The sequence below is a fragment of the Streptomyces sp. NBC_01716 genome (assembly GCF_036248275.1).
In the GTDB taxonomy this organism is placed as follows: Bacteria; Actinomycetota; Actinomycetes; order Streptomycetales; family Streptomycetaceae; genus Streptomyces.
Genome location: NZ_CP109181.1, coordinates 8,361,556 through 8,418,949 on the forward strand (window position 1 = coordinate 8,361,556; position 57,394 = coordinate 8,418,949).

50 protein-coding genes and 1 pseudogene (2 of these 51 running past the window's edge) are annotated in these 57,394 nt (G+C 70.3%); 20 read left to right on the forward strand and 31 right to left on the reverse strand.

Annotated features, from left to right (window positions below; all coding sequences use genetic code 11):
* Positions 1-150, forward strand: the 3' end of a protein-coding gene (locus OIE74_RS37165; protein WP_329391776.1) for a nitroreductase family deazaflavin-dependent oxidoreductase. The gene continues 255 nt to the left of window position 1, outside the view; the window shows 150 of its 405 coding nt (coding positions 256-405); its start codon lies beyond the left edge, outside the window; the stop codon is at positions 148-150.
* Positions 151-258: 108 nt separating this feature from the next.
* Here the strand turns inward: OIE74_RS37165 and OIE74_RS37170 are convergent, their stop codons facing one another.
* The gene (locus OIE74_RS37170; protein ID WP_329391778.1) at positions 259-1,146 is read right to left on the reverse strand and encodes an LLM class F420-dependent oxidoreductase; all 888 of its coding nucleotides are present in this window, start codon (positions 1,144-1,146) and stop codon (positions 259-261) included.
* 267 nt (positions 1,147-1,413) lie between these two features.
* Here OIE74_RS37170 and OIE74_RS37175 point away from each other — a divergent pair, with 267 nt between their 5' ends.
* Entirely contained in the window at positions 1,414-2,286 is an 873-nt protein-coding gene (locus OIE74_RS37175; RefSeq protein WP_329391780.1) for an FkbM family methyltransferase, read from the forward strand.
* Between the two features lie 150 nt (positions 2,287-2,436).
* Here OIE74_RS37175 and OIE74_RS37180 read toward each other — a convergent pair whose 3' ends face one another.
* Together OIE74_RS37180 and OIE74_RS37185 are read right to left on the reverse strand one after the other, a co-directional pair.
* Entirely contained in the window at positions 2,437-2,781 is a 345-nt protein-coding gene (locus OIE74_RS37180) for a hypothetical protein (RefSeq protein WP_329391782.1), read from the reverse strand.
* Between the two features lie 209 nt (positions 2,782-2,990).
* Positions 2,991-4,181 carry a S8 family peptidase gene (locus tag OIE74_RS37185; RefSeq protein ID WP_329391784.1) on the reverse strand — a complete coding sequence of 397 codons (1,191 nt, stop codon included), beginning with the start codon at positions 4,179-4,181 and terminating at the stop codon, positions 2,991-2,993.
* A 142-nt stretch (positions 4,182-4,323) separates the two neighbouring features.
* Here OIE74_RS37185 and OIE74_RS37190 point away from each other — a divergent pair, with 142 nt between their 5' ends.
* Together OIE74_RS37190 and OIE74_RS37195 are read left to right on the forward strand one after the other, a co-directional pair.
* Positions 4,324-5,301 carry a GlxA family transcriptional regulator gene (locus tag OIE74_RS37190; protein WP_329391787.1) on the forward strand — a complete coding sequence of 326 codons (978 nt, stop codon included), beginning with the start codon at positions 4,324-4,326 and terminating at the stop codon, positions 5,299-5,301.
* Between the two features lie 55 nt (positions 5,302-5,356).
* Complete coding sequence (locus tag OIE74_RS37195; protein ID WP_329391789.1) at positions 5,357-5,962, forward strand: DJ-1/PfpI family protein; 606 nt, start codon at positions 5,357-5,359, stop codon at positions 5,960-5,962.
* Between the two features lie 36 nt (positions 5,963-5,998).
* On the opposite strand, the gene OIE74_RS37200 is transcribed toward OIE74_RS37195, so the two are convergent.
* The 6 genes from OIE74_RS37200 to OIE74_RS37225 all read right to left on the reverse strand — a co-directional run bounded on the left by OIE74_RS37200 (position 5,999) and on the right by OIE74_RS37225 (position 9,341).
* Positions 5,999-6,898 carry an alpha/beta fold hydrolase gene (locus OIE74_RS37200; protein ID WP_329391792.1) on the reverse strand — a complete coding sequence of 300 codons (900 nt, stop codon included), beginning with the start codon at positions 6,896-6,898 and terminating at the stop codon, positions 5,999-6,001.
* Between the two features lie 99 nt (positions 6,899-6,997).
* Positions 6,998-7,363: an MmcQ/YjbR family DNA-binding protein gene (locus OIE74_RS37205; RefSeq protein ID WP_329391794.1), complete on the reverse strand. Its 366-nt coding sequence runs from the start codon at positions 7,361-7,363 to the stop codon at positions 6,998-7,000.
* The gene (locus OIE74_RS37210; protein ID WP_329391796.1) at positions 7,356-8,054 is read right to left on the reverse strand and encodes a DNA polymerase ligase N-terminal domain-containing protein; all 699 of its coding nucleotides are present in this window, start codon (positions 8,052-8,054) and stop codon (positions 7,356-7,358) included. The genes OIE74_RS37205 and OIE74_RS37210 overlap by 8 nt, the downstream gene beginning before the upstream one ends.
* The gene (locus OIE74_RS37215; RefSeq protein ID WP_329391799.1) at positions 8,054-8,530 is read right to left on the reverse strand and encodes a DUF5709 domain-containing protein; all 477 of its coding nucleotides are present in this window, start codon (positions 8,528-8,530) and stop codon (positions 8,054-8,056) included. Before OIE74_RS37215 ends, OIE74_RS37210 begins: the two co-directional genes overlap by 1 nt.
* A 125-nt stretch (positions 8,531-8,655) precedes the next feature.
* The gene (locus OIE74_RS37220) at positions 8,656-9,042 is read right to left on the reverse strand and encodes a fic family toxin-antitoxin system, toxin component (RefSeq protein WP_329391801.1); all 387 of its coding nucleotides are present in this window, start codon (positions 9,040-9,042) and stop codon (positions 8,656-8,658) included.
* Positions 9,039-9,341 carry a DUF1778 domain-containing protein gene (locus OIE74_RS37225; protein WP_329391803.1) on the reverse strand — a complete coding sequence of 101 codons (303 nt, stop codon included), beginning with the start codon at positions 9,339-9,341 and terminating at the stop codon, positions 9,039-9,041. The genes OIE74_RS37220 and OIE74_RS37225 overlap by 4 nt, the downstream gene beginning before the upstream one ends.
* 115 nt (positions 9,342-9,456) lie before the next feature.
* Between OIE74_RS37225 and OIE74_RS37230 the strand changes: the two genes are divergently transcribed.
* The 4 genes from OIE74_RS37230 (at position 9,457) to OIE74_RS37245 (ending at position 13,846) form a co-directional block, all read left to right on the forward strand.
* Complete coding sequence (locus OIE74_RS37230) at positions 9,457-10,182, forward strand: FadR/GntR family transcriptional regulator (RefSeq protein ID WP_329391805.1); 726 nt, start codon at positions 9,457-9,459, stop codon at positions 10,180-10,182.
* The gene (locus OIE74_RS37235) at positions 10,179-10,964 is read left to right on the forward strand and encodes a creatininase family protein (protein WP_329391807.1); all 786 of its coding nucleotides are present in this window, start codon (positions 10,179-10,181) and stop codon (positions 10,962-10,964) included. Before OIE74_RS37230 ends, OIE74_RS37235 begins: the two co-directional genes overlap by 4 nt.
* A gap of 246 nt (positions 10,965-11,210) precedes the next feature.
* On the forward strand, positions 11,211-12,239 hold the full coding sequence (locus tag OIE74_RS37240) for an alpha/beta hydrolase family esterase (protein WP_329391808.1): 1,029 nt from the start codon (positions 11,211-11,213) through the stop codon (positions 12,237-12,239).
* A gap of 29 nt (positions 12,240-12,268) precedes the next feature.
* Positions 12,269-13,846, forward strand: a complete 1,578-nt coding sequence (locus OIE74_RS37245; RefSeq protein ID WP_329391810.1) for an AbgT family transporter — start codon at positions 12,269-12,271, stop codon at positions 13,844-13,846.
* Positions 13,847-13,921: 75 nt separating this feature from the next.
* On the opposite strand, the gene fusA is transcribed toward OIE74_RS37245, so the two are convergent.
* Entirely contained in the window at positions 13,922-16,036 is a 2,115-nt protein-coding gene (gene fusA / locus OIE74_RS37250; protein ID WP_443076328.1) for an elongation factor G, read from the reverse strand.
* 573 nt (positions 16,037-16,609) lie between these two features.
* Here fusA and OIE74_RS37255 point away from each other — a divergent pair.
* Positions 16,610-18,295, forward strand: a complete 1,686-nt coding sequence (locus OIE74_RS37255) for a discoidin domain-containing protein (protein WP_329391812.1) — start codon at positions 16,610-16,612, stop codon at positions 18,293-18,295.
* 59 nt (positions 18,296-18,354) lie between these two features.
* On the opposite strand, the gene OIE74_RS37260 is transcribed toward OIE74_RS37255, so the two are convergent.
* From OIE74_RS37260 to OIE74_RS37275, 4 genes are all read right to left on the reverse strand, one after another.
* Complete coding sequence (locus tag OIE74_RS37260) at positions 18,355-19,251, reverse strand: hypothetical protein (RefSeq protein ID WP_329391814.1); 897 nt, start codon at positions 19,249-19,251, stop codon at positions 18,355-18,357.
* Positions 19,248-20,273 carry an SPFH domain-containing protein gene (locus OIE74_RS37265; protein ID WP_329391816.1) on the reverse strand — a complete coding sequence of 342 codons (1,026 nt, stop codon included), beginning with the start codon at positions 20,271-20,273 and terminating at the stop codon, positions 19,248-19,250. Before OIE74_RS37265 ends, OIE74_RS37260 begins: the two co-directional genes overlap by 4 nt.
* 150 nt (positions 20,274-20,423) lie before the next feature.
* Positions 20,424-23,441, reverse strand: coding sequence for a family 16 glycoside hydrolase (locus OIE74_RS37270; protein WP_329391818.1), 3,018 nt, complete (start codon positions 23,439-23,441; stop codon positions 20,424-20,426).
* A gap of 280 nt (positions 23,442-23,721) precedes the next feature.
* Positions 23,722-24,489, reverse strand: coding sequence for an IclR family transcriptional regulator (locus OIE74_RS37275; RefSeq protein WP_329391820.1), 768 nt, complete (start codon positions 24,487-24,489; stop codon positions 23,722-23,724).
* 187 nt (positions 24,490-24,676) lie between these two features.
* Between OIE74_RS37275 and OIE74_RS37280 the strand changes: the two genes are divergently transcribed.
* The 6 genes from OIE74_RS37280 to mmsB all read left to right on the forward strand — a co-directional run bounded on the left by OIE74_RS37280 (position 24,677) and on the right by mmsB (position 31,932).
* On the forward strand, positions 24,677-25,840 hold the full coding sequence (locus OIE74_RS37280; protein WP_329391823.1) for a mandelate racemase/muconate lactonizing enzyme family protein: 1,164 nt from the start codon (positions 24,677-24,679) through the stop codon (positions 25,838-25,840).
* Positions 25,837-26,862, forward strand: coding sequence for a zinc-dependent alcohol dehydrogenase (locus tag OIE74_RS37285; protein WP_329391826.1), 1,026 nt, complete (start codon positions 25,837-25,839; stop codon positions 26,860-26,862). Before OIE74_RS37280 ends, OIE74_RS37285 begins: the two co-directional genes overlap by 4 nt.
* A 173-nt stretch (positions 26,863-27,035) precedes the next feature.
* Complete coding sequence (locus OIE74_RS37290) at positions 27,036-28,004, forward strand: hypothetical protein (RefSeq protein ID WP_329391829.1); 969 nt, start codon at positions 27,036-27,038, stop codon at positions 28,002-28,004.
* An 18-nt stretch (positions 28,005-28,022) separates the two neighbouring features.
* Entirely contained in the window at positions 28,023-29,129 is a 1,107-nt protein-coding gene (chvE, locus tag OIE74_RS37295) for a multiple monosaccharide ABC transporter substrate-binding protein (RefSeq protein ID WP_443076398.1), read from the forward strand.
* A complete protein-coding gene (gene mmsA, locus OIE74_RS37300; protein WP_329391834.1) occupies positions 29,126-30,667 on the forward strand; it encodes a multiple monosaccharide ABC transporter ATP-binding protein in 1,542 nt (513 codons plus the stop codon). The genes chvE and mmsA overlap by 4 nt, the downstream gene beginning before the upstream one ends.
* Positions 30,668-30,672: 5 nt before the next feature.
* Positions 30,673-31,932 carry a multiple monosaccharide ABC transporter permease gene (mmsB, locus tag OIE74_RS37305; RefSeq protein WP_329391837.1) on the forward strand — a complete coding sequence of 420 codons (1,260 nt, stop codon included), beginning with the start codon at positions 30,673-30,675 and terminating at the stop codon, positions 31,930-31,932.
* Between the two features lie 25 nt (positions 31,933-31,957).
* Here the strand turns inward: mmsB and OIE74_RS37310 are convergent, their stop codons facing one another.
* The 4 genes from OIE74_RS37310 to OIE74_RS37325 form a co-directional block, all read right to left on the reverse strand.
* Positions 31,958-32,263 (reverse strand): DUF6510 family protein, encoded by a 306-nt coding sequence (locus OIE74_RS37310; RefSeq protein WP_329391839.1) that lies wholly within the window; start codon positions 32,261-32,263, stop codon positions 31,958-31,960.
* A gap of 1 nt (position 32,264) precedes the next feature.
* Positions 32,265-32,996, reverse strand: a complete 732-nt coding sequence (locus tag OIE74_RS37315) for a ferredoxin reductase (RefSeq protein ID WP_329391841.1) — start codon at positions 32,994-32,996, stop codon at positions 32,265-32,267.
* Positions 32,996-33,595: a sulfite oxidase-like oxidoreductase gene (locus tag OIE74_RS37320; protein WP_329391844.1), complete on the reverse strand. Its 600-nt coding sequence runs from the start codon at positions 33,593-33,595 to the stop codon at positions 32,996-32,998. Before OIE74_RS37320 ends, OIE74_RS37315 begins: the two co-directional genes overlap by 1 nt.
* Positions 33,596-33,749: 154 nt before the next feature.
* Entirely contained in the window at positions 33,750-34,370 is a 621-nt protein-coding gene (locus OIE74_RS37325) for an L-threonylcarbamoyladenylate synthase (protein WP_189105857.1), read from the reverse strand.
* Positions 34,371-34,601: 231 nt separating this feature from the next.
* Between OIE74_RS37325 and OIE74_RS37330 the strand changes: the two genes are divergently transcribed.
* Positions 34,602-35,369 (forward strand): chitinase, encoded by a 768-nt coding sequence (locus tag OIE74_RS37330; protein ID WP_329391848.1) that lies wholly within the window; start codon positions 34,602-34,604, stop codon positions 35,367-35,369.
* Between the two features lie 109 nt (positions 35,370-35,478).
* Entirely contained in the window at positions 35,479-36,360 is an 882-nt protein-coding gene (locus tag OIE74_RS37335; protein ID WP_329391850.1) for a serine hydrolase, read from the forward strand.
* A 47-nt stretch (positions 36,361-36,407) separates the two neighbouring features.
* On the opposite strand, the gene OIE74_RS37340 is transcribed toward OIE74_RS37335, so the two are convergent.
* The 7 genes from OIE74_RS37340 to OIE74_RS37370 all read right to left on the reverse strand — a co-directional run bounded on the left by OIE74_RS37340 (position 36,408) and on the right by OIE74_RS37370 (position 46,112).
* Positions 36,408-37,454, reverse strand: coding sequence for an SDR family oxidoreductase (locus OIE74_RS37340; RefSeq protein WP_329391852.1), 1,047 nt, complete (start codon positions 37,452-37,454; stop codon positions 36,408-36,410).
* Between the two features lie 122 nt (positions 37,455-37,576).
* Positions 37,577-37,933 carry a PRC-barrel domain-containing protein gene (locus OIE74_RS37345; RefSeq protein WP_329391855.1) on the reverse strand — a complete coding sequence of 119 codons (357 nt, stop codon included), beginning with the start codon at positions 37,931-37,933 and terminating at the stop codon, positions 37,577-37,579.
* Between the two features lie 170 nt (positions 37,934-38,103).
* Positions 38,104-39,312 (reverse strand): ROK family protein, encoded by a 1,209-nt coding sequence (locus OIE74_RS37350; RefSeq protein WP_443076329.1) that lies wholly within the window; start codon positions 39,310-39,312, stop codon positions 38,104-38,106.
* A gap of 174 nt (positions 39,313-39,486) precedes the next feature.
* Entirely contained in the window at positions 39,487-42,786 is a 3,300-nt protein-coding gene (locus tag OIE74_RS37355) for a PQQ-dependent sugar dehydrogenase (RefSeq protein WP_329391862.1), read from the reverse strand.
* A 117-nt stretch (positions 42,787-42,903) separates the two neighbouring features.
* Entirely contained in the window at positions 42,904-43,884 is a 981-nt protein-coding gene (locus OIE74_RS37360) for a sugar phosphate isomerase/epimerase family protein (RefSeq protein WP_329391864.1), read from the reverse strand.
* A 362-nt stretch (positions 43,885-44,246) separates the two neighbouring features.
* Positions 44,247-45,200, reverse strand: a complete 954-nt coding sequence (locus tag OIE74_RS37365; RefSeq protein WP_329391866.1) for a hypothetical protein — start codon at positions 45,198-45,200, stop codon at positions 44,247-44,249.
* Positions 45,201-45,689: 489 nt separating this feature from the next.
* Complete coding sequence (locus tag OIE74_RS37370; protein WP_329391868.1) at positions 45,690-46,112, reverse strand: winged helix-turn-helix transcriptional regulator; 423 nt, start codon at positions 46,110-46,112, stop codon at positions 45,690-45,692.
* Between the two features lie 119 nt (positions 46,113-46,231).
* Here OIE74_RS37370 and OIE74_RS37375 point away from each other — a divergent pair, with 119 nt between their 5' ends.
* The 3 genes and pseudogenes from OIE74_RS37375 to OIE74_RS37385 all read left to right on the forward strand — a co-directional run bounded on the left by OIE74_RS37375 (position 46,232) and on the right by OIE74_RS37385 (position 48,871).
* The gene (locus OIE74_RS37375; RefSeq protein WP_329392573.1) at positions 46,232-47,092 is read left to right on the forward strand and encodes an SDR family oxidoreductase; all 861 of its coding nucleotides are present in this window, start codon (positions 46,232-46,234) and stop codon (positions 47,090-47,092) included.
* Positions 47,093-47,403: 311 nt separating this feature from the next.
* Positions 47,404-48,172, forward strand: a pseudogene (locus OIE74_RS37380) (NPP1 family protein).
* Positions 48,173-48,322: 150 nt separating this feature from the next.
* A complete protein-coding gene (locus tag OIE74_RS37385; protein WP_329391870.1) occupies positions 48,323-48,871 on the forward strand; it encodes an HAD domain-containing protein in 549 nt (182 codons plus the stop codon).
* Between the two features lie 73 nt (positions 48,872-48,944).
* Here the strand turns inward: OIE74_RS37385 and OIE74_RS37390 are convergent, their stop codons facing one another.
* From OIE74_RS37390 to OIE74_RS37415, 6 genes are all read right to left on the reverse strand, one after another.
* Positions 48,945-51,755, reverse strand: coding sequence for a hypothetical protein (locus tag OIE74_RS37390; RefSeq protein WP_329391872.1), 2,811 nt, complete (start codon positions 51,753-51,755; stop codon positions 48,945-48,947).
* Positions 51,752-52,864: an ATP-binding protein gene (locus OIE74_RS37395; protein WP_329391874.1), complete on the reverse strand. Its 1,113-nt coding sequence runs from the start codon at positions 52,862-52,864 to the stop codon at positions 51,752-51,754. The genes OIE74_RS37390 and OIE74_RS37395 overlap by 4 nt, the downstream gene beginning before the upstream one ends.
* Positions 52,865-52,876: 12 nt before the next feature.
* On the reverse strand, positions 52,877-54,325 hold the full coding sequence (locus OIE74_RS37400) for a VWA domain-containing protein (RefSeq protein WP_329391877.1): 1,449 nt from the start codon (positions 54,323-54,325) through the stop codon (positions 52,877-52,879).
* Entirely contained in the window at positions 54,322-55,752 is a 1,431-nt protein-coding gene (locus tag OIE74_RS37405) for a hypothetical protein (protein WP_329391879.1), read from the reverse strand. The genes OIE74_RS37400 and OIE74_RS37405 overlap by 4 nt, the downstream gene beginning before the upstream one ends.
* Entirely contained in the window at positions 55,722-56,225 is a 504-nt protein-coding gene (locus OIE74_RS37410) for a hypothetical protein (RefSeq protein ID WP_329391881.1), read from the reverse strand. Before OIE74_RS37410 ends, OIE74_RS37405 begins: the two co-directional genes overlap by 31 nt.
* A 183-nt stretch (positions 56,226-56,408) precedes the next feature.
* Positions 56,409-57,394, reverse strand: the 3' portion of a protein-coding gene (locus tag OIE74_RS37415; RefSeq protein WP_329391884.1) for a GlxA family transcriptional regulator. It continues 25 nt past the right edge of the window; only the last 986 of its 1,011 coding nucleotides appear in the window; the start codon falls outside the window, past its right edge — the gene reads right to left on this strand; it ends in the stop codon at positions 56,409-56,411.

The following is a 57,394-nucleotide window of genomic DNA, read 5'->3' on the forward strand; positions in this document are numbered from 1 at the left end:
GGCGACCGCTTCGCCGCCCGCGCGCGCACCGCGACGGCCGAGGAGCGGCCGGAGCTGTGGCGCCGGATGGCCGAGGTCTGGCCCGCGTACGACGAGTACGAGACCAAGACGGACCGGGAGATCCCCGTGGTCGTCCTGGAACGCGTCTGACCTGTTCGGCCGTGCGCGCCGGCCGCCGATGGCAGCCGGCGCGTTCTTCGCTTCCGTGAAGCCGCCCGCCCGCACCGCGGGCGGGCGTTCGTCTGTGACGGCCGCCCGTCAGCTCCGTGGTGTCAGCTCCAGCGCCTCGGCCAGCGTGCGCCACTCGGTGAGGGGCAGATGCTTGCTCCGGTCGCCGACCAGCACCTGAAGCGCCAGATGGTCGGCGCCCGCGTTCTCGTACTCCTCGACCCGCGTACGCACCGTATCGGCGTCGCCCAGCGCGAAGAGCGAGGCCAGGAGCCGGTCGCTGCCGCCGTCCGCGAAGTCGCCCTCGGTGAAGCCGAGCCGGAGCAGGTTGTTGGTGTAGTTGGGCAGTTGGAGATACATCGACAGCATCCCGCGCGCGACGCCGCGGGCCGCGTCGATGTCCGTGTCGAGTACGACGGTGAGTTCCGGCGCGAGCAGAGCGTCCGGACCCAGCGCTGCGCGGGCCTCCGCCGTGTGCTCCGCGGTGACGAGATAGGGATGCGCGCCCGCCGCCCGCCCGGCGGCGAGCTTCAGCATCTTCGGGCCGAGTGCGGCGAGTACCCGCCCCGACGCGGGGACGGGGGCCGCCGCGGCGTCGAGTGCGTCGAGGTACTCGACCATGGCCGAATAGGGCCGAGCGTAGTTGGGGGTGAGACTGCCGTGGCTGACGCCGAGACCGAGGACGAAGCGGCCCGCGGCGTCCTGCTGGAGCCGCGCCGACTGCTCGGCGACGGCCTGGGCCCGGTGTTCCCAGATACTGAGGATGCCGGTCGCGACGGTGATGTGCCGGGTCGCGTCGACGACGGGAGCGACCTGGTCCAGCGACGGGCTGCCGCCCATCCAGACCGTTCCGTAGCCGAGCGCGTCGAGCTCGGCGACGGCCGCCGGGACGGCGGCGAGGCCGTCGGGGTCGGAGGGGTGCAGGGCCGAACTCCAGATACCGATCCTGCCGAAACGTGCGTGATTCACAGAGGGCATACCGAAAACGTAACTCAGCGGCTCTCGGGTGCCCCGCCGCCCCGCCAGCGCGCCCTTCCGCCGGCGCCGGCGGGCCCCTCCGTCGTGACGGGATGGTTCCCCGCCCGTTCATCAAACCAACATCCGCCGCTCACTCGATGTCGACAACATCGCCCTACCCCCCCGGCCGGCTGAACGACATATAGGAGCCCCGTGAAGATCCTCCGTAAGTTCTCATCAGGCGCGAGCACCGGGAGGCCGCGGCCGGGCCGGCCGGCCGGTGCGCGAGTGGGCACTCGGATTCGCGATCTGGAGGAGGCGAACGGGCGGACGGCGCTGGAGGCGGCGCGGGTGAGGCCGGTCACCACCTCCGACATTCTTACCAAGCACCGCAAGGGCTTCCCGCACCACGGCTGGGTCGAGATCGACTCCGAGCACTGTCCGCCGTTCGTCATGTTCTGCGCGAACGACGAGGCCGTCGCCCTTGACACCGTCTGGAACGGCCGCTTCGGTTACGAGTCGTCGAGCCTGCGTCACTGGAGCCGGCTCGCCGCCACCAGCCGTACGATCCTGGACGTCGGCGCGCACGTCGGTTACTACGCCATGATCGCGGCCCTCTCCGCCCCCAAGGCCACGGTTCACGCGTTCGAGCCGGTGCCGCCGATCCACGCGAGGCTGGCGGTCAACCACCGGGCGAACAACCTCAAGAATCTCGTACTGCACCAGAACGGCGTCTCGGACCACGGCGGCACCGCGGACATCAACATCCGCTTCCCGCTGTCGAACCTGCTCTCCACCGGCTCGTCGCTGGAGGACTTCACCAAGCCGCCGGCCAGCGCGTTCACCACTCGCGTCCATCTGCTCACCGTGGACGAGACCCTGGGCGACACCCCGGTCGACCTGATCAAGATCGACGTCGAGGGCCATGAGCCGAGCGTCCTCGCCGGAGCGCGCGGCGTCATCAAGCGCGATCGCCCGGTCATCATTCTCGAAGCCCTGCACAAGACGTTGCTCGGCAAGCTCACCGAGCCCTTCGAAGGTCTCGACTACACCTTCCGCTGGATCTCGGAGGCGGACGGCCGGCTCGTCCCCATCACCGGGGACCGCCCGGAGAAGAGCCGCAACCTGATCTTCGCGCCGAGGGAGCGGGAGTACTCCTGACCCGCCCCTCCGCCCGCCGCACCGGCCGGACATGGCGCCGCCCCGGCACGGGCGGTGACGCTCGTGCCGGGGCGGCTGGTCGGCGGATCCGGTCGGCCCGGTCGGCCTGCCGGGTCCGCCGGTTCAGTTGTCCGGTCGGTCGGCCGGTGGTCAGCTGAAGACGACCGAACGGACCATCAGCCGCTCGGAGGCGTGGCCGCCGCCCGGCCGAAGGGTGAACTGGGGGCCTTCGCACTCGGCGCCCTCGAAGACGGTCGCCGTGGCGTCCGTGTTGTTGCGGGGGCTGTGCGCCGGCTCCGACGTCTCGTTCTCGACCTCGGGCAGCGTGATGCACTCGCCGCTCTGCGGGTCCGTCAGGGCCGAGGTCTCGGAGATGCCGGCCTCGGTGCCGTGCTGGTAGGTGAAGTCACCCTGGGCCGCGCCGGCCGAGGCCGGAAGGGCGATGACGAGGGCGAGGGCGCCGACGGCGGCAGCCACACTGGTACGAAGTCGCACAGGACACTCCATTGGTGCGGTGGGGGTGGAACGGGTCGCCGAAAGACTGTCCCGGCCTGTGTGGATGTTCTCCGAACATCCCGGTTCGTCCTCCCAACAGCGGGTTGCAGAAACGATTCTGCGTGCGCCATGTGGGTCTCCGGCCTGGTCACTCACCCGGTCATCGGCCTGATCATCAGCCCGATCTCCTGCCCGTCGGAGCCCTTCTGTCAGAGCCCGTCGGTGAACAGAAGCCGGTTCGGCGAGCCCTGGGTCACGGCCGACAGCCTGTTCTCGGTGGCCGAGCCGCCGAGCCATTCCGCCAGGTCCTCCGGACTCGCGTCCGGGTGCTCCGCCTGGTAGAGCGCCGCCACACCGGCGACATGCGGCGAGGCCATCGACGTACCGTTCAGCGAGACGTCGCCGCCGCCCAGCTTGGCGGAGACGATGGCGGCCCCCGGCGCGTACAGCGACAGGCACTTCCCGTGGTTGGAGAAGCCGGACTGCTTGTCGTTCCGGTCGGTCGAGCCGACCGTCACGACACCCTCCGCGGAGGCCGGTGAGACGGAGCAGGCGTCCACCCCGTCGTTGCCCGCCGCGAGGACCGGCAGGACGCCCTGCCGCGAGAGCGCCGTCGCCGCGTTGTTCACGGCGACCGACTTCGGGCCGCCGAGCGATCCGTTGAGTACGGCCGGCTGCTTGGCGTTGGCGGCGACCCAGTCGAAGCCGGCGAGGATCCCCGACCAGGTGCCCTTGCCCTTGCAGTCCAGGACCCGGACGCTGACCAGATCGGCCTCGGGAGCCACGCCGTACGTACGACCGGCGACCGTGCCCGCCACATGTGTGCCGTGGCCCTGGCAGTCCTTGCCCTGCCGGCCGTCGCCGATGGCGTCGTAACCGGGCCTGGCGCGCCCTTCGAACTCCTCGTGGCCGAAGTCGATGCCCGTGTCGATGACATACGCGGTGACACCCTTGCCGGTGCTCTTCGCGTCGTAGCGGCCGTCCAGCGGCAGTTCCTGCTGGTCGATCCGGTCCAGCCCCCAGGACGAGGCGGGCACCAGGCTCTTCGCCGGAGCGGTCTCCAGCGCCTCGATCTCGGAGTCCTCCTCGACGGCGGTGACGCCGGGAGTCGCCCGGATGGTCTTGAGCTGGGTGGGCGTCAGCTCGGCGGCGAATCCGCGCAGCACGCTCGTGTACGTGAACAGGGGCTTCACCCCTGCCCTGTTGAGCAGTTTGCTCGCGTCGAAGGCGGCGTCGACAGAGACGATGTAACGGTTGAGAAGCGGCGCGGCCGAGCGGTGCAGCGGCGCGGAGTGGGTCTCGGCGGAGGCCGGCTGGACCGTGGTGGGGAGCGGACCGGCGGCCACCACCACCGCGCTTGTGGCGACGAGGAACATGCTGAGTTTCAGGCGATTTCTCATGAAAAGTACTCAAACATGATCAAATTATTTTGATCCGCAGGCTGGCGGGTCGTTCACCCGACCAGATGGGCCCGGTCCATGGCGTGATGTGTGGGCGGTACGTCGTTGACGACACGATCGGCGGACGCGCAGGCTGGACGGTGTGCAGCACAGACGAGTTGTCTTCGTGATCTTCGAGGGGTTCCAGTCGCTCGACCTCTCTGGTCCCTTCGAGGTGTTCCAGCAGGCGGACCGGGCAGCGCCCGGCTACGACTGCCGGATCGTTGCCCCCGTCGCGGGCCCGGTGCGTTCGGCCGGCGGTCTGCGGGTGCACGCCGACCACGGGATCGCGGACCTGGATCCCGCCGGGATCGACACCTTGGTGGTCGCCGGCGGGGGAGGAGTCGACGAGGCGGCGCGTAACGCCGACCTCGTCGGGTGGATCGCCGGGGCGGGCGCCACCGCCCGCCGGGTCACCTCGGTGTGCAGCGGGGTGTTCCTGCTCGCCGCCGCCGGGCTGCTCGACGGACGGCGCGTCACCACCCACTGGAGCCGCGACGGTCAGCTGCGCCGTGAGCATCCCGGGCTGACCGTGGACACTCGGCCGATCTTCGTGCGCGACGGGCGGGTCTGGACGTCCGCCGGGGTGACCGCGGGCATGGACCTGGCGCTCGCGCTGGTCGAGGACGACCTCGGCCACGAGGTCGCCCACACCGTCGCCCAGCATCTTGTGCTCTTCCTGCGCAGGCCCGGCAGCCAGGCGCAGTTCAGTGTGCCGCTGTGGTCCGCGCAGCCCGCCACCGACCCGGTCCGGGCCGCCGTATCCGCGGTCCACGCCGATCCCGGCTCGCCGCACACCCTCGCCGGTCTGGCCGCCCGCGCCGGGCTGAGCCCGCGTCACCTCCAGCGCCGGTTCACCGCGGAGCTGGGGGTGGGACCCGGCGAGTACGTGGAGCGCGTACGGGTGGAGGCCGCCCAGCGGGCACTGACCGGTGGTGACGAGCCGGTGGCCGCGATCGCGCGCCGCTGCGGACTCGGCAGCTCGGAATCACTGCGTCGCGCGTTCCACCGCCACTGCGGGGTGACACCGACCGACTACCGGAACCGTTTCCGGACGACCGAAGGCGACACCGACACCTGATGCCCGACGGCGCGGTTGACCACGAAGGACCACTTATGACGAACGAGGACCGCCCATGACCACGTACGGACTGCTGATCTTCGACGGCGCCGAGGAACTGGACTTCGTCGGCCCCTGGGAGGTGTTCACCGTCTCCTCCATGCTGCGCGACCGGGCCGACACGGCCGTCCTGGTGGCCGAGCGGCCCGACCCGGTCGTGTGCGGCAAAGGCATGCGGGTCGTACCCGACCACACGCTCGGCGAGAGCCCGCGGCTGGACGTGCTGCTCGTCCCCGGCGGCCGGGGAACCCGTCGCGAGGTGGACAACCCCGCGCTGATCGAATGGATCGGCAGGACCGCCGCCGGCGCCGACTGGGTCACCAGCGTGTGCACAGGAGCTCTTCTGCTGCACGAGGCCGGTCCCGCCCGTGGGCGACGCGTGGCCACCCATCACGGCTTCGAGGACGACCTCCAGGCCCGCGGCGATGTCACCGTCGTCCGTGACGCCCGCTATGTCGTGGACGGGAACCTGGTCACCAGTCAGGGCGTCTCGGCCGGGATCGACATGGCCCTGTGGCTGGTCGGCCGGCTGCACGGACGCGACCACGCCCGCGCGGTCCGCCGGTACATCCAGTACGACCCCGCGCCGCCCTATCTGGCCGACGAGCCGGTGGCGTACTGAACCCACCGGCGCGCCCGCCACTCACCGCGCCGGTCGTCAGCCCCGGTCCGTGTGGCGCAGCACGGCGGGAATCACCGTGTCCCACACACGGGCCGGAGGCGCCTGATGACCGACCCCGTCCAGGGTGATCAGACGGGCGTCGGGAATTCCCTCGGCCAGCGCCCGCGCGTGGCCGAGCGGGAAGAGCGGGTCATCGGTGCCGTGCAGGACGAGCGTGGGCACGGTCACCTCCGCCGGCCGGACGGTGATGGGGTTCTCGTCGTCCTTGAGCGCCCAGTGGTTCTTCATGGCCGCCTCGATGTCCGTGGTGCGGTCGATGATCCGGCCCGACAACTCCCGTACCGCTTCCTCGTCGAACCGCGCCGGACCGGTGAAGAGCCGCTCGCCCGCGACCAGATACGCGATCACGGCCGCGCGGTCCGACCAGTCCGGTTCGGGTGCCGGATCGGCGAACGCCGCGCGCATGCTCTCCGACGGGGGCGGCAGCTCCGATCCGGTAGGGCCCGCAGGGCTGGTGGAGACCAGGGTGAGCGTCGCGACCCGCTCCGGATGCGCGAAGGCCACGCACTGCGCGACCCCGCCGCCCATGGAGATGCCCACCAGATGCGCCCGGTCCACGCCCAGTGTGTCCAGCAGACCGACCGCGTCAGCGATCAGGTCCGAGAAGGTGTAGTCCGGGGCGCCCGCCGGAGAGACGACGGACCGGCCCGTGTCGCGCTGGTCGTAGCGCACGACATGGCGGCGGCCGGCCGCGAGCCGGGCGCAGAACCCTTCGTCCCAGCCGTCCATCGAGCTCGCGGCGCCGCTGATCAGCAGGACGGTCGGGTCGGCGGGATCGCCGAAGGTCTGGACGCACAGGCGTACGCCGTTGGCCTCGACCAGGCGCTCGGCGCCCCGGGGCAGGTCGCTGTCGGACCCGGCGTCGTTCGGGATCATGCGGGGCTCCACTGTTCTCGGGTGTCGGCCGTGGCCGCTCTCGTGTTGTCGCTTCCGTCGCTGTGACGACCGGCCGGAGCCCCGGAACTCATCGGCCGGTCAGCGCCCGAAGGACTCCGCGAGATCCGTCGGGGCGGCCTGCTTCCAGGAGTCGACCAGGATGTCGTACAGCTCGGTCTCGTCCTCCAGCGCGCCCAACCGGGCCCGTACCCAAGAGGAGTTGGCCTCGTGCGGCGGGACCCAGAACTTCTCGGGCTCCGCCGCGATCAGCTCCGTACGCTCCAACTTGGGGCAGCGGACGGCGAACGACGTCCCGTCGTCGGGCACCGTGACGAACATCCGGCCCGCGACATGGAAGGTGGGGATGGACCAGAGTTCCTTCTCCACGCTGCGCGGCAGGGACATCGCGATGCGGCGGACGTCGTCGGCGTCGAGACCTGTGTGGTCAAGGTCTGCGTCAAGCATGGTCGTTGCCTTCGGATCGATGGACGCGGCTGGTCCCATGATCCGGCATCGTCCGGCCTCGCGTACCCCGGTCGTCCCGCGTACCTCCGTCGTCCCGCGCGCTCCGGACGACCTGGCTCAGTGTCCGGCCGGTGCGGGCGGACCGGGCCCGCCGTGGGTCGGGGGTGGCGCGGACGCCGTGCGTACTGCCGGAACCGGACTTCTTCACCAGCAGCCACGCCTCGCCCGAGCCGTCCCTGCCGTCACGGAAGCGGGTGAGCGCGTACGCGCCGCGCAGCTTCTGCCCGTTCAGCCGGAACGAGGCGTGGCCCCTGTCCAGAGCGGCGGCGAAGGCCGCCAGGCTCCCGGCACCCATCGGCGAGTACGTCCCCTGGTCCCACACGATGACCGGGCCCGCCCCGTACTCACCTGAGGCGATGACGCCCTCGTACTCCCGGTACTCCAGCGGGTGGTCCTCGGTGGGCACCGCCAGACGCTTGTCGCCGGGGTCGGTGGACGGCCCCCTCGGCACGGCCCAGGACTTCAGTACGCCGTCCACCTCCAGCCGGAAGTCGAAGTGCATACGGCGCGCGTCATGGATCTGGACGACGAAGGACAACTCCTCGGAGGGGCCCGCGCTCTCGCCGCGCGGCTCGTCGGTGGTGTCGAACCGGCGCTTCCCGTGGTAGCGCGCCAGCGGGTCCCGGGCCACTAGCTCTCGCCCGCCTCGTCCTCCTCGTCCGGCGAGATGTGCATCGCGGCCTCCTCGGCCGTCGCCGCGCCGCCGTCGATACCCACGTCGCGCGCCGACACGTCCGAATGCCGGCGCGGAGCGATGTCGTCCACCGGCTGGAGCCGGCCCGCCCGCTCCTCACCGGTCTCCGTGTCCCTGGGCTCGCCCTCGCCGCCGGGCAGGTCACCGACGCCGTCGCCCGCCTCCGGCCGTACGTCCGGGGCCTCCTGCGCGAGCCGCTGGTCCAGGGTCTCGCCCTCCTGCTGCTCCTCGCCGGTGACCCCGTACTTGTTGACGCCGAGAGGACGCTCGGGCGGGGAGTACCCCTCCGTCATCATGTCGTCCAGTCCGCGCTCGTCTATCACGTTCTCCAGATCGAGATCGTCGGAGGGGCCGTTCTGCACGTCCGAGTTCTCGGGCTGGTAGACATCGTCGCCTCGTGACTCGTCGGCCATGACTCGATCCTTTCCAGCGCGGGTGCCCGGCCGGGCTCTCGGGAACCTGGAGGGTGAGAAATCGGGGCCACCAGGAACATGACGAGAGGTCTTCAGAATACGCCCGAAATGTCCGCCGGGTCGGGTCAGCCGGTTGTCCAGCCGTGCAGAAGGCGGGCGATACCGGCGACGCCGACCGTCCCCGACGCGGCGTCGCGTACGAGAGCGACCGCCGCCTTCGCGGGGTACTCCAGCCGGTGCCCGTGCAGTGAGAGGAACGCCTCGCAGGAGTGCCAGGCGAAGGCCTCGTTGGAGTGCTCCAGACAGGGCAGCCGGCTGAGGGTCTGGAGCAGCGCGGCGGCCTTGAGGTGCGGGGAGCCGTAGATGTCCCGGTCCATGGCGCGCGCGTAGACGCGGGCCACCGCCGCGTGGAGAGGGCCGTAGTCGTCGACCTGGGGGTCGCGGGGCAGCAGTTCGGCCGCGTGCAGCAGGTAGGACACATCGATCTTCGGCTCGGGCTCGCTCGCGCTCACGCGGCGTGGCCCCGGTCGCGCTCGTTGAGTTCCCGCCGGGCCCGCCGGTCGGCGGCGCGCTGCTCGGGCGTGGGGTCGATCGCGCTCGGCTCGGCGTCGAACGCGTCGCCGGCGCGGTCCATCGACGTCTTGAAGCCTTCGAGGAAGGTGTTCTCCACGGCGGTGGCGCGGTCGTACGCGGCCGACAGGATGTACTCCTGGAGGCTGACACCGGCGGCCTTGGCCGCGGCGACGATCGCGGCCCGCTGTCCGGGATCGGGGAAGCGCAGGCTCATGGCCGCGGCCTTGGATTCGCTCATGGGCGTGAAGCTACCACTGATACCGCTGCCACCACAGGCCGAGAATGATCGAAGCGTCCAAAAGTCGTTGTCGTGAGCATTGACACCGCGAGAGATCAAGTGATCTATTCACTTCATGAGTCGCAGTGAGTTGTCGTTGTCCGAGCGCCTGGCGGACAACATCGTCGAGATCATCCGCTCGGAACGCCTCGGTCACGGAGACGCCCTGGCGTCCTCCCGTGACCTCGCCCGCCGCTTCGGCGTCACCACACCCACGGTGCGCGAGGCGCTGCGCAGGCTGGAGGCGACCGGCGTGGTGGAGTTCCGGCACGGTTCCGGCACGTACGTGGGCCCGGGTATCGGGCGCCGGCTGATGGCCAACCCCCATCTGCCGCGCAGCACCCGCTCCTCGGTGCTGGAGCTGGTCGAGGCCCGGCTGGTCCTGGAGCCGGCCGTCGCGGCCGCGGCGGCGAACGTGCGGATGGCCGAAGCCGTACGGGACTTGGAGTCGGCGGCCTCCAACGCGCTGCATCCGCCGGAGGAATCGCTGCGGCAGTCCGTGCACTTCCATGTGGCGCTGGCGGCGGCGAGCGGCAACTCCCTTCTGCGTGAGGCCGTCGAGGCCCTGCTCCAGGTCCGGGCCAGGGACCAGGTGGAGATCCGGCACCGGTACAACGACCGGGCCCGGGACCACGCCGAGCACCTGGAGATCCTCGACGCGGTCCGCGACGGAGACGCGGCGGCGGCCGAGCGGCTGACCCGTACGCATCTGGCGGCGATCCGCGACGCGGTCCGCACGGCCGACTTCCCGGTGGACGAGCCGGACGCCGGTCTCGCGCTCCCGGAAGGAGGCCGGCTGTGAACCCCGTACCGTCCTCCCCCCAACACTCCCCGCGCCTCGGCGAGATGACGACCCTGGAGGCGGCCGAAGCCGTGACGTCCAGCCCGGTCGTGATCCTGCCGGCCGGCGCCTTCGAGCAGCACGGCCCGGGGATGCCGATGGCGACGGACACCCTCCGCGCGGAGTCCGTGGTCGACCTGGTGGCCGCCGAACTCGGCGGGCGCGCGGTGATCGGCCCCTCCCTGCCGGTCGGGGTCTCCCCCCACCATCTGGCGTTCGCCGGTACGGTGACGCTCTCCACGACGACGTTCGCCGCCGTCGTACGGGAGTACGTCGACAGCCTGTACCGGCACGGCTGGCGGAAGATCCTCGTCGTGACCGGCCACGGCGGCAACAACGCCACCCTGTCCACGGTCGCGCAGGACCTGCTCGTCACCCGGCCCGACCTCGAGTTCGCGTGGACGCCGCTCACCGCGCTGGCGCCCGAGGCCGTGGCGGACATGCGCGTCGGCGAGGTGCACGGACACAGCGGTGAGGCCGAGACGGCCCAGATGCTGTACCTCGCGCCTCATCTCGTGCACAACGACCTGCTCACACCCGGATCGACGGCCACCGCCGATCTCGATCCGCTCTCCCGGCTCTCCAGGCGCGGCCACCCCGCGCTCGCGGTGAGCTACGACCGGCTGAGCTCCATCGGCGTGCTCGGCGACCCGCGCCGGGCCACCGCCGCCGCGGGGCAGGCGATCGTGGACACAGCCGTGTCCCGCATCGTGTCTTTCGTCAAGGAGTGGCTGGACGCCTAGAAGGGCCCCCTCCGGCACATCCGCGCATCCACCACTTCCCGCGTGCGCCGTCCCCCGCCACCGGCGGCGCACGCCCCTCACCCGTCACCCCCCCCGTACCCCGCGCGTGGTTCCGCGCGCTGATTTCCCGTACCTCCGTCCCCCGCATCACCGTCCCCGCACTCCCGTCCCCACCTTCACTTCCCGCACCCGTCATTCCACCCAGCCGTACGCGCGCCCCGCGCCGTACGGCAGAAGGAGCCTGCAATGAAGCAGTCCCCGTTCGGCGGCCGACGCCCGACTCCGGGCCGTGCCCGCGCCCTGTTCCGTACCTCGGTGGCCGCGGCCGGACTCGCCCTCGTCGGTTCGGCGTTGGCGCCGGTCACGGCGACCGTCGCCGCGCCCACGGCCACCGCCTCCGCATCGAACTCCGCGTCGGCCAAGGGCTGCCGGCAGCCCGCGCCCCAGCAGCCGGGCACCAGCGAACTGCGCACCGTCGCGAGCGGCGGGCTCTCCCGTACGTACCAGCTCCATCTGCCCGCCGACTACACCCCGCGCCGCGACTGGCCCGTCGTGCTGGCCTTCCACGGCAGGGGCAACACCGGAGTCGGTACGGAGGAGTTCTCCGGGCTGTCGAACCTGCCCGCGATCGTCGCGTACCCCAACGGCGTCATCGGGACCGGCGACGGCGACCGGCAGGCCTGGCAGGGCGCGCCGTACGCCGCGGCCGGAGTCGACGACGTCGCCTTCACCGGTGACCTGATCGACGAGTTGCAGGCCACCCTCTGCGTCGACTCACGACGCGTATATGCCACCGGCAAGTCGAACGGCGCGGGCTTCACCGGTCTGCTCGCCTGCCGGATGGCCGACCGGATCGCCGCCATCGCCCCCGTGGCCGGCGCGTTCTACCCCGGGACCGGCGAGAACTGCCGCCCCTCGCGGCCTGTCCCCGTCATCGACTTCCACGGCACGGGCGACGTCACGATCCCCTACGCGGGGGACACCGAGCGCGGTCTGCCCGCCATCCCGGACTGGACCGCCGCGTGGGCCGACCGCAACGACTGCCGCACCCGGCCGCACACGCGCACGATCGAGCCCGACATCACGATCACCAGCTACACCGGCTGCGACCGGGGCGCCGATGTGCGCCATGTCGCCATCACGGACGGCGGGCACACCTGGCCCGGCGCCGACAGCTACAGCGGTGGCGGCTACGTCACCGGGACCATCGAGGCGCACGAGGTGATGTGGCAGTTCCTGCGCCAGCACCGGACCCCGAGATCAGCCGGCCGCTGACAGCGGGAACCGAGTAAGGAGAGCCGCTCATGAGTACTCAGAACCCCGCACCACCAGGTACCCCCGGCACACCGGGCGAGACCCCCGCAGAGCCCCGGCTGCCGCTGATCATCCGTGCCATGGGCGTCATCGAACGCGCAGGCAACGCCCTTCCCCACCCCTTCTGGCTGTTCTGGATCCTGTCCGGGATCCTCGCCGTCATCAGCGCCGTGCTCGCGGCGGCGGACGTCTCCGTCGTCTCCCCGGCGGACGACAAGACGGTCACCGTACAGAACCTGCTCAGCGGCGACGGACTCGCCATGGCGGTCTCGACGATGATCGAGAACTTCGCCACGTTCCCGCCCATGGCGACCATCGTCGTCGTCATCATGGGTGTGGCCGTCGCCGAACGCAGCGGATTCCTCGCCGCGTTGATGCGGGTCGGCGTCTCGCGCGTACCGGCTTCGTGGGTCGTGTTCGCCGTGGCCTTCGCGGGCACGGTCGCCCATGTCGCCTCCGCCGCCGCCTACATCATCCTCGTGCCGCTCGGCGGTCTGGCCTTCCGCGCGGTGGGCCGCTCGCCGATCCTCGGCATCGTGGTCGCGTACACCGCGATCGCCTCCGGGTACGACGCCAGCCCGCTGCCCACGCCCAACGACGCCATCTTCGCGGGCATCACCACGGCCGCCGCGCAGATCGTCGGCGGGGACGGCGCGTACGTGTCGCCGCTGAGCAACTGGTTCTTCAACATCGCCTCCTCGTTCCTGCTCGCCGTCGTGATCACGCTGGTGACCAAGTACGTGCTCAGCAAGCGGCCCGACCTGGACGCCGATCCGGACGCCGACCTGGACGACCTGGGCCAACTCACCCTCAGCGACCGGGAACGCTCCGCGCTGCGCCGCGCCGTGTGCACGCTGCTCGCGGCCGTCGTGGTCCTGACGGCGGCGCTTCTGCCGACCTCCTCCCCGCTGCGGGGCGACGGCGGCAGCATCGTGGAATCCCCCTTCCTGGACGGCATCGCGGCCGTCGTCGCCTTCCTCTTCGGACTGGTGGGCATCGTCTACGGCCTGCGCTCCGGCTCGATCAAGAAGGCCGCCGACGTACCGAGGCTGATGGGCGAGGGCATCAAGCAGATGGCGCCCGTGCTGGTGCTCTTCTTCGCGATCGCCCAGTTCCTCGCGTACTTCGACTGGACCCACCTGGGCGATGTGCTCGCGGTCAGGGCGGCGGAGGCGCTCCAGTCCAGCGGACTGCCGATCGTGGTGGTCTTCCTGCTGATCCTGCTCCTGCTGACGCTGGTGAACGTGATGGTGACCAGCGGTTCGGCGATGTGGGCACTGGCGGCGCCGGTGCTCGTCCCGATGCTGATGCTGGTGAGTGTGCCGGCGGAGACGACGCAGGCGCTGTTCCGGATCGCGGACTCCGGGTCCACGGCCATCACCCCGATGAGCCCGTACTTCATCATGGCGCTCGGCTTCCTCCAGCGGTACCGGAAGAGCGCGGGCATCGGCACGCTCGCCTCGTACACGCTGCCGCTCGCCGTCGTGATGACGGTGGCCTGGACGCTGCTGTTCCTGGCGTGGTGGGCGTTCGGTATACCGCTGGGTCCGGGAGCGCCGGTGCGCTGATCGCAGGCCAGGCCGGCCCCGCCCGTACGCAGGATGGCCCCGCCCGCGTACAGGCGGGGCCACCGCTTTCAGGCGCTACCGGCGCGCGGCCGGTTCGGACGGCGCGGCCGGGGCCGGGGCGTAGCCCGTCGGGCGGGCCGTGAACGTGCCACGGCCCCGCGTGCGGCTGCGCAACCGCGTCGCGTAGCCGAACAGTTCGGCCAGCGGCACCGTCGCGGTGACCACGGCCGTACCCGCCCGTGCCGTCGAGCCCGAGACCCGGCCGCGCCGGGCCGCCAGGTCGCCGAGCACCCCGCCGACGGCGTCGTCGGGGACGGTCACGGTGACCTCGACCACCGGTTCCAGCAGCACCATCGTGCCGGCCCGCAGTGCCTCGCGGAGCGCGAGCCGTCCCGCCGTACGGAACGCCATCTCCGACGAGTCCTTCGGATGGGTCGCCCCGTCGGTCAGGGTGACCCGTACCCCGGTCACCGGGTGACCGCCGAGCGGCCCCTCGGCGAGCGCGTCCCGGCAGCCGGCCTCGACCGCCCGTACGTACTCCTGCGGCACGCGTCCGCCGACGACGGCCGACCGGAACTCGAAGCCGCCCCGGTCGTCCGGAGCCGCCGCCTCCAACGGCTCGGTGTCGAGGACGACATGCGCGAACTGCCCGGCGCCGCCGTCCTGTTTGACGTGCCGGTACACCAGCCCCGACACCCCGCGCCCGACCGTCTCCCGGTAGGCCACCTGCGGCCGGCCGACTCCGACGTCCAGCCCGTGGGCGCGGCGGATCTTCTCCACCGCGACCTCCAGGTGCAGCTCACCCATTCCCGACAGCACCGTCTGGCCGGTCTCGGAGTCGGTCCGTACGGCCAGCGAGGGATCCTCCTCGACCAGCCGTACCAGCGCCGTCACCAGCCGGTCGATGTCGGTGCGTCTGCGCGCCTCGACGGCGACGGAGACCACCGGATCCGCGACCGCCGGCGGTTCGAGGACCAGGGGAGCCGACGGCAGGCACAGGGTGGCACCCGCGCGGGCGGCCTTCACCCCGATCACGGCGACGATGTCCCCGGCGACCGCCCGGTCCACCTCCGCGTGACGATCGGCCTGGACCCGCAGGATCCGGCTGATCCGTTCCGTACGCCGCGTGCCCACGTCCAGCACCGCCTCTCCCTTTCCGACCGTTCCCGAATAGACCCGCAGATACGTCAGCCGGCCCGTGGAGGTCGAGTTGACCTTGAACACCAGCGCCGCGAACGGCCCCGCCGGGTCGGCGGCCCGCTCCTGCTCCTCGCCGCCCAGCGTGCCGCGCACCGCCGGTACGTCCAGCGGCGACGGCAGATAGGCGACGACCGCCTCCAGCAGCGGTTCGATCCCGCGGTTGCGGTACGCCGAACCGCACAGCACCACGACACCCTCGCCGGTACGGGTCAGGTCACGCAGCGCGGTGGCCAACGTCCTTGCGGAGAGCGTCGATTCCGCGCAGAACTCTTCCAGCGCGAGAGGATGCAGCTCCGCGACCGCCTCCTCCAGCACCCGGCGGCGCCGCAGCGCCTCCGCCACCAGGGAGCCGGGCACGGGGCCCTCCTCGTAGGAGTCGGTGGCGCCGCCCGACCAGAGATGCGCGCGCATCCGGAGCAGGTCCACCACACCGGTGAAGCCGTCCTCGCTGCCGATCGGCAACTGCACCACCAGCGGCGCCGGATGCAGCCGCCGGCGGATCGATTCGACGGCCGCGTCGAGATCGGCCCCGGCGCGGTCCAGCTTGTTGACGAACGCGATCCGGGGCACGCCGTGCCGGTCCGCCTGCCGCCACACCGACTCACTCTGCGGCTCGACCCCCGCGACCGCGTCGAACACCGCGACGGCGCCGTCGAGTACGCGCAGCGAACGCTCCACCTCGTCGGCGAAGTCGACGTGGCCCGGCGTGTCGATGAGGTTGATCCGGTGGCCGTTCCAGGCGCAGCTGACGGCCGCGGCGAAGATGGTGATGCCGCGGTCGCGCTCCTGGGAGTCGAAGTCCGTGACGGTCGTGCCGTCATGGACCTCGCCACGCTTGTGGGTGGTGCCGGTGAGGTAGAGGATCCGCTCGGTGACGGTGGTCTTGCCGGCGTCCACATGGGCGAGGATGCCCAGGTTCCGGACGGCGGTGAGCGGGTTGGTGAGCGCGGTGGTGGGTTGACCGGGTTGACGGTGCAGATCGGTACGCACGGCCCGTGGCCTTTCGGGTGATCAGGGGAAAAGGGCGACGCGATTGCCGGGACGAACCACACCGACGCGCGAGAACGCTCCTGGGCGAAGCCCGGCGGAGCCGCACGCGCGACGGACTGACGGCGTGTCAGATGTTCGTCGCGGACATCGTCCGGGACCGGCCGCGCAGCCGGCGCCGGGCGCCGCGAGACACCAGGATCACCTCGTACCGTGCCGGGGGAACGACAACAGCGGTGCGGTAGCGCACGGCCGGTCTCCCCTCACTGGTCACGGAGCGCGCGCCACGACAGTGTGTGCGGCGCGCGATGTCGAGGTGAGTGTACTGAGAGGGGTGCGGCGACCGCACCGCCTTTTTGACAGTCAAGGCTGCCGGGTCCCGTACGTTCATCGTCGGCAATTTCCCTTCGGTCTTCGGTTCATGACGCGGATCGGTCAATAATTTCCAGTTCCCTGTCTTGCCGGTGGACAGTCATGTCCCTACGTTGGGGGCCGCACCGTACGACGTACCCCGCATGCCGCCGCATGCCGCTCTTCCCCGCACCTCCACACACAGAGCCGATTGCGAGGAACCCCGTGGCACTTTCCAGACGCACCGTCATCGCGTCCGCGATAGCCGGCGCCGGAGCGGCGGCAGGTCTGGCCGCACAGGCCGGGACCGCACAGGCGGCCGCCTCTCCGCCCGGAGACGTCGTCGGCAAGATCACCGTCGGCTACCAGGGCTGGTTCGCCTGCTCAGGCGACGGCGCGCCGATCAACGGCTGGTGGCACTGGTCGCAGAACTGGGGCCAGTCCCCGTCCCCGGGCAACACCGCGATCGTGAGCTGGCCGGACGTACGCGACTACACCCACACCTACCGGACTGCCTACCCGGCGCTCGGCAACGGGCAGCCCGCGTCGCTGTTCTCCTCGTACGACCAGCAGACCGTCGACACGCACTTCTCGTGGATGCGGCAGCACGGCATCGACACCGCCGCCCTCCAGCGCTTCAACCCCAACGGCGGCGAGGGCCCCACGCGCGACGACATGGCGGTGAAGGTACGGAGCTCGGCGGAGAAGTACGGGCGCAAGTACTACATCATGTACGACGCCACCGCCTGGACGAACATGCAGCCGGAGATGAAGGCGGACTGGCTCGCCAAGATGAAGGCGAACACCGAGTCCCCGGCCTACGCCCGGCAGAACGGCAAACCGGTGGTCGGCATCTGGGGCTTCGGCTTCAACGAGCCCAACAAGACCTGGTCGGCCGCCGTGTGTCTGGACGTCGTCAACTGGTTCAAGGCGCAGGGGTGTTACGTGATGGGCGGCGTGCCCACGCACTGGCGCAGGGGCATCGAGGACTCACGGCCCGGGTACATGGACGTGTACCTCGCCTTCGACATGCTCTCGCCCTGGATGGTCGGCCGGATCGGGGACATCGCGGGCGCCGACAACTTCTACGCCAACGTCAACACACCCGACCAGGCCCACTGCGACGCGAACGGGATCGACTACCAGCCCTGTGTCCTGCCCGGCGACCTCCAGTCCGGGCACCGGGCGCACGGCGACTTCATGTGGCGGCAGTTCTACAACATGTGCCGGATCGGCGTGCAGGGCATCTACATCTCGATGTTCGACGAGTACAACGAGGGCAACCAGATCGCCAAGACCGCCGAGACCTCCGCCCAGGTCCCGGTGGGTTCCGGCATCAGGGCGCTGGACGAGGACGGCACGGCCTGCTCGGCGGACTACTACCTGCGGCTCACCGGAGACGGGGGCCGGATGCTCAAGGGCCAGCTGGCGCTGACCCCGACCCGCCCGACACCGCCCGTCGTCGGCGGCGGGAACCCCGACCCGCCGACCGGCGACCTGGCCCTGCGCAGAGCGGCGAGTGCGAGCAGCCAGACGCAGAGCTACGGGCCGGGCAACGCCGTCGACGGCAACGCGGACAGCTACTGGGAGGGCGCCAACAACGCGTTCCCGCAGTGGATTCAGATCGACCTCGGCTCCGCCCTGCCGGTACGAAGGCTCGTCCTGTCGCTGCCGCCGAACCCCGCCTGGGGCGCCCGCACCCAGACGCTGTCCGTCCTCGGCTCCACGAACGGGACCAGCTTCGCGACGCTGAGCGCACCGGCGGCCCGCGTCTTCGACCCGGCGAGCGGGAACACGGCGACGGTCACCCTCGCGTCGCCGGCGTCCGCCCGGTACGTACGGGTGCAGATCACCGGCAACACCGGCTGGCCGGCGGGCCAGTTGTCCGGACTGAGCGTCTACGCGGAGTGAATCCCCGCGGTGACTGATCGGCGGCCCGGACCCGGGAATCCCGGGTCCGGGCCCACGCCTCAGAGCAGCCGCAGAGTCGTCGCCGATACGCCGACGTGGACCGTCTGGCCCCAGGTCAGCGTCAGCGCGTCCGACTCCATGCCGTCGCCGAACGCGATCAGACGGTCCGACTCGACCGTCAGGCGCAGCCGTTCGCCCGGCGTGAGTGCGCCCGCCACCAGCGAGGTTCCGGTCGTCGGCGAGGGCCAGGCCTCTCGTACGAACCAGAGCAGCCGGCGGTCGGCGGGTCCGGGGAGTGCGAGCGTGCTGCCGCGTTCCTGCCACAGGGAGCGCAGCCAGCCGGTGGCGCCGGTACCGGTGCCGACGAGCACGCCCGACGACGCCTGGGCCTCGGGCGTCGGGACCTGGCCGTCGGAGCTCAGCCGGTAGCGGACCGTCTGGTGGCCCGCGGGACCGAGGCAGATCTCGTTGAGCGCGAGCAGCCGCTGGCTGTCGTCCGCGACGGCTTCCACCATGGTGAGTTCATCGGCCCCGCCGCGTACGGTGACGGCGGACCTCAGGAGCGTGGCCGCGTCCGGGGCGCGATGGCGGACCAGCACGCCCGGGTTCCGGCCGGGATCGGTGTCGATGCCCAGCACCGGTTGTCCCGCGAGGTACTTGGCGGCGTTCGCGACCAGCCCGTCCTGGCCGACCACGACCACGACGTCCTCCGGACCGAAGAGGAACCGGTCCAGGTCCGCGCGTTCGACGCGGCTCTGCCGCCATCGGTGGGGCACGGCGGCCGCCACATCGGTGAGCGCCTGCCGCGTGCGGTGGTGCCGCTCGGCGACCTCACGGATGTCCCGGTCACGGGAGGAGAGGAAGAAGGCCGCCTGACCGTGGGTGCCGTGCCGGGCGAGCAACTCCTCGTACTCCGTGGTGCGGTGGACGAGTACCGCCCGCGGCGCGAGCGTCACCCCCGCTCCTCGCCCTGCCGTTGACCGCCCTGGCGCCCAAGTGTGGCCAGCAGGCCGGTCAGTACGTCGGGGGAGAGCGTGACGCTGTCGATCCGGGGCAGATTCGCGGCGAGCCGGTCGACGGCCAGCGCGCGCAGCGTCGCCTCGTCCGACTCGCCGTGCACCCGCAGCCAGTCGGCCCGTGCCGCCGCCCGTGCCTCGCCGGTCCTGCGGGCCGCTTCGGCGTCGGCGGTGGCCAGCCGTACGCGCCGCTCCGCCTCGGCCTCCGTACGCACGGCATCCGCCGCCGCGCTCTCCTCGGCCTCGCGTCGGGCGTTGGTGCCGCGCTGCTCGACCAACTGCTCCTCCTGGCGGGCCAGTTCGATCTGGCTGGCGAGTTCGTTCTCCGCGATGGCCCGCTCCCGCTGCACCGCGACGGCGCGGCGCTCGTACGTCGCCCGGTCCGCCTCCTGCTGGATCTGCTCGCGCGCGGGCGTGCGCAGCGCGCGTTCCACCTCCGCCTCCGGGCGGACGGCGACGACCCGTACCGTCACGACCTCCAGGCCGGTCGCGGGCAGCCGGGGCTCGGCCGCCAGCCCGCCGTCGATCCGGTCGCGTACGGCGGCGACTCCGTCGGACAGCGCGGCGGCCAGCGGCGTACGGGCCAGGACGTCGAGCGCGTGCTGCTGGGCCGTCTCGGTGAGCAGGGTCGCGATCTGTTCGAGCGGGGCGCCCCGCCAGACGCCCGTGTCCGGGTCGAGGGAGAAGTCGAGCCGCGCCGAGGCGAGGGCGGGATCGCTGATCCGGTACGTCACGGTGGCCTGGACGGTGACGTCCTGGAAGTCGGCGGTGCGGGCATGGAACGCCATCGCCAACTCCCGGTCGTTGACGGGGACTTCGGAGAGCGCGGCGGACAGTGCCCGGAACCAGAAGCTGATCCCGGGACCGTCGTGGACGAGCCGGCCCCGCCGGTGGTGACGGATATGGGCGGTGGGGGCGGACCGGAGATGGCGCCGGCCGAGGCGCTTGGTGATGTCAGCCATGATGACCTCTTCTCGTCGGTGTGACGATATCGAGGAGATGGTTATATCGTCAACCTGACGAAAGTGCTGGACAAGCCCTCTCCCCCCGGCCGTGACCGGCCGGGGGGAGAGGGAAGAGGACCTCCGGAGACGGGACTTCTACAACAGGTCCTACGCCTGGGGCTCGATCCAGATGTTGCGGTAACGCACCTTGTTGCCGTGGTCCTGGAGCCGGATGGCTCCCGTCGCCGTGGTCTCCGGCGCGCCGTTACCGGTCGGACCGTCGACCGCGACGTTGTCGTGGACGAGCTTGCCGTTCCACACCACGCTGACGCGGGCGTCCTCGGTCTTCTTCCCGTCGGCGCCGAAGCGGGCGGCCCGGAACGTGATCTCGTACGTCTGCCAAGTCTCCGGCGCCGTCGAGGCGTTGTGGTCCGCCGCCTTCTTGGTGTAGATCGCCGCCGCCTCGTTGTTGGCGAGCTTCTCGACACCGAACGAGTCCAGGATCTGGATCTCGTACCGCTCCTGGAGGTAGACACCGCTGTTCCCGCGGTTCTGGCCGGTCACGTCCGGTGGCAGCTTCGGCACCCGGAACTCGACATGCAGCTTGAAGTCCTTGAACGCCTGCTTGGTGCGGATGTCGCCGCAGCAGACCTCCATCGCTCCCTCGTCGGTCAACGGCCACCGGACGTCGGTGCCGTTGGTGTGCTGCCACTGCGACTGGTCCTTCCCGTTAAACAGCGTGACGCGGCTGTCCTTGGGATGGACGGTGATCAGGTCGAGATTGACATGGCCGGTGTCGCCCTCGTCGTACCGGTACGCGATGGTGTTGGCCCCGCGGCTCAGCGGCAGCGTCTCGGTCACCGTCGCCCAGCCGTCCCACTTGCCGGTACTGGGCAGGGTCACCTGCTTCATCTTGCGGCCGTTGAGATAGAGGCTGATCGTCTTGTCGCCGACGAACGGGTTCGGGCCGTTGGCGTACCGCAGCCCGACGTCGTACTTGCCCGCCTTGGTCGTCGTCACGTCGAACGTGGTGGTGGCGCCCTGCGTCCCGTAGCTGTCGACGAAGCCGCCGCCCGAGTGGCCCGCGTGCTCGGTGTCGACCCGCGCGCCGCCGGTCAGCGCCGCCTCCTCCGCCTCGTACAGCGTCTTGGCCGGCTCCGCACCGACCAGCGAGTTGAGGGTGTACCAGGCTTCGGTGCTCCACAGCGTCTCGCCGCCCTCGGCGCTGAACGGCCGCGGCGAGCGCACGTGCACCACCCGGTTGGACTTGAGACCGTCGATCGCGAGGGTGACCTTCTTGCCGTCGGCCGACACCGTGGCCGACTGGACCTTCAGCGTCTCCTCGTCGATCTTCGGACCGCCGTAGTCCGGCGTCGCGGCGTAGTACCACTGCTTGACCTCGTAGCGGTCGACCAGTTCGGCGACGGTCTCGGCCGAGAGCGGCTTGGTGTACTCCAGCTCGAAGCCGCCCTGCTTCGCCCGCATCGCCAGAATGTCGAAGGCGTCCTTGCCGTTGGGCGTCAACTTCTGGAGACCGTACGAGAGTTTGCCCTCCTGGCCCCAGTTGCCGCCGGCGCCCAGACCGCCGGCGTAGATCGCGCCGTCCGGGCCCATGCTGATCCGGTTGACACCGGCTTCCAGCCCCTGGGTCATCCGGAAGACCGCGCCCTGGTACTCGCCCTTGACCTTTTCCAGATACCCGCGCTGAATGCCGCCGTACGTGACGTCGCCGAAGATCATCTGCCCGGCGAACGGGCCTTCCTTCAACAGCAGCGGTGTGCTGGGGGAGTTGGCGATCTCGTTCTGCGGCAGCCACAGCACCGGCTTGGTGACCGGCTTGGCGTCGAACGGCCCGGCCGGGTTGGTGTAGTGGTTGAAGAAGCGGTCCTGCTTGATGTGGACCAGCTTCGACGAGGGCAGCCAGCCGCCCTGGTTGTCGGTCACGAAGATGTCGCCCTCGGGGCCCCAGCCGATTCCGTTGGGGGTACGCAGACCACCGGCGATGTAACTGACCTCGCCCGTCTCCTTGTTCACCTTGATCGTGGAGCCGCGGTTCTTCGCGGGCTGCGGATTCGTCGTCGCGCCGCCCTGGTTGATCGCGACCGACAGGTTCAGATAGAAGAAGCCGTCCTGGTAGAGCAGCCCGAACGCGAACTCGTGGAAGTTCCCGCCGTACGGCCAGGTGGCGACCTTCCGGTAGGTGTCGGTGACGTCGTCCCCGTTCGTGTCCTGGAGCTCCGTCAACTCGTTCTTCTGCGACACGTACAGCGAACCGTCGACGTACTTGATGCCCTGGGGCTCCTTGAGGCCCTCGGCCACCTTCTTGGCCTTGACCTTGTCGGGGCCCGTGCTGCCCGTGACGTCGCTGAGGAGGTAGACCTCGCCCGTCACGTTGTCGGTCCCGCCCCAGGTGGTGACGGCCAGCCGGCCGTCGGGCAGCCAGTCCATGGCGGTGACCTGCGGCTCGAACCCGCTCGGCCGGAGGTCGGTCAGCGTGTACCCGGGGTGCACGCCGTTCAGGGGCAGCCCGTCGCCGGGGGAGTCCCTGACCCCCTCGCATTCCTTGCGGCCCGGCGCCGTCACGCGTACGACACCGGCGTCCGTGCTGAGAACGGAGTTGGGTACGACGGTGAAGCCGGAGGCGCCCGGCGGCTGCCACGCGAGGGTGATGTTCTGGCCGCCGGTGCGGTCGAAGTGATCGATACGCAGGGAGTGGTAACCGGCCGTCAGCGTGACCGTGCCGTCCTTCGGCTCGGCGCCGTGCAGACCGTCGTGGTCGATGACGACCTGATCGTCGATCAGCAGCCGCGAACCGTCGTCGCTGGTCAGCCGGAAGGCGTACGAACCGTCCTGCGGAACGTCGATGTTGCCGATGACCTGCGACACGAAGTTGTCGCCGATCCCGCCGAAGTCGGCGGTCGACGACCAGTCGATCGTGGGCATCAACTTGTCGACGTTCGGGGTCTGTCCGGGTTTGAGAACGCAGATCTTGTCCAGCGGTACCTGCACGTCGAACACGCGCAGTGTGACCCCCGGCTCCTGCGGCGGCACTTCACGGGTGACGGGATCGGCGGCGACGGGATCCGCGGCGGTGGCCGGGGTCGTCATGAGGCCGGTGGCGAGGAACGAGACGGCGAGCAGACTGAGCAGAGATCTGCGCAGGCGGCGGCCCGGTCTTTGATCCATTCTTCCTCCTGGCACTTCGCGCACCGGGAAGAAAGAACACCCTGGCCCCGGGGCGGAGTTCACCGCGGGGCAAGCCCTTCGAACCGGATACGGAGGTCTGGCAACGGATGCGGATGCTGGTTCGTACGTGGCGTTCTGTCGGCTCAGCGGCTCGACCGGTGGCCTGTCTCGTACACCACCGGTCGACGTAGAGCGAAAGACTAGAGACTTCTGTCGAGACCGTCCATACTTTGTCACGTACCAGTAGAAAGTCCTCCGGGGCTCCCCGCTGCCCCGCAGGTCAGCCCGCCCGGTGCCCGAGCCGTACCGACAGTGCTTCCGCGCCCTTCGCGGCCAGTTGGGCCAGTTCCTCCTCGCGGATCTCCGTCCAGCGGATCATCGGAACGGAGATCGAGAGCGCGGCCACGACCTGGCCCCGCCTGTCACGGACCGGAGCGGCCACACAGCTCACATCCGAGTTGGACTCCCGGTGCTCCACTGCGATGCCGCGCCGTCTGATGCCGGCGAGCGCCGTCCGCAGAACGGCCACGTCGGTGATGCTGTTGTCGGTCATGGCGGTGAGTTCGGCGCCGGTGAGCCGGGCGTCGAGTTCCGGCTCCGGGAGCGAGGCGAGCAGCATCTTGCCGACCGAGGTGCAGTGCGCGGGCAGCCGGCGGCCCGCGGCCGACACCATGCGGACCGTGTGCGTGGAGTCCACCTTCGCGATGTAGATGACATCGAGGTCTTCGAGGATCGCGACATGCACGGTCTCGTCGCAGGTCTCCGCGATGTCCGTGGCGATCTGCCGGCCCTCGGCGGCGAGATCGAGCTGTTCCGCGTACCGGCTGCCGAGCTGGTAGGCGCGTACGCCGAGGCGGTAGCGACCGGGCTGCTCGGGGATCGCCTCCAGATACGAGCGGGCGGCGAGGGTGGTGAGCAGTTCGTGCACGGTGGTGCGCGGCAGCCCCAGCCGGCGGATGACATCCGGCGCGGAGAGTTTCCCGTCGCCCTCCAGGAACAGTTCGAGAATGTCGAACGCCCGCGTCACCGCGGGGACCAGCCGTCCCATGCCCACCCCACCCTTCTGTTCGATACTTCGGCCATTGATCGGAATGACGAACGAAGATTAGTCGCTGCACGCCCCATTGACACCCCCCGTCCGGCTGTTTACGGTCACGCCAGCATTTCGAACGCGTGACGAAATATCGAACAGCGGCGACCGGCCGGCATATCGAACAACCTCTAGGGGTACCGCAGTGCGCATCACGGGAATCAGCACCCATGTCGTCGGCACACCCTGGCGTAATCTCACCTACGTCCTGGTCCACACCGACGAGGGGCTGACCGGCGTCGGCGAGACACGGATGCTCGGCAGGACCGACGCGCTGGTGGGATATCTGCGCGAGGCCGAGACCAACCACATCGCGGGTTCCGACCCGTTCGCCGTCGAGGACCTGGTCCGCCGGATGAAGTACGGCGACTTCGGGCGGGCCGGCGAGATCGTGATGTCGGGCATCGCCGTGGTGGAGATGGCCTGCTGGGACATCAAGGGCAAGGCCCTCGGCGTCCCGGTGTGGCAGCTGCTCGGCGGAAAGGTCACCGACCGCGTCAAGGCGTACGCGAACGGCTGGTACACCACCGAGCGCACTCCCGAGGCGTACCACCAGGCCGCCGAGGCGGTCGTGGCCCGCGGCTACCGCGCCCTGAAGATCGACCCGTTCGGTACCGGCCACTACGAGCTGGACCGGGCCGGGACCCGCTACGCGGTGTCGCTGATCGAGGCCGTACGGGACGCGATCGGCCCCGACACCGAGCTGATGCTGGAGATGCACGGACGGTTCAGCCCGGCGACGGCGGTACGGCTGGCGCGCGAACTGGCCCCGTTCGAGCCGGCGTGGCTGGAGGAGCCCGTACCGCCGGAGAATCTCCAGGCGCTCGGCAAGGTCGCCGGGAAGGTGGACATCCCCGTCGCGACCGGCGAACGCATCCACGACCGCATCGAGTTCCGTGAGCTGTTCGCCTCGCAGGCCGCCGACATCATCCAGCCGGACGTCGGCCACATCGGCGGCATCCTGGAGGCGCGGAAGCTCGCCGCCACCGCCGAGACGCATTACGTGCTGGTGGCCCCGCACAACGTCGGCGGGTCCGTGCTGACCGCCGCCAGTCTCCAACTGGCCGCCTGCACACCCAACTTCAAGATCCTGGAGCACTTCAACGACTTCGCCGACGCGGAGATCAAGAAGATCGTCACAGGCGCGCCCGAGGTCGACCCGGAGACGGGCTGCTTCGAGATCTCGCACGCGCCGGGACTCGGTGTCGGGTTCGACGCCGACGCCGCGGCCGAATTCCCGCAGCAGCAGGCCCGGTTCGACCTCTGGGCCGAGGGCTGGGAGAAGCGCGCACCCAAGGCGCCCCGATGAGCCGGGCTCCGATGAGCCGGGCGATCGTCGTCGACCGGCCCGGTGTCCACCGGCTCGCTGAGGGTGAGCGACCGGTCCCCGGACCCGGGGAAGTGCTGGTGAAGGTCGCGGCCGCCGGGATCTGCCTCAGCGACCGAGAGGTGTACCACGGCCGCCGTGACCCCGGCTATGTCCGCTACCCCGTCACGCCCGGCCACGAATGGTCCGGCACCGTCGAGGCCGTCGGCGGGGGAGTCGATCCGGCACTCGTCGGCAGGCGCACCGTCGCCGAGGGCTTCCGCACCTGCGGCATCTGCGAACGGTGCCGGGCCGGCGACACCTCGCTGTGCACCGGCGGCTACGACGAGACGGGCTTCACCCGGCCGGGCGCGTTCGCCGACCATGTCGCCGTCCCCGCACGGCTGTTGCACACCCTGGCCGACGACGCCGACCTGCGGGCCGCCGCCCTCCTGGAGCCGGCCGCCGTGGTCGCCGGAGCCGTACGGGCCGGCTGCCCGGAGCCCGGCGAGCGGATCGCCGTCGTGGGCGCGGGAACCCTCGGACTGCTCGCGGTCCAGTTCCTGGCCGCGTACGCGCCGGGCGAGCTGACGGTGATCGAGCCGCGGAAGCAACGAGCCGCCCTCGCACCAGAGTTCGGCGCGCACGAAGTCCTCACCCCGGCCGAGGCCGAGGGCCGCCGGGGCCACTACGACCTCGTGGTCGAGACGGCGGGCGCGCCCACCACCGCGGCCTCGTCCTGCCTGCTGGCACGGCGTGGCGGCCGGGTCGTACTCACCGGGATGTTCTCGGCCGGTGCGACCGGGATCGACCCCGTCCATCTCTCGGTGAGCCAGCTGACCGTACGCAGCGTCTTCGGCGCCCCGTCGGCCGCTTGGTCCTTCGCCGTACGTGCCTTCACGGCGGGCCTGCTCGACCCGGGCCCGCTCATCACCCACGAATTCCCGCTGGAGCGGTACGCCGAGGCGGTCGCGCTCGTCGGCGGCGGCGACCCCGGCACGGGGAAGGTGCTGCTGCGCCCCTGACCGCACCGGCGGGCACGCCCTGACCGCCTCCTGCCGCAAGACCCGAACGGGGTTCGAAATCTCGAACACCGGCCAATACCCGCCGATACCTCGCCGATACCCGCCAACACCCTCAACTCCCCTGAACGCAAGCACCGCCGGACACCACAGGCGGCGACCGAAGGACATGTCCGTTGACCGACGCACCAGCCCACGGCACCCGCCGCCGCCCCGGTGGGCAGGCCCTCGCAGCCCTCGGCCTGGCCGCCCCCGACGACCACCCCGCCGACACGTCGCCGCACACCTTCCCCGACGGCGGCACCTGGCGCACCGAGATCCCCTCCGTCGAGGGCCCCGAGGCCCTCACCGAAGTCCTCAAGGAATCCGCCCGCCTCGATGTGCCGGTCCACCGGATCAGCCAGGGCAGCGGCGTCTGGATGCTCACCGACGACGAGATCACCGAGATGGCCGGCGCCTGCGCGGACCGCGACATCGAACTGTGCCTCTTCACCGGTCCACGCGGCACGTGGGACACCGGCGCCGCCACCCGCACCGACTCCGGCGGCGCCGGCCTGCGCGCCCGGGGCCGTGACGCCGTCGCCGGCTGTGTCGAAGACGCCCTGCGCGCGGTGGAGTTGGGCGTCAAGTGCCTGCTCGTCGCCGACGAGGGGGTGCTCTGGTCACTGCACCGGCTGCGGGAGCGGGGCGACCTGCCCGCCGACACGACCCTCAAGGTGTCGGCACTCATCGGGCCCGTCAACCCCGCCTCGTACACGGTCTACGAACGCCTGGGCGCCGACTCACTCAACATCCCCTCCGATCTCGCGCTCGCCCACTTCACCGAGATCCGCGGCGCCAGCCGCGCCCCGATGGACCTCTACATCGAGGCCCCCGACGACCTCGGCGGCTACGTCCGGATGTACGAGACCGCCGAACTGATCCGCCGCGGCGCGCCCCTGTACCTCAAGTTCGGCCTCTCCAAGGCGCCCGGCATCTACCCCTACGGCGCCCACCTGCGCGAACTCACCCTGGCCACCGCCCGCGAACGCGTACGGCGCGGCCGGCTCGTACTCGACCTGCTCGCACGCCACGGCGCCGACGGCGGCATGTCGCCGCTCGGCTCCCGCCTCCCCGGCCCGCTCAACCGTTTCCCGCTCACCTAAGGACAAGGACTGATGACCATGCGCACCAGCCGCGCCGCACTCACCGTCGTCGTCACATCGCTCGCCCTCGCGCTGACCGCCTGCGGTCAGAGCGGCGAGGGAGGGAGCAAGGAGGAGAAGAAGGGCGGCAAGGGCTCCACCGTCGGGATCGCGATGCCGACCAAATCGTCGGAACGCTGGATCGCCGACGGCCGCAACATGGTCGCCGAGTTCAAGAAGCTCGGCTACAAGACCGACCTCCAGTACGGCGAGGACGACGTCGACCAGCAGGTCTCCCAGATCGAGAACATGATCACGAAGGGGGTCGACGTCCTTGTCGTCGCCTCCATCGACGGCCGGGCGCTGGGGGACGTCCTCGGCCAGGCAGCCGACCAGGGCATCAAGGTCATCTCCTACGACCGGCTCATCCTCGGCAGCCCGAACGTCGACTACTACGCCTCGTTCGACAACGAGAAGGTCGGCGTCCTCCAGGCGGCGTACCTCATCGACAAGCTCGGCCTGAAGGACGGCGCCGGCGACGAAGGCCCGTTCAACATCGAGCTGTTCGCCGGCTCGCCGGACGACAACAACACCCGCTACTTCTTCCAGGGCGCCTGGAAGACCCTCAAGCCGTACATCGACAAGAAGCAGCTCGTCGTCAAGAGCGGCCAGACACAGCTCGACCAGGTCACCACGCTCCGCTGGGACGGCGGCACCGCGCAGCGGCGGATGGACGACCTGCTCACCAAGTCCTACGGCTCCGACGACGTCGACGCCGTGCTCTCGCCCTACGACGGCATCTCCATCGGCATCCTGTCCGCCCTGAAGTCGGACGGTTACGGCACGGCCGCCAAGCCGTACCCGCTCGTCACCGGCCAGGACGCAGAGGTCGCCTCGGTCAAGTCGATCATCGCCGGGCAGCAGACACAGACCGTCTACAAGGACACCCGCGCGCTGGCCAGGCAGGCGGTGCAGATGGCCGACGCCGTACTGAACGACAAGAAGCCCGAGGTCAACGACGAGAAGACGTACGACAACGAGACCAAGGTCGTCCCGGCCTATCTGCTGGACCCGGTCAGCGTCGACAAGGCCAACTATCAGTCCGTCCTGGTCGACTCCGGCTACATCAAGGCGAGTGACCTGTGACCGCACCCGTCCTGGAGATGCGCTCCATCGGCAAGACCTTCCCCGGGGTGAGGGCGCTCTCCGATGTCACGCTCACCGTCGCGCCGGGGGAGGTGCACGCCATCTGCGGGGAGAACGGAGCGGGCAAGTCGACGCTGATGAAGGTCCTCAGCGGCGTTCATCCGCACGGCAGTTACGACGGCGAGATCCTCTTCCAGGGCTCACCCTGCGCCTTCAAGGACATCGGGGCCAGCGAGGCCCGCGGCATCGTGATCATCCATCAGGAACTCGCCCTCGTCCCGTACTTGTCGATCGCCGAGAACATCTTCCTCGGCAACGAGCACGCGAGGCGCGGGATCATCAGCTGGAACGAGACCCTGAAGCACGCCGCCGCGCTGCTGAAGAGGGTCGGGCTCACCGAGCACCCGGGGACCAGGGTCGCCGACATTGGTGTGGGCAAGCAGCAACTGGTGGAGATCGCCAAGGCCCTCGCCAAGGAGGTGAAGCTGCTCATCCTCGATGAGCCGACCGCCGCGCTCAACGACTCGGACAGCGCCCAACTCCTACTTCTCATAAGGGAATTGCAGGCCCAGGGCATCACCTCCATCATCATCTCGCACAAGCTCAACGAGATCGCCGAGGTCGCCGACTCCGTCACGATCCTCCGTGACGGCCGCACCATCGAAACCCTCGACGTCAGAGCCGATTCGACCACCGAGGACCGCATCATCCGCGGCATGGTCGGCCGCGACCTCGACCACCGCTTCCCCGAACGCACCCCGCACGACGGGGACCCCGGGGCGCGGCCCGCGCTGGAGATCCGCGACTGGACCGTGCACCACCCGATCGACCAGCAGCGCAAGGTGGTCGACAACGTCTCGATCCATGTCCGCCGGGGCGAGATCGTCGGTATCGCGGGGCTGATGGGCGCGGGCCGCACCGAACTCGCGATGAGCGTCTTCGGGCGCTCCTACGGCCGCAACATCAGCGGGACGGTCTTCAAGGACGGCCGGGAGATCCGTACGAGAACCGTGCCCGAGGCCGTGGGGCACGGCATCGCGTACGTCACCGAGGACCGCAAGCAGTACGGGCTCAACCTCATCGACACCATCAGCCGCAACATCACCCTCAGCGCCCTGCCGAAGGTCGCGCGGCGCGGCATCGTCGACGAGCACGAGGAGACCCGCGTCGCCGAGTCCTACCGCACCGGCATGAACATCAAGGCCCCGACCGTCTTCGAGCAGACCGGCCGGCTCTCCGGCGGCAACCAGCAGAAGGTCGTCCTCAGCAAGTGGATCTTCGCAGGACCCGATGTGCTCCTGCTCGACGAGCCGACCCGCGGGATCGATGTCGGCGCCAAGTACGAGATCTACACCGTCATCGACCGGCTCGCCGCACAGGGCAAGGCCGTTGTCTTCATCTCCTCCGAACTCCCGGAGCTGCTCGGGATGTGCGACCGCGTCTACACCATGGCGGCCGGCCGGCTCACGGGCGAGATCCCACGCGCGGAGGCGACCCAGGAAGTCCTGATGCGCCACATGACCAGGAACACGAGGTAGACGACATGGGTCCGGCCACCACCGACCTCTCGAAATCCCCGGGCGACAAGGCCCGGGGCGGCCCGCCGCGGCCCGACCGCCCGCACTCCTCCGCCACCCGCGATCTGCTGCTGGACGCGGCGCGGCGCAACATGCGGCAGTACGGGATGCTCATCGCGCTCGCGCTGATCGTCGTGCTGTTCCAGATATGGACCGACGGCGTCCTTCTCAAGCCCAACAACGTCACCAACCTGGTTCTCCAGAACAGCTACATCCTGGTGCTGGGCATCGGCATGATGATCGTCATCATCGCCGGCCATATCGACCTCTCCGTCGGCTCCCTCGCCGCGTTCGTCTCCGCCGCGTGCGCGGTGATGATGGTCGAGCACGACATCCCGTGGGTCCTCGCTCTCGTACTCGGCCTCGCCATCGGCGCGGTGGCGGGCGCCTGGCAGGGCTTCTGGATCGCATACGTCGGCATCCCCTCGTTCATCGTCACCCTCGCCGGGATGCTGCTCTTCCGCGGCGGTACCCAGATCTTCCTCGGCTCACGCTCGCTCGGCCCGTTCCCCGAAGGCTTCCAGAAGATCTCCACCGGCTACCTCCCGGAGATCGGACCGGCCACCAACTACCACAATCTGACGCTGCTGTTGGGGCTGGCACTGCTCGCGTTCGCACTCCTCCAGGAGGTCCGGGACCGGCGCCGCCAGAAGGAGTACGAGCTGGAGGTCCTGCCCCGTAACCTCTTCCTCACCAAGTGCGTGGCGCTCGCCGCGGCGGTCCTCGCCTTCACCATGACGCTCGCCAGCTACCGCGGTGTCCCCGTCGTCCTGCTGCTGCTCGCCGCGCTGCTCATCGGTTTCGGCTACGTCATGCGCAATGCCGTCGTCGGCCGCCATGTGTACGCGCTGGGCGGCAACCGCGCGGCGGCGAAACTCTCCGGCGTGAAGGACCGGCGCGTCACCTTCCTGGTCTTCGTCAACATGGGCGTGCTGGCCGCGCTCGCCGGGATCGTCTACGCGGCGCGCCTCAACGCGGGTGTCCCGCAGGCCGGCGTCAACTTCGAACTGGAGGCCATCGCGGCGGCGTTCATCGGCGGCGCGTCGATGAGCGGCGGCGTCGGCACGGTGTTCGGCGCCGTCATCGGCGGACTTGTCCTCGGTGTCCTCAACAACGGCATGTCCCTGGTCGGCATCGGTACCGACTATCAGCAGGTCATCAAGGGTCTGGTGCTGCTGGCCGCCGTCGGGTTCGACGTCTGGAACAAACGCCGGGTGGGTTCCTGACGGCCCGTCGGCCGCTTCGGGAAGTTCAGGTCGCCGACGGGTCGAGGGGGATCGTGAGCGAGGAGGCACCGTGCAGATCCAGCCACGCGGTGTCCTTCCCCCGGACCAGCCGGATCACCACCTCTTCGCACCGCGGGCACCGGGCCACCAGACCCGGTGCCCGGTCGTAGACACGGAGTTGGGCCACCGGGCCCCGGCGGCCGCACCCGGCGCAGCTGCCCACGGCCCCGGTCAGATCGACCGCGAAGATCTCGGAGAGCGGGCCGCCCAGCATGTTGCCGTCCTGGTAGGCCTCGTCGGAGACCTCGTCGCGCGTGCGATTGACGTTCATGTCATCCTCCACTGGGGCCGAAGCGTTCGGTCCTGATCCGGGCGGGGTCGTGGCCGAGACCGGTCAGGAGCGTCGCGGCGTTCTCGACGAAGCCAGTCGGCCCGCACACGTAACAGCGGGGGCGCTGATCGGCGGGCCAGCCCGCGCGCACCAGATCCTCGGCCGTCAGCCGGCCCACCGGCCTGTGGTGTCCGGGCGGCGCGGCGCGTGTGTAGAGATACTCCGTGTCGAGGCCGGGCTCCCCGCGGAGCAGTTCGGGCACATACAGCTGATCGTCCGGCTCGCGCACGGAGTAGAGCAGACGGAACGGCGCGCGCCCGCCCACCGCGCCACGCGTGCGCACCATCGACATCAGCGGCACCACTCCCGAGCCGCCGCCCACCAGCAGCACGGGCTCGGCCTGCTCCGGCCGCCAGACGAACCAGCCGCCGATCGGACCGCGCAGCTCAACCCGGTCACCGGGGACCATGACATCCATCAGATACGGCGACACCTCACCGTCCCCCACGCGCTGGACCGTCAGCTCCACGCGGTCACCGTCCGGCGCGGACGCCACCGAGTAACTGCGCTGCGTGCTGTACCCGTCCTCCGCCGTGAGCCGTACGTCGACGTGCTGGCCCGCCAGATGCGCCGGCCAGCCGGGCACGTCGAACACCAGCGTCCGGGCCGTTGCCGACTCCGCCCGCCGGCCGACCAGTTCGGCCACCAGCCAGCGCAGCGGTGCGCTCACCATCAGTCCCCCTGATAGCGCTGCTCGCGCCACGGATCTCCGTACGAGTGGTAGCCCAGGCCCTCCCAGAAGCCCGGCTCGTCGTCGAGCAGCAGCTCGATCCCGCGCACCCACTTCGCGGACTTCCACAGATACAGGTGCGGGACGAGCAGCCGCGCCGGGCCGCCGTGCTCGGGGGCCAGCTCCTCACCGTCGTAGCGGTGGGCGATCCACGCCTTGCCGTCGAGCAGGTCCTCCAGCGGGAGGTTGGTCGTGTACCCGCCGTAGGAGTGGACGAGTGCGAAATCGGCGGCCGTCTCGACGTCCTCCATCAGGCTGTCGAGCGAGACCCCCTCCCAGTGCGTCCCGAACTTCGACCACTTCGTCACACAGTGCAGGTCGACCGTCGGCGTCTCGGCGGGCATCGCCATCAGCTGTGCCCAGTCCCAGGTGTGCCGGGCGCCCGCCTCGGTGGTGAGGGTGAACTCCCACTCGTCGTGCGTCACGCGTGGTGTGGGTCCGGCGGACAGGACGGGAAAGTCATGGACCTCGTACTGTCCGGGCGGCAGTTTCCGGCCGGGATCCGGCCTTCGGCCGTGGAACCCGCGCGAGATGATCGCCATGGCGGGACTTCCTTCCTCCGCCCGGACGCTGGACAAGCGCGGTCGGGAGCACGGTCCGGACAGCCTCAGACCAGCGTAGAGGCGCGGGACCGGGTCGGCGACGCGAGACCTGACCCCGCCCCGCCCCACCCCGGCCCGCGACCGTGCTGTGCGCCTACTCGAACCGCGCCGGGTCGCCCGCCCCCCTGCGTACGATCTCCGGCTCACCTTCGGAGAAGTCGATGACGGTGGTCGGCTCGGTGCCGCAGTCGCCCGAGTCGACCACGACATCCAGCACATGGTCGAGCCGCTCCTTGATCTCCCAGCCCTGGGTCATCGGCTCGCCGTCGTCGGGCAGCAGCAGCGTGCTGGAGAGCAGCGGCTCCCCGAGCTCCGCGAGCAGCGCCTGGGCGACGACATGGTCCGGGATACGGACACCGACCGTCTTCTTCTTCGGGTGCAGCAGCTGACGCGGCACCTCCCTGGTCGCCGGCAGGATGAACGTGTAACTGCCGGGCGTCGCCGCCTTGATCGCGCGGAACACGTCGTTGTCGATCTGCACCAACTGGCCGAGCTGCGCGAAGTTCTGGCAGACCAGCGTGAAGTGGTGACGGTCGTCGAGATTCCGGATGGACCGGATCCGGCTGATGCCGTCCCGGCTGCCCAACTGGCAGCCCAACGCGTAGCAGGAGTCCGTCGGGTACGCGATGAGCGCGCCGGACCGGATGCTCTCGGCCACGCTGGTGATCGTGCGGCGCTGGGGGTTCTCGGGGTGTACGTCGAAATACTTGGCCATTGGCCGAGCTTAGGGGGTGTCTTCCCGATCGGGCCGGACGAGGGAGCGGGTCGCCGCGGAGTGGTCTCCGTTCCCCAAAGAATTGGTATGGACCTTTTCACGGAGGGTGCGCTGCCCGTAGCCTCTGCGCGGCGGCGTCCTCGTAACCGCACTGCCCTGGGCGGCAGTTGTGGATGGGCGCCGGTCCCATGAACGTCTGTCCCCCACGCACCGTTCAGGAGTGAAGCAACAGTGTTGAGAAGAGGCACCACGGCCGTCATGGCCGCCCTGCTGCTGGTCTGCGGTCTGCTCGTCGCCGCGCTGCCGGCCGCCGCGCAGTCCTCCCGGAGCGCGAGCGGCCAGGGCGCGACGGGTGAGGCGCGAGGCGGGCACCACAAGCCGCGATTCGTCGTCAGTGAGGCCCAGTTCGAGCGGATGTTCCCGGACCGGGACCCGTTCTTCACGTACGACGGTCTCATCGAGGCCACGGAGGCGTACCCCGGCTTCGCGAAGACCGGCAGCCGCACTACCCGCAAGCAGGAGGCGGCGGCCTTCCTCGCCAACATCAGCCATGAGACCGGCGGCCTGTTCTACGTGGTGTCGCAGAACCCCGAGATGTATCCGGTCTTCTGCGACGACACCCAGCCCTACGGCTGCCCGGCCGGCCGGGACGCCTACTACGGGCGCGGCGCGATCATGCTGAGCTGGAACTTCAACTACAAGGCGGCGGGCGACGCGCTCGGTCTCGATCTGCTCAACAATCCGTGGCTGGTCGAGACCGATCCGGCCGTGGCCTGGATGACCGCGCTCTGGTACTGGAACACCCAGTCCGGGCCGGGCACGATGACCGGGCACGACGCGATGGTCGACAAGAAGGGCTTCGGGCAGACGATCTGGAGCCTGAACGGATCCGCCGAGTGCAACGGCGGCAATCCCGCGCAGATGGAACACCGGGTCGAGCTCTACCAGCAGTTCACACGCGTACTGCGGACCCCGCCGGGCCGCGATCTCACCTGCTGAGAAGCCCGTGCACCGCTGTCCGGCCCGGTGGGCCCAGGGCCGGACAGCGGTCGCCGGTGTGACGATACGCACGTTGCCTGCGGCGACCTGCTTTGCCTAATGTCCGCTTATGCCCAAGATTCGTAGGTTGCCGCGATACGCCGTGGCCGCGCTCGCCCTCGCCGTGACGGTGCCGGGCGTGGCATTCGCCGCGGCGCAGACGCCCGACAGCCCGGCCCGTGCCGCCGCCGCGGCGCCCGCCGCAGCGCACGCCGGCGTCGAGGGCGCGATGCGCGAGGCGCTGGACGCGCTGCCGAAGAGCGACGGACGCTACACGGTCGCCGTCGCGGACCTCGACGGCGGGGGAGCGGCCGTCTACGGCGGCGGCTCCGGCGCCTACGACACGGCCAGCATCGTCAAGGTCGACATCCTCGCGGCGCTCCTGCTCCACGCCCAGGACCGCGGGGAACCCCTCACCGCGCCGCAGAAGAAGCTGGCCGCCGCGATGATCCGGCACAGCGACAACGGCGCGACGGAGAAGCTCTGGAAGGCCGTGGGTGAGACGGACGGCCTGAACGCCGCCAACAAGCGTCTCGGCCTGAAGGCCACCCAGGGCGACAAGGACGGCCACTGGGGCCTGACCCGCACGACGGCGGCCGACCAGACGCTCCTCCTGGAGGCCGTCCTCGGCGACGCCCACTCCCCGCTGACCGCCCAGTCCCGCGCGTACCTGCGGGCGCTGATGAGTACGGTCGAGCCCGACCAGCGGTGGGGGATATCCGCCGCCGACGACGGCAAGGGGCCCGCCGCCGGGCCGGCGCTGAAGAACGGCTGGCTGGCGCGCAGCGCGACGGGGCTGTGGGACGTCAACAGCATCGGGCGCGTCGAGCACGACGGCCACACGCTGCTCGTCGCGGTCCTGTCCGACGGACAGCGCACGTACAAGTCCGGCATCGACCTGGTGGAGCGGGCCGCGGAGACGGCCGTGAAGGCGTTCGTCAAGGCGGAGTAGGCGGAGTGGGCCGGGTCCGGCGCGGAAGCTGCGCGTCGGCGCGGAGGCTACGCGTCCGCCTTGAGCAGACCGAGGCGGAGCAGACTCTCCGCCGTGGCCGTGACGGTGTCCGCGCTGGAGCGCGGGTTCCAGCCGAGCACGCGCCTCGCCCGCTCGCTGCTGAGATGGCGGATCTTCCCGACGTTCTCGGCGGTCTCGCGCATCTCGGGGTCGGTCTCGGCGGCCCGGCGGACCGCGTCGTCCGGCAGGACACCGGTCGGCACCAGCCGCGCCGCCTCGCCCAGGCGCTCGCGCAGGATCATAGCGATGTCGTGCATCGACACGGCGTCCCCGGCGGAAGCGACGAACCGCCGGCCGGCCGCCTCGGCGCGGGTCATGGCGCGGAGGTGGAGGTCCGCCGCGTCACGCACGTCGACGACCCCGAAATACAGGCGCGGAGCGGCGGGGAGGTCCCCGTTCATCAGCATGCTGATGATGTTGATGGAGCTCGCGTGGTCCGGACCGAGCACAGGACCGAAGATCCCCACGGGATTGACGACCGCCAGCTCCATGGCGCCACCCTCATCGGCCATGAAGTCCCAGGCCGCGCGCTCGGCCAGCGTCTTGGACTTGATGTAGGGGGCGACGTCGTTGTCGACCTCCGTCCAGTCGTCCTCCGTGAAGGGCCGGTCGGTCTGCGGGTGGCCGTAGCCGACCGCGCCGAACGAGGAGGTGACGACCACGCGGCGGACACCCGCGTCGCGGGCCGTGCGCAGCACACGGAGTGTCCCCTCCCGCGCGGGCACGATCAGGTCGTCCTCGTTCTCGGGGCGTCGCGGCGGGAAGGGCGAGGCGACATGCAGGACGTAGTCGCAGCCCGCCATGGCCTCCCGCCAGCCCTCCTCCGACGTCAGATCCGCGACGGCGAAGGACAGCGCGTCCCCGGGCGTGACGCCCGCCGCCCCGACATGTTCCCGTACACCGCTCTCCCGCGCCGGATTCCGTACGGTGGTGCGTACGCGGTACCCCTGATCAAGGGCCTGCGCCAGGCATCGGGTGGCGAGGAAACCGGATCCACCGGTCACCAGGACCGTCCTGCCGCTGTTGTCGCTCATGTCATCCTCCGGTGCGCCTGGCGTGAACGTGTGTCGCTGTGCGTTCACGCTAGGTCTGACCAGCGGATTCGTCCTGTCCCCGGTACTACCCGGCTGAGCGGTGGGCCTTCCGCGAGCTGCGGTCAGCGGCGGGCGAGCTGGCGCTCGCCGCTGGGGCCCGGCTCGTAGGGGAGGTCGTAGTGGGAGAAGACGGCCTTTTCGTCCTCGGCGGGCAGCACATCGTCCGTGCCCATGGACGGTGCGCCCTTCACCACCGATCTCTCGTAGTTGACCCTGACGTAGCCCGGCCCCACCACGGCTCCCGAGAGCGGGACGAAGACCAGGCGGTGCCGGGTCGGCATGCCGACCAGCACCGTCGCGACGGACGGCTCGTCGGTACGGGTGTCGACGTAGACCGCCTCCAGCGAACCGATCTTGCGGCCGTCGGGGTCGACGACGGCCTGCGTACGCCACTCGCGGATGTCCACGGAATCGATCATGTCGGCTCTCCTCCTCCGGTGGCCTCGCGATCGGGCCCACCCGTGCGTGTACCCCGCCCGGCTCCGTCATCGTGACCGACGGCGCGACGGGCGGCCACTCGAAGGCGCCAGGGGGACGACGCGGGCGGTGTGCGGGCGGTGTGCGGGCGTCCGGACGGGTGACGGGCCGGTCAGGCCGCTCCCGCGTAGGACTCCCCGCCGTACGCAAGCTCGCTCGCCAGCAGCGCCGCGCCCACGACCCCCGCACGCGGGCCGAGCTCGGACATGACGATCGGCAGATTGCCCGTGGCCAGCGGCAGCGAGCGTTTGTACACGACGCTGCGGATCTCGGCGAGCAGCGGATAGCCGAGCCCGGTCAGACCGCCGCCGATCACGATCATCGACGGATTCATGAAGCTGACCAGTGTGGCGAGCACCTGCCCGACCCGGTGGCCGCCGGCCCGGACGAGGTTGACGCTCGTGTTGTCGCCGCCGTCCGCGCACTCCGCGACGTCCAGGGCGGTCAACTCCCCCCGCTCGGCGAGCCGTTCGGCGAGAGCGGGCGACTGGCCCGATGTCGCGGCCGCCGTGGCGTCCCTGGCCAGCGCCACCCCGCCGAAGTACGCCTCCAGACAGCCGGTGTTCCCGCAGGAACAGACGGGCCCGTCCGACTCGGCCTCCACCTGGACATGCCCGATGTCCCCGGCGCAGCCCTCCGCGCCCCGGTAGATACGGCCGTGGTGCTGCATGCCCGAGCCGATACCGCTGCCTATCTTCACGAAGAGCAGATGGTCGACGGTCTTCGCGACCCCGCTGTGCTGCTCCCCGAGGGACATCACGTTCACGTCGTTGTCGACCACGACGGGGCAGCCGTGCTCGCCGGCGAGGGTGTCGCGTACGGGATAACGGTTCCAGCCCACCATGATCGGCGGCGAGACCGGGACGCCCTCCCGGAACGAGACCGGTCCCGGCAGTCCGATCCCGATCGCGTCGAGCCGCGTGTAGTGCCCCTCGTCGGCCATCTCGCGCAGGAGCTCGCTGACGCGGCCGAGCACGGCGACGGGCCCGGAACGGATGTCGGCGGGCTCGGAGCAGGCGGCCACCGGTGCGAGCGCGCCGTCGGTGATCTCGATGTCGATGGAGCTGGCGCCCAGATCGACGGCCGCGAACCGCAGCCCGGGGTCGAGCTGTACGAGGGTGGAGCGCCGCCCGCCGCGCGAAGCGGCGGGGCCCGCCTCACGGACCCGCCCGGCGGCGACCATCCGGTCGAGCTCGCCGAGCAGCCGCGGACGGGGAACCTCCAGCCGGTCCGCGAGCTGGGCGCGGGAGAGCGGGCCGTTGTCGCGCAGCAGACTCAGCACGCGGTACTCGATGTTCACGGGCTCACTTCCTCTCGACACCTGGGTGCGGGCGACTCCCGGTAACTTTTTCACAGATCGCCGAAAGTTGTCGCCCTGTTGACGGAACCTGTCATGACGGGCGCGGGGAACGGCGCCCCGGCGGAGTCCGGACACAGAGCCGCCCCGCCGGTGAGAGCGGGGCGTGGAGGCGGGGCAGCCCTGTCGGTCCCGGCGTCAGCCGATGGCGCCTCCCTTCAGGGCCCGCGCGTCCCGTGCGAGGGCCGCGCCCGCCGCGCTGTCCGGCACGAGGGCGGCGTCGCCCGCGTATCCGGCGAACGACTCCAGTACGGCCGCGGCCTGACTGGTGCGTCCCGCGTCGGCGTGCGCCTCGGCCTGGCCGAGCCGTACGGTCAGCCGCTGCTGTCCCTGCGCCGTGATCAGGCCGTCGGCCCGCAGCTGGGTGATCAGCGCGCGGATGTCCGCGTAGGAGGTACGGGTGGTGAAGGCCACCGTCCTGGTGGTGGTGTTGCCGGCCTTGTCGCGGGCCCTGACCGTGAGGTCGTGGTTCCCGAGCGGCAGCCGCCACAGTTCCAGCGCCTGGCCGGAGTTGACGGCCTTGCCGTCGACCGTGGCCGTGACGGTCGCCCCACCGGAGACCGCGTCCGTGGCAGAGAAGACCGGTGTCGGCCGCTTGGAGTCCCCGTAGACGCCGTCGGCGTCGATACCGGTGGCCGTCACCGTGGGACCGGTGCGGTCGATCCGTACCGTGAGCGAGCCCACATCGGAGACGTTGCCGCCGTTGTCGGTGGCCCGGTAACGGACCGTCGTGGCGCCCTCCTTGGAGAGCGTGAGGGCCGCGTTGGCCGACTGCCAGGTGGCTCCGTCGTCGACCGAGTACTGACGGCTGGCGACCGTTCCGTTGTCGGTCGCCGCGACCGTGAGCGACACGTTGCTGGTGTACCAGCCGTCGTCACCGTTCGGCCGGGGCGGGTTGAGTGTGGCCGTGACCTTGGGGGCGGTCTTGTCCGCGACGCCCGCGCCCTGGAAGGTCAGCGAGTCCAGCTCGACACCGCCGGAGCTGGTGACGAAGACCTCTCCGGTCCCCGAAGGGGCCTTGTCCAGCGCGGTGGTGACGGTCTGCCAGCCCTCGCCGGCCGGTACCGGCACCGTCGCGAACGGCTCCGCGTCCGCCGAGCCCCAGCGCAGCGCCAGCGTACCGGCGCCGCTCGCACGGGTCTTGACCCCGTTGATCCCGGCGAACGACACCGGGTCGTACGCGATCCAGTCACCCGCGTCGAAGGAGGTCAGCTTCCGCTGTCCCGACGCCGTGGTGTCGTCCGTGATCGTGACACCCTCCGCGGAGTCGTAGTGCTCGCCCTGCGTCAGCGCCGGGTTGAGCACCACTTGGGCGTCACCGGTCGCCGCCGGCACGCCTCCCGCGCCCTTGTCGGTGTAGGTGATGCCGAGGACGCCGAAGACGTTCTCGGTGTCACCGTGGCCCGCGTCGGCCGGGGTCGCGACGCCGCCCGTGCAGCCGGTACCGCTGTTGACCGGGTGCCCGTGCTGGTTGTGCCCCAGACCGAAGGTCCACGCGACCTTGGCGCAGTCCGGCGTGGTGCCGTCCTCCGGGTCCTCGACGGCTATGCCGTACGGCACGGCGTCGCCCCAGTTGAAGAACCCGCCGTCGGGCGGCGAGGTGATCCGTACCGTCGGCGCCGTGTTGCCCACGGTGATCTGACGGCTCGTCAGCCCGGACTTCCCTTGCGGGTCGGTCACCTTGAGCCGGGCCTGGAACTGCCCGTTGTCCGGATACGTACGGTCGACCGTGGGCCCGGTGGCGTCGAAGGTGCCGTCGCCGTCGAGGTCCCACTGGTAGGTGAGCTCGCCGTTCTCCGGGTCGCTGGAGCCGGTGGCGCTGAAGGAGACCTCCAACGGGGCCTGGCCGGACGTCTTGTCGGCCTTGATCACCGCGGTAGGAGCCTTGTTGCCCTCGGCGTAGTCGATCCGGTAGAGACCCGCGTCGGGGTTCTGCCGGAAGAAGCCGTCGCCGTAGTCGAGCACGTAGAGCGCGCCGTCAGGACCGAACTCCAGGTCCATCGGGTTGTCCCACTGCGGGATGCCGTTCTGCGAACGCTCGCTGTTGGGCAGCACGTTCTCCAGCTTGCTCACCGGTCCGTCGGGACCGTCGAGCGTGAGCGCGGCCACGTAGTCCTGGGAGAACTCCCCGAAGAACGCCTTGCCGTCCCAGTACTCGGGGAACTTGCCCGGCGAGGGGTTGTCCGCGTCGTAGTGGTAGACCGGACCGCCCATCGGGGCCTGGCCGCCGGGACCGCCCGGACCGCGGAAGGAGGTCAGCTCGGGCCACGGCTGGTCGGTGTCCCTGTCGCCGTACCAGAGCGTGGCCGGCGCGGACGCGGGCAGCTCGGTCAGACCGGTGTTCCAGCGGGAGTCGTTGACCGGCTTCGCGCAGTCGAAGGCGGGGCCGGGCGTGAGGGTGGCGAAGTCGAAGTCCCTGTAGGGCTTGGTGTTGTCACCCGTGCAGAACGGCCAGCCGCTGTTCAGGGGCTTGGTCGTGGTCTGCCACTCGACGTACCCCATCGGGCCGCGGTTCGGGTCGGCCGTACCGGCGTCGGGGCCGTAGTCGCCCCACATCACGGCGTCGGTCTTCTGGTCGACCGCGAGCCGGAACGGGTTGCGCAGACCCATCACGAAGATCTCGGGACGCGTCTTGGCCGTGCCCGGCGCGAAGAGGTTGCCCTCCGGGATCCGGTATCTGCCGTCCTCCTGGACGTCGATCCGCAGGATCTTGCCCCGCAGGTCGTTGGTGTTGCCCGCGCCACGGCGCTCGTCCAGCCCCGGGTTGTAGCCGGCCGCGTCGTTGATCGGGGTGTAGCCGTTGACGTTCGGGCCCGACGCGGGAGTGTTGCCGCCCGTCGCGAGGTAGAGATTGCCCTTGCTGTCGAAGTCCACGTCACCCGCGACATGGCAGCACTGGCCACGGTTGGAGTCGACGCGGATGATCTCCTGCGCGGTGGAGAGGTCCAGCTTGTCGCCGGTCCACTTGAAGCGGGTCAGGGTGTCGTACCCCTCCCACTGCTTCCAGTACGCGTCGGTCTGCCCGGCGGGCAGCTGCTGGGGTGCGGAGCCGGTCGGGGTGTTCAGCGGCGGCGAGTAGTAGAGGTAGACCCACTTGTTGGTGGCGAAGTCCGGGTCGAGCGTGACCGTCTGCAACCCCATCTCGGAGTTCTGGTAGACGTCGACGTGGTTGACGACCTTCGTGACACCGGTACCGGGGTCGGTGAGCCGGAGATCGCCGTTGCGGGCGGTGTGCAGGACTCGGCTGTCGGGGAGGACGGCGAGGTCGATCGGCTCGCCGGTGTCCTTCGTCAGGGTGACTTTCTCGTAGTTCGACCAGTCCAGGGCGTGTTCGTGGCCCGGGTGCGCCTGGGCGGCGGGCGCGACGGCCACACCGCCCAGCGCGGGCAGTGCCACGAGCAGGACCCCTGTCATCAGGCGTCTCAGTGTGCGGTGCACGGTGATGCGTCTCCTCGGTCGCTTGCGGTAAGGAGTGCGGGAGGCAGGGTGGACGGAACAGGCCAGGAGCCTCAACGCGCGGAGGCGCCTGGCCCGTTGTCCGGGGGGAGGCTCGGGTCAGCCGAGCAGTCCCTTGAGCGCCGTGAAGCTGCGCTCCGCCGCGCCGAGCGAACCCGGCGGATTGGGCAGGGTGTTGGGCGCGGTGTCCTGCTCCCAGATGCCCACGTGCGAGGCACGCGGCCCGATGTCGCGGACGAACTTCTCGTACGGGAGGTCGCCGGCACCGAACTCGACGATGTCGAATCCGTTGGCGTTCGCCGAGTTGGCGTCGCCGTCCTTCATGTGGAACAGCGGGTAGCGGTAGGGCTGGTTGCGCACGTACGCGGCCGGGTCGAATCCGGGCCAGCGGTACTGGCCCACGTACGCCCAGTAGATGTCCAGCTCCAGATAGACATGGCGCGGGTCGGTGTTCTTGAGGAACACGTCGTACAGCCGGACCGACGGCTGGTCCGTCGCGAACGCGAACTCGCCCGCGTGGTTGTGCTGGTAGAGCTTCAGACCGCGCGCGGTGGCCGCGGCGCCCCAGACGTTGAACTCGTCGGCGGCGGCGCGGTAGCCCGCGACGGTGTTGATGTTCGACGGCGCGTTGGCCGTGCCCAGGTGGGGCATGCCGAGGATCTCGGCGGCGTCCAGTTCGCCCTGGAGGTTCGAGCGGAGGTTGCCGATGCCGACGTGACTCCCGACCGCGCGCAGCCCGTTGTCGTCGAGCAGTGTGCGGATCTCCGGGAGGGTGATCTGCCGGCCCAGGATGGAGGTGCTCTGGGTGTACCCGGCGAACTCGATCTCCTGGTAGCCGATCCGCGCCAGCTCGGCGAGGACGACGGCGAAGCCGAGCGAGCTGACCTTGTCGCGGATGCTGTAGAGCTGGATGCCGATCCGGTCCTTGGGGATGGACAGATTGCTCCGCCCGGCGGCGGGGGCCGGGGCCGCGGACGCCGTGGCGGCTCCGGCGACGGAGGCGGCGGCGAGGGCGACGGTCGTGCCCGCGGTGGCGCGCAGGAAGTCCCTGCGGTCGAAGGACTTGCGAATATGGCTCACGGTCACTCCTGGGAATGAGGAGAAGAGGGTAGGACCGGGGGCGCGCGCGACCGGAGCTGCTGCTCTGCGGTGCGCGCGCCGCGACGGCGGAGGGGCGGCGTGGCGAGTGCGCGTCGGCGGGTGTTCCGGCCGGTTGACCGGCGGGAGGGGGAAGGTCGCCGAGCGGTGGGGGAGGAGGAACGGCGACGGGGGCGGTCGCCGTTTCCTGCCGGGTGTGTCGCTACGGGTGCCGTTGGCGGTGCGGATGGTGATGCGAATCGCGGTACGGACGGTGGTGCGTGCGGGTGTGCGGTTGGAATGCCGCCTCGGAGTGCGCCTGGAGACGCCACGGTTGGGTGCCGCGCCGCGTGTGCGGCCCGGTGTCAGAGCCTGGACTTGCCCGCTTCGTGGGCGTCGGCCCGAGCGGCGGCGGCACGCTCGGCGGCCTTCTCGGCGAGGTCGGCGCCACGGTCCTGCGGCGCGGCCTTCTGGGCCGAACGGGAGGCCGACGCGCCGGCGTCGGCGGTCTCTCCGGTGACCGTGCCACGGACACGCGCCGACTCGCCGACGACCAGGACGGGGTTGTTGCCGGTCGCGGTGAGCGAGCCGCGCACGATCGAGTTGTCGAGCACGGCGTTGGCGGTGTTGTCGGTGACAGTGAGGTTGCCGCCGAAGTACGAGGCGCCCGTGCAGTTGCCGAGCAGGCCCTCGCCACCGATCTGGAGAACGTCGGCGTTGCCCGAGTACTTCGCGGCGCCGTACACCTCGCCGGCGCAGAACACGCCGCCGAGGGTGTTGTTGTTGACGGTGAGAGCGCCCTTGACGGTGGAGTCGTACACGTCGGTGTACTGGTTGCCCTCACCGGTCACCGAGCCGGTCAGGGTGCTGCCCGAGACGTACAGCTCGCCGGCCTCGCTGTTGATGCTCCCGCCGACGGTCGAGTCGACCGTGTAGAGGAATCCCTCGGTGGTCTCGACCGACTTGAGGCTGGACTTCTCCAGGTGCGCGCCGAACGCGGACTCGGTGGTCAGCGTGCCCTTCACGGTGGTGTCGGTGAGGTCGAGGTAGGCGTCCTCCTCGACGGTGACCGCGCTGTTGAAGGTGGCGCCCGCGGCGACGAGGTCGGCGCCGGCCTCGACGGTCACCGTGCCCTTGACTCTGGTGCCGGTGAGGGTGCATGACTTCCCGGCCGGTACGACCAGGTCGTTGGTGACAGTCACGGCCCCGCCGTCACCGACGCAGGTGGTGTAGAGAGCGGCCTGGGCGGAGCCGGAGAAGGCCACCAGGCTCCCGGATGCCACCAGTGAGGCCGTGGCGATGAACGTACGGATCTTCATGTCGCTTCCCTTCCGCTGCGGTCACGGCAGAGTCGGTGACCCGGCCGGTTTCCCCGTCGTCGACGGGGGTGCTGCACGGTGCGTGAGCGACGACCGCCGTGACGGCGGTCGCGCGGCGCCTCGTGACGGGCGGTGGCCCGGCCATGGGGGGAGAGACGTGGAAAGGCTGGTGGGGTCAAGGGCGTTCGGGTGAGCGCCGGTGGGCTGCGGGGTTACCGCGACGAAACACATGTCTCGGTGGGCCGAGACATTAGAGCGCCGCGTGGGGACTGTCCAGAGGTTCGGTAGGAATCTCTGGAACTTTCTAATGATTCATCAAAAGACGTGAAGGATTGATGGAGAGGGCGATAAAGTGCGCGATGGGTGGGGGAGGGCACGCAACGTCGGGGCCGGGCCGCGGTGTTCGCGGTCGCGAAGCAGGCGCGCGGAGTCAACGCGCTTCGGCGACGGGCGAGTTGCGGTCCGGTGAGGTTGGCCCGGCGGTCCGGCCTACTGGTGGATCGTCCGCGCCCCGGCGCGGGTCCCGGCCCGCGGCACGGGCGTGCGCGCCTCGTCGTACGCCTCGCGGGCCGTGAGCACCGTGTCCACCTGTCGCTCCGTCCAGCGCGCCAGCCGCCACACCTGCTCGGCCGCCTCGCGGCCCAGGTCCGTCAGTGAGTAGTCCACGCGCGGCGGGATCACCGGCTTGGCGTCGCGGTGGACGAAGCCGTCGCGTTCAAGGGTCTGGAGGGTCTGGGCGAGCATCTTCTCGCTGACCCCGTCGATCTCGCGGCGCAGCTCGCTGAAGCGGTACGAGCGCTCCAGCAGGGCGGCCAGCACCAGCACACCCCAGCGGCTCGTGATGTGTTCCAGTACGAGCCGGGAGGGGCACATCCGCCGGTTGACGTTGGGGGGGGAGCTGCTTTCGTCCATTCCGGTACCTTACTTCAAGGTGGGTACTTCCTCTGAGTTAGTGGGATACATATCGTTGATCTCGCGCATTACGAAACAGCGCCAAGCAGGGCCAATCACAGGAAATGGGTAGCAACCTCATGAGCATCGTCGTCACCGGAGCGACCGGGCACCTCGGCCGTCTCGTCATCGAATCCCTTCTGAGCGCCGACGTGCCGGCCGGCAGGATCGCCGCCGTCGCGCGGGACAGCGAGAAGGCGGCGTCCCTGGCGGCGCTCGGTGTCGAGGTGCGGATCGCCGACTACGACAGCCCCGCGACACTGACGGACGCCTTCCGGGCGGGCGACCGGGCCCTGCTCATCTCCGCCGACGAGGCCGGGCGCCGCGTACCGCAGCACACCGCCGTCATCGAAGCCGCGCGGGCCGCGGGCGTGGCTCAACTCGTGTACACCGGCGTCCTGGGAGGTCCCGACGCCGACTTCGAACTGGCCGCCGACCACAAGGCCACCGAGCGGCTGATCCTGGACTCCGGGCTGCCGTACACGTTTCTGCGCAACGGCTGGTACACCGAGAACTACACCGAGAACCTGGCCCCCGTGCTGGAGCACGGCGCGGTGGTCGCCGCGGCGGGCGAGGGCCGGGTCGCCAGCGCCGGCCGGGCGGACTACGCGGCGGCGGCGGCCACCGTACTGACCGGTGAGGGACACCTCGGCAAGGTGTACGAGCTCAGCGGCGACACGGCGTGGTCCTTCGCGGAGTACGCGGCGGAGCTGTCGCGGCAGACCGGCCGCACGATCGTCTACAACAACGTCCCCGGCGAGACGCTGCTGGGCATTCTCACGGGCGCCGGAGTGCCCGAGCCGATGGCCGCGATCCTCGTGGATGTGGACAAGGCCATCGAACGCGGCCTCCTGGCGGGTACGACCGGCGACCTCTCCCGTCTCGCGGGCCGGCCCACGACACCGTTGGCCGAGTCGGTCGCGCAGGCTCTGAAGTCCTGAGGGCGGTCTCCCCCGTCCGTCTCCGTGCGTCCTCACCCGAAGGGCTTCCTTCGGGAATGCGAAGGGCGCCGAACGCGCGCCGGTTCGCGCCGAGCGAGGCGCCGGCGGCGGCCGGGGGAGCCGGAGCGCGTCCGGCGGCGCGTCCGGCCGCCGGGCCCCCGAGGGGCCCAACTCGCCTGCACCCGCTATTGGTTGATCTTTCATCGCGCTGACATCTCCTGACGCTCGGTATGTCAACAACGGCCTAAAGGCTGATCCGAGCATGTCAAAATGACCGACGCCCCCACGTTGCGGTCGATCAGGAGGACGCAGTGAAGAAAACCTCGCGCATCCGGAATGTCTCACTCACCCTTGGCAGCGCCCTCGCGCTTGTCATCGCGTTTCCCGGCAGCGCGCTCGCCGATCCCCCCCGGCGCCCTTCCGGCGAACGCGGACGGTCTGGAGCAGACATTCCAGCCGGCGTTCGACTACGACACGGACGGCTGCTACCCCACCCCGGCCATCGGCCCCGACGGCACCATCAACCCGGGCCTCAACCCGAGTGGTGCCCTCAACGGCCAGTGCCGGGACTCCTGGGACCTCGACAACACCAACGGATACTCGCGCGCCAAGTGCAACAACGGCTGGTGCGCCATCATGTACGGCCTGTACTTCGAGAAGGACCAGGCCGTGATCGGCAGCGGGCTCGGCGGGCACCGCAACGACTGGGAACACGTCGTGGTGTGGGTGCAGAACGACCAGGTGCAGTACGTCTCCACCTCCGCCCACGGCAACTTCGACATCCACACCCGTGACCAGATGCGGTTCGACGGGACGCACGCCAAGGTCGTCTACCACAAGGACGGCGCGGGCACGCATGCCTTCCGCGCGGCGAACAGCAACGACGACCCGCCGGAGAACCACTACGGGACCTGGCAGTTCCCGAGGCTGGTCGGCTGGGAGGGCTACCCGGCCGGTCTGCGCGACAAGCTGAGCCAGGCCAACTTCGGCAGCGCCGTCTTCGGCCTCAAGGACGGCAACTTCAACGGCCACCTGGTGAAGGCCAAGCCGGCCGGTATCCCGTTCGACCCGAACGCGTGATCCGAGCGGGCCGGGGGCGCGGGAAGCGTGTGAGGCGTGACGCTCGCCCCCGGCCCGTTCTCCGCACCCGGCGCCGGGGAAATGCGCGGGATCGCCGCACCCATCGGGGCTACTCTCACCGCACTGGCGAGTGCCACGAGAGGACCCTTGATGAGCCGCCCCCTTCTCTATCTCGACGTGGACGGCCCGTTGAACCCGTACGCCGCCAAGCCCCATCGGCGCCCGATGGGCTACACGACCCACCGGATGAAGCCCGAGGGCTGGATCGCCCAGCACCCGGGCATGCCGGCGGCGTACGTGAGGCCCCTGCGGGTCTGGCTCAACCCCGACCACGGGCGAAGGCTCAGGGAGCTCGCCGGACTGTACGACCTGGTGTGGGCCACCACGTGGGGGACAGAGGCGAACGAGTTCATCGGGCCCGTTCTCGGACTGCCCGAACTCCCGGCGGTGGACTGGCCGGTGAGGTACGAGGCGGCAGCGGAAGACACGTTCTGGAAGACGCGGGACCTCGTCGCGTACGCCGCCGGCCGGCCCTTCGCATGGGTCGACGACGAGTTGGGTGACGCCGACCGGGCCTACGTCGCCGGGCACCACGAGGGGTCCGCGCTCCTGCTTCACATCGACCCACGGCTCGGCCTGCTGGACCCCGACTTCCGGGCGCTCGACTCCTTCGCGCGCACGCTCGGGGGCCGGACTTGACGGCTTCCCGGAAGCGGGAATCCTGCCGGGCCCCGACAGGGCCCGGCAGCGTCCCGCAGGCCGTCGGCCTCCGTCATGAGCCCGCCAGCAGCACCTCCAGCGCTGTGGCCGTGTCGGGGTGGCGGGCGGTGAGCACCGCGCCCGAGGGGACGACGGCCCTCTCCCACGTACCTCCGTAGCCCAGCAGATCCGCGACCGCGTCGCACGTCGCCGGGTACACGGCCAGCAGCGCGGCGCCGCTCGCGCCCCCGCCGCCGGCGCGGGCCGACAGGGGCGCGGCCCCCGCTTCCGTCGACTCCCGCCAGGGCGGCACCCATTCGTCCAGCGCCGCGAGCCGGCCGGGGAAGATCCGTCCTGCCTCCCGGATCAGCAGCGGAGCCAGATCGGCGCCGTCGGACCGCAGCGTGCCGATCAGGGTCGGCAGCCACGGCAGCAGCACCGGATCCGGCAGCCGCGCGAAGGCGTTGGACACCGCCTCCACGACGAAGTCCGCCAACTGCGGCACCGGCTCCAGCGCGTGCAGGAACCCGCTGAGATAGCGCGGATAGGCCGGCACCACCAGAGGGTTGCCCAGCAGCTCGTCGCACCGCGTACGCAACTCCCCCCGGGACAGCTGCCCGAGCTGCACCTGAGCCGCCCACAGCAGCGCCAGCTTGGCCGGCTCACGCGGATGCGACTGCGCGAACGCGAGCTCCAACTGCGTCCGGTCGCAGCCGAGGGACAGCGCCAGACTCTCCATGCTGAACAGGAAGCCCAGCGTCGCCGCGACCTGCCGGACGGTCGCGTCCTCGTCGGTGAACGCCGTCGGCAGCAGGGTGCAGTAGTGCGCGTAACCCGTCTTGACGAAGGACTCGATCCACGGCGGCAGCACCGGCTCGCTGGTCCGGTAGTACGCGAGCAGCCGGCGCACCCGGCGCAGCACCTCCGGCGCGCCGTCGACGCTCCGCTCGGTCGCCAGCACCTCCAGGGCGCGCGTGCCCAGTTCGTCGGCGAGGCGGCGGCTGCGCAGATACAGGGTCGCGTTCTCGACGGCCTCCAGGACCGCCGCCGTGGTCGCCTGCGGGTCGTACGCCCGGCGGCGCAGACGCTGCTCCAGAACCTGCTCGATGCTGACGCCCTCGTAACCGAGCTCGATCAGCGCCCGCTGGTGCGTGCCGAGCGCCAGGTCCCACGACTCCTGGATGGGCTGCTCGCCGAGCCGCCGTTCGCCCATGATCGCCCGCGCGGCGCCCCACGGCAGCAGATGGCGCAGCATCCACAGCACGTCGGAGCACCGCCCCAGCTCCGGGTTCGCGGCCATGTCCAGCAACGCCCGCTGCACACCGCGCTGTTGGAGCTTGAGATTCAGCGGCGCGAGCCGGTCGTGGACATCACGCGCCAGCGGCGGCAGGGCGTCGTACCCGACCTGTCCTATCCGGTCGCCGCCCATCATGATCTCGACGATCCGGCGAACGTCGCGCCGGCCCGGCACCGAGTCCTTCTCGATGCAGGTGATCGCCGCGTCCTGGAAGTCGTACGGCGTCGGCCTGGCGCGGTCGCGCATACCTGCCAGCAGGATCGACGTCTCGAACACGGCGATGGCGTCGGCGGTGGAGGCGAGATAGCCGTTGCGGCGCGCCGCGCGCACGACCTCCACCGACCAGCCGAGCAACTCGGCCTCGTCCAGCGGATCGAGGACCGGCGCGCGCCGCAGGAACCCGGACAGCTTGTCCGACAGGCCGTCCTCGGCCTCCGGGACGGCCGGGACCGCGGCCTTGGCGGGCTTCGCCGCCTTCTTCGCCCCCGCCTGCCCCACGAGCCGGAACGGCTGGACCCGTGTGCGTTTGAGGTTCTTCGCCCACTGGGTCGCGGCGATGGACACCGAACCGGCGGCGAGGCCGAACTGCGCCTCGATCGCCGCGTGGCTGGAGGGAATCAGGCCGTGCTGCCACACGCTCGCACTCGGCGGGCCGATCTCGAAGGTGTCGGTGCCCTCGACGCCGAACTCCGCGACCCGGCTGGCCGCGTGGAACGCGCCGCAGACATAGAGACAGTCCCCGGGATCGGTGCCGGACGCGGCCAGATGCCCGCGCATCCTGGTCCACATGTAGCGCTCGCGGTCCTCGTCCACCCGCACCCGGTCCGCGTCACCGGGCGCCAGCCGCCGGAAGAGGCTGCCGATCAGCAGCATGACCTGCCGGTAGGTGTCGTGGTCGCTGTCGCCGAGCGGCAGCTCGACGTACTGGTGCCACCACTCCGACCAGTGCCGCACCCGGCCGTGGCGCAGCAGATGCTCTTCCAGTTCGGCGAAGCGCGGGCGGAGATCCCCGATCTCCACGCCGACCGCGTCGCCGTGCAGCCCCGCCTCCTCCCCGGCCGGCGGTGTCTGCGGAGCTTCGGAATCCGCCGGCTCCGTCTTGGCCGTCTGCCACTGGAACACATGGTCCGAAGAGCGGTCGACGAGGACCAGCTCCACGCCGGGTGTGTCCAGCGCGTAGGCGATGGCCTGATACTCGGCCGACGCCTCCGTGATCGGAGCGACGACCGACAGCGGCGCCCACTCCGCCGGGAAGCCGTCGACCTCACTGGCGAACGCCTGCACCGCCACCGGGAGCCGGCAGTTGCGCAACTCCGACAGGAGCGGGGCCATGTCCTCGCACAGCTCCAGATAGACGACCTTCGGCCGCTTCTCCCGCAGCCGCCGCGCCATGGCGATCGCCGAGGCCGGCGAGTGGTGGCAGACGGGAAAGATCTCCAGCGGTTCGCGTACCGCGCGGTCGACGTCGTCGACGATGCCCAGGAGGATGCCCTCCAGCGCCTCCGGGCCGTCGGCCAGCGATGTCGCCGCCTCCTGCAACTGCGTCCGCAGCGCCTCGAAGGCCGCTCCTTCCCGCACGGGGCTCATGAGAGAGTGGCGATCGCGTCCCGACCGCCCTCCAGGAACTCCGGCCAGGACCCGCCCTTTTCCTTGCTGCGCGGCTCCACGACACCGTGCAGGTACTTGTTGAGGATGGCCAGGTCCTCCGGCTCGCGCCGCGCCAGCGATCCCACGAGCGAGGAGGCGAGGGCACGCGCGGTCAGCTCGCGCTCGCCGAAGAAGTTGCTGTGCAGGATCGCGTCCTCCAGTACGCCGATCTGCTCGGCACTCGACAGCGCCGACTCCAGCTTCTCGTCGTCGCTGCCCGCGGCGGCCGCGGAGGCGCGCAGATCGGCGAAGCTCTGGAGCAGCACGTCCAGCAGGGTGGGCGGCACGTCCAGCTCGATCCGGTGACGGCGCAGCAGTTCCTCCGTACGGAAGCGGACGATCTCCGCCTCGCTCTTCCTGTTCGTCACCACCGGGATACGGACGAAGTTGAACCGGCGCTTGAGCGCCGACGACAGGTCGTTGACGCCCCTGTCGCGGCTGTTGGCGGTGGCGATGACCGAGAATCCGGGCTTGGCGAAGACGATGCTGTCGCTGTCCAGCTCGGGCACCGAGATGTACTTCTCCGACAGGATCGAGATCAGGGCGTCCTGGACGTCGCTCGTGGAACGGGTGAGCTCCTCGAACCGGCCGATCGCGCCCGTCTCCATCGCGGTCATGATCGGCGAGGGGATCATCGACTCACGGGACTGGCCCTTGGCGATCACCATCGACACGTTCCACGAATACTTGATGTGGTCCTCGGTGGTGCCGGCCGTGCCCTGCACCACCAGGGTCGAGCTGCGGCAGACGGCGGCGGCCAGCAGCTCGGCCAGCCAGCTCTTCCCCGTTCCCGGATCACCGATCAGCAGCAGCCCGCGGTCCGACGCCAGCGTGACGACGGCGCGCTCGACCAGACTGCGGTCACCGAACCACTTCTGCGGGATCTCCCGGTCGAGACCGTCGGAGCGCTCGGACCCCAGGATGAACAGACGGACCATCTTCGGCGAAAGGCGCCAGGAGAACGGCTTGGGACCGTCGTCGACCGACTCCAGCCAGTCCAGCTCCTCGGCGTACTTGATCTCGGCGGGAGCGCGCAACAGGTCAGACATGGCAGGGCCTTTCTAAGCGAGAAACGTCTTGAGCTCGTGGACGAGCTTGCGTATGTGACCGGAGATCACCGGCGTGCCGAGCGCCTTGAAGCGCTCCCGGAACCAGGGATTGACCTCCTGGCGGCCCGAACTGGTCACCGAGCCGACCGGAATGAACTTCACCCCGGACCGATGGACCGCCTCGATGCCCTCGAACAACGGCTGGGAGCGGTCGAATTCGTAGAAGTCCGAGATCCACACCATGACGGTGTCGCGGGGATCGGTGATCTTCGGGAGCGCCATCGCCATCGCGACGGGACCGTCGTTGCCGCCGCCGAGTTTGGTGCGCAGCAGCATCTCGAACGGGTCCTTCACCCAGGGAGTCAGATCGATCGCCCGGGTGTCGTACGCGATCAGATGGACGTCCACCTTCGGCAGCCCGGCGAAGATCGACGCCAGAATCGTGCAGTTGACCATCGAGTCCGTCATGGAACCCGACTGGTCGACCACCACGATCAGCCGCTGGGGCGTCGTCTTCCGCGCGGTGTGGCGGTAGAAGAGGCGGTCGACATAGAGCCGTTCCTCCTCGGGGCTCCAGTTGGTCAGGTTCTTCCAGATCGTGCGGTCCAGGTCGAGGTTGCGGAACACCCGCTTGGGCGGCACCGAGCGGTCCAGAGCGCCGGCCGAGGCCTTCTCCACCTGCGTACGCAGCACCTCGGCGACCTCGTCGACGAAGCGCCTGATGAGGGCCTTCGCGTTGGCCAGTGCCACGCCGGACAGATTGTCCTTGTCGCGCAGCAACTGCTCGATCAGCGACATGCTCGGGGTGAGCCGCGCGGCGAGCTCCGGGTCGGCGAGCACCTCACGCAGGCGCATCCGCCTGACCAAGTCCGCCTCGATGGCGCCCAGTTCGGGACCGATCGTCGGAATCAGCCGGCTCAGGTCGGGTGTCGTACCACCGCCGGTGCCGTACGGGCTTTCGCCGCGTCCTTCGCCGCCCTGGGCGGGGCGGCCTCCGCGCAGCGCACCGGGCTCACAGCCCAGGGCACGCTCCAGCCAGCCCGCGTCGGACTGCCACCGCGAGAGCTGGTCGGCGGTGACCGTGCCCGAGCCGGTGGCGTAGATGTTCAGCAGCACCTTCGACACCAGCGCCGCGCGCCGTACCTCGGCGGCCCGGTCGCGTCGCTCGTCGTCGCTGGCGCCCTCGCTGTCGTCGTCGCCGGGTTCCGCGGTGGCGTCGGTGCCTGGCACCATCAGACCGTCGAACTCGGCGGCCAGTTCGGGGTGGCGCTGTACGGTCGAGCCCACCGAGACCTTCGGGTCCAGCAACGCCGACGGCAGCCCGATGTCCTCGACGACGGCGAGGCTCGCCGACTCCAGCGCCGCCTGCTCCTCGGGGTCGAAGAGGTTGGCGAGGAGACGCCAGTAGAGGACCTGGCGGCGGTTGTCGTGCGAACTCACCTCGATGTTGTCTCCGGTCATTTCCGCAACAGCCTTCCTGCCCGCTCGCGCAGCACCGCCCCCGCGTCGGTGGCGGCCTTCTCGGCCCTGGCACCGGCCTTGTCGGCCGTGCCGCCCGCCCAGGCCCCGGCGTGGACCGCGACGGGCTTCTTCCGCACGGTGGTCTCGACGGCGAGCGGCTGGACGACGAACACCCCGGCGTCCCAGCGGAGCAGCCCGACGCACGCCTGCGACGCGGCGACGGCCTCGGGGGTGAGCGGTCCGGCCGTCGGAATACGGTCGGTGTCCACGGCCAGGCGATGTCCCGCGACGGTGAACGTCAGCCCGTCGTCGTCCTGTTGGGTGCTGTAGCCCTCAAGGAAGACCGGTGCCGCGATCCGCGCGGGATGCCGGTCCAGGGGTGCGGTCGCGGAGGCCGTGGCGGTGGACAGCGCGACGCGGGCGGTGGCGAAGGGGTCGGCGGGCGTGACCGCGCGTGCCCGCGTGTCGCTCCAGAGCAGGTCGCCCTCGGAGGTGACCGGCATGTCGGTGATATCCATCGAGCGGCTCTCGCTCACGGCCGCCAGGAGCGACAGGTGCGGTCGCAGCAGCTGCCACAGCCCGGCACCGACGACCGTGTCCGGCTTCGGGACCGAGACATTCGCGCGCACCAGGCGCGACGCGGCACCGTCGGCGGGCTCGAACACCGCGTGGACCTGGGCCTGCACGGCGGTCGCGTGCTCCTGCACGTCGACACCCAGAGGCAGGAGCCTTCCGGTGGCCGTACCGGTCACGGGAACACCGCCCGCGCCGGGCACCGTCAGCACCATCGCCCGCGACCACAGGTCGGCCCAGCGGCGCACCGGCACGCGATCCAGCGCGGAGCCCGGACAAGAGGCGGCGAGTTCGGCGGCGAAGCCGTCGAGAACCGTCGCGAGGCGGCGCAGGTCCGGATCCGGCAGCATCGCGGAGACGACGGTCGCCGCCCCGGAGACCACGTCGTGATCGATGCCCTTCCAGCCGCAGCGCGCCAGATCGGCCAGCCAGGAACGGGCGGCGGCAAGCAGGTTCGCCGCCTGCCGCGCGGCCGGCTCCGGGACGGTCTCCGCGGTGCTCTCCCCGGCGCGGGACCGGCCGGTCGCCTCCTCGACGCGTTCCGCCAGCGCGTCGTGGACGGAGCCGACGAGGGCGGTGCGTGCGGCGGCGAGCGCCATGAAGTGGTCCTCGCCGGCGGCACCGGCCGCCGCCTTCTCGGCCGCCTCGGCGACTCTGCCGGCCAACGGCGTCCCCGCGACGGCGTTGGCCAGCTCAGCCAGACCGGCGGCCCGGACGGCGTGGGGGCGGAGCAGCCCGACGACCAGAGCCCGGTCGAAGGCGTCGACAGCCGCGAGGGCCTCGTCCAGCCCCGCGACGGTCTCGGTGAGCAGGTCGACGCGCATCACGCCACCGCCCTGGTGGGCGGGAACCACTGCATCTCCGGCAACGGCGCGGTGGTCGGGGCGAGTTCCAGATACGCCAGGTGCCGCAGGAACCGGCTGAAGACGGAAGCGGCTGCCTCGTTGCCTCCTTGCGGCGGATGGGTGGCGATCATGGCCATGGCGAGGGCGTCTCCGCTCGTCCTCTCGACCTCGGCGTCGAGCCGGAGATAACGGGCGACGCGCTCGGTGCCGTACTGGAGCGCCGCCTCGCCGACCAGGGTCCGGATGTGTTTGCAGAACCCACCGCGCGCGCCACCACAGGGGCGGTTGTTGTTGGTGCTGCACGCGAACGCGTACGTACCGGCCGCGACCGACGAGACGTAGACCCGCTCGATGTCCGACCCACTGGACACCACACCCTGCACACGTCCGTCGGCCAGCTCGACGAACGGGACCTTGGCGAGCTTGCGCGGCCGCGCGGGTGGCACCACCCGTGCCGTGCTCGACCTCTCCCAATCCGACACCGCACCATCTCCTTTTTCGCAGGGGGGACTTGGGCGCCGCCAGAACGGCGGAACACGAATCAACCTACTGGCGACCACTGACAACGGTGATCACGTGTCCACAGGGAGGATCGGGACGGCCGGAGCGGCTGACAGCGTCTCCGGGGCGGTGGCCGCACACCGGCCGCCGCCCGGGCCGACACGTCAACGACTGTGCTGACGGCTCCGGGTGTGCAGCTTCCGGTAGCCGGTCGGGGTCACGCCCACTTCCCGCCGGAAGATGCTCCGAAAATTCGCGGCCGTGCCGAAACCCGTCGCGCCGGCGATCCTCTCCACCGACCAGTCGGACTCCTCAAGGAGCCGTCGCGCACCGGTCAGCCTCTGCAGTGCGACCCAGTGCATGGGAGGCATGCCTGTCTCATGTGCGAAACGGCGGATGAAGGTTCTGCGCGAAAGCAGACTGCGGTCCGCCATCTGCTGGACCGTGATCGGCGAACCGATGTTCCTGATCACCCAGTCCCGTGTCGCACGCAGATCGTCGCGAGAAGGGCTGATCGTGTCCGCGTACTGCGGCTCGTTCGCGGTACGGGCGGGAGTGGCGACCACATCCTTCGCCACCTCGTCGGCGGCGGCGACACCGAAGTCGGTCTGGACGACATGAAGACACACATCAAGTCCCGCGCCCGCGCCGGCGGACGTCAGAATCGCCCCGTCCTCCACGAACAACCGATTCTCGACGACATCGACCCCGGGGTGCGTCGTCCGAAGAAGATCGGTATATTTCCAATAAGTCGTCGCTGTTTTTCCGCTCAGCGTCCCGGTGGCCGCCAGCGCGAAAACCCCGGTACAGACGGCGACGATACGCGCACCTCGCTCGACGGAAGCGCGCAGTGCCTTGAGATAGCTTTCCGGGATCGGGCGATGCGGGTCCTCATAGCCGGGAATCAAGACAATATCGGCGCGCTCCATATCGGCCAGCGAGTGGGTCGGCCTGATGTCGGCGGCGACATCGACGTACGGCGAGCTTTCGCCCGAAGCGTCGGCGGATTCGAAGTCGTCTTCTCCGCACACGATCACCTGATAGCCGGCGTGCTGACCGAAGACATGCGCCGGAATACTGACGTCCAGCGCATACAGTCGCGGTACCGCAAGGATGGCGACAACTATCTTGGCATCTCCGGACAGCAATT

What these genes read in the sequence shown, in the direction of transcription:
- OIE74_RS37365 (WP_329391866.1), bottom strand. Translation starts at nt 45,200, where the DNA reads ATGAAGATCCGTACGTTCATCGCCACGGCCTCACTGGTGGCATCCGGG.
- chvE (WP_443076398.1), top strand. Translation starts at nt 28,023, where the DNA reads ATGCGCACCAGCCGCGCCGCACTCACCGTCGTCGTCACATCGCTCGCC.
- OIE74_RS37225 (WP_329391803.1), bottom strand. Translation starts at nt 9,341, where the DNA reads ATGAGCGAATCCAAGGCCGCGGCCATGAGCCTGCGCTTCCCCGATCCC.
- OIE74_RS37205 (WP_329391794.1), bottom strand. Translation starts at nt 7,363, where the DNA reads ATGCTTGACGCAGACCTTGACCACACAGGTCTCGACGCCGACGACGTC.
- OIE74_RS37370 (WP_329391868.1), bottom strand. Translation starts at nt 46,112, where the DNA reads ATGGACGAAAGCAGCTCCCCCCCCAACGTCAACCGGCGGATGTGCCCC.
- OIE74_RS37325 (WP_189105857.1), bottom strand. Translation starts at nt 34,370, where the DNA reads ATGGCCAAGTATTTCGACGTACACCCCGAGAACCCCCAGCGCCGCACG.
- OIE74_RS37195 (WP_329391789.1), top strand. Translation starts at nt 5,357, where the DNA reads ATGACCACGTACGGACTGCTGATCTTCGACGGCGCCGAGGAACTGGAC.
- OIE74_RS37385 (WP_329391870.1), top strand. Translation starts at nt 48,323, where the DNA reads ATGAGCCGCCCCCTTCTCTATCTCGACGTGGACGGCCCGTTGAACCCG.
- OIE74_RS37185 (WP_329391784.1), bottom strand. Translation starts at nt 4,181, where the DNA reads ATGAGAAATCGCCTGAAACTCAGCATGTTCCTCGTCGCCACAAGCGCG.
- OIE74_RS37270 (WP_329391818.1), bottom strand. Translation starts at nt 23,441, where the DNA reads ATGGATCAAAGACCGGGCCGCCGCCTGCGCAGATCTCTGCTCAGTCTG.
- OIE74_RS37390 (WP_329391872.1), bottom strand. Translation starts at nt 51,755, where the DNA reads ATGAGCCCCGTGCGGGAAGGAGCGGCCTTCGAGGCGCTGCGGACGCAG.
- OIE74_RS37200 (WP_329391792.1), bottom strand. Translation starts at nt 6,898, where the DNA reads ATGATCCCGAACGACGCCGGGTCCGACAGCGACCTGCCCCGGGGCGCC.
- OIE74_RS37375 (WP_329392573.1), top strand. Translation starts at nt 46,232, where the DNA reads ATGAGCATCGTCGTCACCGGAGCGACCGGGCACCTCGGCCGTCTCGTC.
- OIE74_RS37285 (WP_329391826.1), top strand. Translation starts at nt 25,837, where the DNA reads ATGAGCCGGGCTCCGATGAGCCGGGCGATCGTCGTCGACCGGCCCGGT.
- OIE74_RS37245 (WP_329391810.1), top strand. Translation starts at nt 12,269, where the DNA reads ATGAGTACTCAGAACCCCGCACCACCAGGTACCCCCGGCACACCGGGC.
- OIE74_RS37310 (WP_329391839.1), bottom strand. Translation starts at nt 32,263, where the DNA reads ATGAACGTCAATCGCACGCGCGACGAGGTCTCCGACGAGGCCTACCAG.
- OIE74_RS37315 (WP_329391841.1), bottom strand. Translation starts at nt 32,996, where the DNA reads ATGGTGAGCGCACCGCTGCGCTGGCTGGTGGCCGAACTGGTCGGCCGG.
- mmsB (WP_329391837.1), top strand. Translation starts at nt 30,673, where the DNA reads ATGGGTCCGGCCACCACCGACCTCTCGAAATCCCCGGGCGACAAGGCC.
- OIE74_RS37400 (WP_329391877.1), bottom strand. Translation starts at nt 54,325, where the DNA reads ATGACCGGAGACAACATCGAGGTGAGTTCGCACGACAACCGCCGCCAG.
- OIE74_RS37320 (WP_329391844.1), bottom strand. Translation starts at nt 33,595, where the DNA reads ATGGCGATCATCTCGCGCGGGTTCCACGGCCGAAGGCCGGATCCCGGC.
- OIE74_RS37230 (WP_329391805.1), top strand. Translation starts at nt 9,457, where the DNA reads ATGAGTCGCAGTGAGTTGTCGTTGTCCGAGCGCCTGGCGGACAACATC.
- OIE74_RS37395 (WP_329391874.1), bottom strand. Translation starts at nt 52,864, where the DNA reads ATGTCTGACCTGTTGCGCGCTCCCGCCGAGATCAAGTACGCCGAGGAG.
- OIE74_RS37215 (WP_329391799.1), bottom strand. Translation starts at nt 8,530, where the DNA reads ATGGCCGACGAGTCACGAGGCGACGATGTCTACCAGCCCGAGAACTCG.
- OIE74_RS37345 (WP_329391855.1), bottom strand. Translation starts at nt 37,933, where the DNA reads ATGATCGATTCCGTGGACATCCGCGAGTGGCGTACGCAGGCCGTCGTC.
- OIE74_RS37335 (WP_329391850.1), top strand. Translation starts at nt 35,479, where the DNA reads ATGCCCAAGATTCGTAGGTTGCCGCGATACGCCGTGGCCGCGCTCGCC.
- OIE74_RS37275 (WP_329391820.1), bottom strand. Translation starts at nt 24,489, where the DNA reads ATGGGACGGCTGGTCCCCGCGGTGACGCGGGCGTTCGACATTCTCGAA.
- OIE74_RS37240 (WP_329391808.1), top strand. Translation starts at nt 11,211, where the DNA reads ATGAAGCAGTCCCCGTTCGGCGGCCGACGCCCGACTCCGGGCCGTGCC.
- OIE74_RS37170 (WP_329391778.1), bottom strand. Translation starts at nt 1,146, where the DNA reads ATGCCCTCTGTGAATCACGCACGTTTCGGCAGGATCGGTATCTGGAGT.
- OIE74_RS37340 (WP_329391852.1), bottom strand. Translation starts at nt 37,454, where the DNA reads ATGAGCGACAACAGCGGCAGGACGGTCCTGGTGACCGGTGGATCCGGT.
- OIE74_RS37265 (WP_329391816.1), bottom strand. Translation starts at nt 20,273, where the DNA reads ATGGCTGACATCACCAAGCGCCTCGGCCGGCGCCATCTCCGGTCCGCC.